Origin of the sequence: Pseudohaliea sp., from assembly GCF_040217025.1 — a bacterium.
Lineage (GTDB): Bacteria > Pseudomonadota > Gammaproteobacteria > Pseudomonadales > Halieaceae > Pseudohaliea.
Genome location: NZ_JAVJOA010000007.1, coordinates 110,924 through 163,016, shown reverse-complemented (window position 1 = coordinate 163,016; position 52,093 = coordinate 110,924). Strand labels below are relative to the sequence as shown.

Annotated in this window: 43 protein-coding genes (1 of these 43 only partly in view); 18 read left to right on the top strand and 25 right to left on the bottom strand. The window is 68.6% G+C overall.

Annotated elements, in window-relative coordinates; all coding sequences use genetic code 11:
* Window positions 1–261 precede the first annotated feature (261 nt).
* From RKE50_RS04265 to RKE50_RS04245, 5 genes are all read right to left on the bottom strand, one after another.
* Window positions 262–1,269, bottom strand: a complete 1,008-nt coding sequence (locus RKE50_RS04265) for a phosphotransferase enzyme family protein (protein ID WP_350034677.1) — start codon at window positions 1,267–1,269, stop codon at window positions 262–264.
* The gene (locus RKE50_RS04260; RefSeq protein ID WP_350034676.1) at window positions 1,259–2,548 is read right to left on the bottom strand and encodes an aspartate aminotransferase family protein; all 1,290 of its coding nucleotides are present in this window, start codon (window positions 2,546–2,548) and stop codon (window positions 1,259–1,261) included. The genes RKE50_RS04265 and RKE50_RS04260 overlap by 11 nt, the downstream gene beginning before the upstream one ends.
* Before the next feature lie 67 nt (window positions 2,549–2,615).
* A complete protein-coding gene (locus RKE50_RS04255) occupies window positions 2,616–4,493 on the bottom strand; it encodes an NAD(P)/FAD-dependent oxidoreductase (protein ID WP_350034675.1) in 1,878 nt (625 codons plus the stop codon).
* A gap of 117 nt (window positions 4,494–4,610) precedes the next feature.
* On the bottom strand, window positions 4,611–6,956 hold the full coding sequence (locus RKE50_RS04250) for a TonB-dependent receptor (protein ID WP_350034674.1): 2,346 nt from the start codon (window positions 6,954–6,956) through the stop codon (window positions 4,611–4,613).
* Between the two features lie 301 nt (window positions 6,957–7,257).
* The gene (locus RKE50_RS04245; RefSeq protein WP_350034673.1) at window positions 7,258–8,865 is read right to left on the bottom strand and encodes a tetratricopeptide repeat-containing sulfotransferase family protein; all 1,608 of its coding nucleotides are present in this window, start codon (window positions 8,863–8,865) and stop codon (window positions 7,258–7,260) included.
* Between the two features lie 80 nt (window positions 8,866–8,945).
* Between RKE50_RS04245 and RKE50_RS04240 the strand changes: the two genes are divergently transcribed.
* Complete coding sequence (locus RKE50_RS04240; RefSeq protein WP_350034671.1) at window positions 8,946–10,217, top strand: flavin monoamine oxidase family protein; 1,272 nt, start codon at window positions 8,946–8,948, stop codon at window positions 10,215–10,217.
* Here the strand turns inward: RKE50_RS04240 and RKE50_RS04235 are convergent, their stop codons facing one another.
* Window positions 10,218–11,600 carry a glutamine synthetase family protein gene (locus tag RKE50_RS04235; protein WP_350034669.1) on the bottom strand — a complete coding sequence of 461 codons (1,383 nt, stop codon included), beginning with the start codon at window positions 11,598–11,600 and terminating at the stop codon, window positions 10,218–10,220.
* 147 nt (window positions 11,601–11,747) lie between these two features.
* Between RKE50_RS04235 and RKE50_RS04230 the strand changes: the two genes are divergently transcribed.
* The 5 genes from RKE50_RS04230 to RKE50_RS04210 all read left to right on the top strand — a co-directional run bounded on the left by RKE50_RS04230 (window position 11,748) and on the right by RKE50_RS04210 (window position 18,337).
* Complete coding sequence (locus RKE50_RS04230; protein WP_350034667.1) at window positions 11,748–13,328, top strand: phytoene desaturase family protein; 1,581 nt, start codon at window positions 11,748–11,750, stop codon at window positions 13,326–13,328.
* Window positions 13,329–13,358: 30 nt separating this feature from the next.
* Window positions 13,359–15,092 (top strand): sodium:solute symporter family protein, encoded by a 1,734-nt coding sequence (locus RKE50_RS04225; protein WP_350034665.1) that lies wholly within the window; start codon window positions 13,359–13,361, stop codon window positions 15,090–15,092.
* Window positions 15,093–15,185: 93 nt separating this feature from the next.
* Complete coding sequence (locus tag RKE50_RS04220) at window positions 15,186–15,518, top strand: DMT family transporter (RefSeq protein ID WP_350034663.1); 333 nt, start codon at window positions 15,186–15,188, stop codon at window positions 15,516–15,518.
* A gap of 3 nt (window positions 15,519–15,521) precedes the next feature.
* Window positions 15,522–16,745 (top strand): MFS transporter, encoded by a 1,224-nt coding sequence (locus RKE50_RS04215; protein ID WP_350034661.1) that lies wholly within the window; start codon window positions 15,522–15,524, stop codon window positions 16,743–16,745.
* A complete protein-coding gene (locus tag RKE50_RS04210) occupies window positions 16,742–18,337 on the top strand; it encodes a phytoene desaturase family protein (RefSeq protein WP_350034659.1) in 1,596 nt (531 codons plus the stop codon). Before RKE50_RS04215 ends, RKE50_RS04210 begins: the two co-directional genes overlap by 4 nt.
* A 9-nt stretch (window positions 18,338–18,346) precedes the next feature.
* Here RKE50_RS04210 and RKE50_RS04205 read toward each other — a convergent pair whose 3' ends face one another.
* Window positions 18,347–19,648, bottom strand: a complete 1,302-nt coding sequence (locus tag RKE50_RS04205; RefSeq protein WP_350034657.1) for an NAD(P)/FAD-dependent oxidoreductase — start codon at window positions 19,646–19,648, stop codon at window positions 18,347–18,349.
* Between the two features lie 247 nt (window positions 19,649–19,895).
* A complete protein-coding gene (locus tag RKE50_RS04200) occupies window positions 19,896–20,678 on the bottom strand; it encodes a helix-turn-helix domain-containing protein (RefSeq protein ID WP_350034655.1) in 783 nt (260 codons plus the stop codon).
* A gap of 102 nt (window positions 20,679–20,780) precedes the next feature.
* On the opposite strand from RKE50_RS04200, the gene RKE50_RS04195 reads away from it, so the two are divergent.
* Window positions 20,781–21,677, top strand: coding sequence for a hypothetical protein (locus RKE50_RS04195; protein WP_350034653.1), 897 nt, complete (start codon window positions 20,781–20,783; stop codon window positions 21,675–21,677).
* Window positions 21,678–21,709: 32 nt separating this feature from the next.
* Here RKE50_RS04195 and RKE50_RS04190 read toward each other — a convergent pair whose 3' ends face one another.
* From RKE50_RS04190 to RKE50_RS04175, 4 genes are all read right to left on the bottom strand, one after another.
* Window positions 21,710–22,906, bottom strand: a complete 1,197-nt coding sequence (locus RKE50_RS04190) for an aminomethyl transferase family protein (protein ID WP_350034651.1) — start codon at window positions 22,904–22,906, stop codon at window positions 21,710–21,712.
* 3 nt (window positions 22,907–22,909) lie between these two features.
* Complete coding sequence (locus RKE50_RS04185; protein WP_350034649.1) at window positions 22,910–24,529, bottom strand: phytoene desaturase family protein; 1,620 nt, start codon at window positions 24,527–24,529, stop codon at window positions 22,910–22,912.
* Window positions 24,526–26,070, bottom strand: a complete 1,545-nt coding sequence (locus RKE50_RS04180; RefSeq protein WP_350034647.1) for a phytoene desaturase family protein — start codon at window positions 26,068–26,070, stop codon at window positions 24,526–24,528. The genes RKE50_RS04185 and RKE50_RS04180 overlap by 4 nt, the downstream gene beginning before the upstream one ends.
* Window positions 26,071–26,164: 94 nt before the next feature.
* Complete coding sequence (locus tag RKE50_RS04175; RefSeq protein ID WP_350034645.1) at window positions 26,165–28,219, bottom strand: molybdopterin-containing oxidoreductase family protein; 2,055 nt, start codon at window positions 28,217–28,219, stop codon at window positions 26,165–26,167.
* A gap of 94 nt (window positions 28,220–28,313) precedes the next feature.
* Between RKE50_RS04175 and RKE50_RS04170 the strand changes: the two genes are divergently transcribed.
* The gene (locus tag RKE50_RS04170) at window positions 28,314–28,949 is read left to right on the top strand and encodes a methyltransferase domain-containing protein (protein WP_350034643.1); all 636 of its coding nucleotides are present in this window, start codon (window positions 28,314–28,316) and stop codon (window positions 28,947–28,949) included.
* Window positions 28,950–28,967: 18 nt separating this feature from the next.
* Here the strand turns inward: RKE50_RS04170 and RKE50_RS04165 are convergent, their stop codons facing one another.
* Window positions 28,968–29,570 (bottom strand): hypothetical protein, encoded by a 603-nt coding sequence (locus RKE50_RS04165; RefSeq protein WP_350034641.1) that lies wholly within the window; start codon window positions 29,568–29,570, stop codon window positions 28,968–28,970.
* Between the two features lie 211 nt (window positions 29,571–29,781).
* Here RKE50_RS04165 and RKE50_RS04160 point away from each other — a divergent pair, with 211 nt between their 5' ends.
* From RKE50_RS04160 to RKE50_RS04150, 3 genes are all read left to right on the top strand, one after another.
* Window positions 29,782–30,096 (top strand): co-chaperone GroES, encoded by a 315-nt coding sequence (locus RKE50_RS04160; protein WP_350034639.1) that lies wholly within the window; start codon window positions 29,782–29,784, stop codon window positions 30,094–30,096.
* A complete protein-coding gene (gene groL / locus RKE50_RS04155; protein WP_350034637.1) occupies window positions 30,093–31,718 on the top strand; it encodes a chaperonin GroEL in 1,626 nt (541 codons plus the stop codon). The genes RKE50_RS04160 and groL overlap by 4 nt, the downstream gene beginning before the upstream one ends.
* An 89-nt stretch (window positions 31,719–31,807) precedes the next feature.
* Window positions 31,808–32,251 (top strand): PPC domain-containing DNA-binding protein, encoded by a 444-nt coding sequence (locus RKE50_RS04150; RefSeq protein ID WP_350034635.1) that lies wholly within the window; start codon window positions 31,808–31,810, stop codon window positions 32,249–32,251.
* Between the two features lie 22 nt (window positions 32,252–32,273).
* Here the strand turns inward: RKE50_RS04150 and RKE50_RS04145 are convergent, their stop codons facing one another.
* Entirely contained in the window at window positions 32,274–33,134 is an 861-nt protein-coding gene (locus RKE50_RS04145) for a patatin-like phospholipase family protein (protein ID WP_350034633.1), read from the bottom strand.
* A 117-nt stretch (window positions 33,135–33,251) separates the two neighbouring features.
* On the opposite strand from RKE50_RS04145, the gene RKE50_RS04140 reads away from it, so the two are divergent.
* Window positions 33,252–34,418, top strand: coding sequence for a hypothetical protein (locus tag RKE50_RS04140; protein ID WP_350034631.1), 1,167 nt, complete (start codon window positions 33,252–33,254; stop codon window positions 34,416–34,418).
* A 3-nt stretch (window positions 34,419–34,421) separates the two neighbouring features.
* Here RKE50_RS04140 and RKE50_RS04135 read toward each other — a convergent pair whose 3' ends face one another.
* Complete coding sequence (locus RKE50_RS04135; protein ID WP_350034629.1) at window positions 34,422–36,521, bottom strand: PQQ-dependent dehydrogenase, methanol/ethanol family; 2,100 nt, start codon at window positions 36,519–36,521, stop codon at window positions 34,422–34,424.
* A gap of 130 nt (window positions 36,522–36,651) precedes the next feature.
* Between RKE50_RS04135 and ggt the strand changes: the two genes are divergently transcribed.
* Window positions 36,652–38,478 carry a gamma-glutamyltransferase gene (gene ggt / locus RKE50_RS04130; protein ID WP_350034627.1) on the top strand — a complete coding sequence of 609 codons (1,827 nt, stop codon included), beginning with the start codon at window positions 36,652–36,654 and terminating at the stop codon, window positions 38,476–38,478.
* A gap of 31 nt (window positions 38,479–38,509) precedes the next feature.
* On the opposite strand, the gene RKE50_RS04125 is transcribed toward ggt, so the two are convergent.
* The 5 genes from RKE50_RS04125 to RKE50_RS04105 form a co-directional block, all read right to left on the bottom strand.
* Window positions 38,510–40,879, bottom strand: coding sequence for a Tex family protein (locus tag RKE50_RS04125; RefSeq protein WP_350034626.1), 2,370 nt, complete (start codon window positions 40,877–40,879; stop codon window positions 38,510–38,512).
* Between the two features lie 50 nt (window positions 40,880–40,929).
* Window positions 40,930–41,337: a CBS domain-containing protein gene (locus RKE50_RS04120; protein WP_350034624.1), complete on the bottom strand. Its 408-nt coding sequence runs from the start codon at window positions 41,335–41,337 to the stop codon at window positions 40,930–40,932.
* 92 nt (window positions 41,338–41,429) lie between these two features.
* The gene (locus tag RKE50_RS04115) at window positions 41,430–42,404 is read right to left on the bottom strand and encodes a glutathione S-transferase family protein (RefSeq protein WP_350034623.1); all 975 of its coding nucleotides are present in this window, start codon (window positions 42,402–42,404) and stop codon (window positions 41,430–41,432) included.
* Between the two features lie 12 nt (window positions 42,405–42,416).
* Window positions 42,417–42,836, bottom strand: a complete 420-nt coding sequence (locus tag RKE50_RS04110; RefSeq protein WP_350034621.1) for a DoxX family protein — start codon at window positions 42,834–42,836, stop codon at window positions 42,417–42,419.
* Between the two features lie 102 nt (window positions 42,837–42,938).
* Window positions 42,939–43,826: a LysR family transcriptional regulator gene (locus RKE50_RS04105; protein WP_350034620.1), complete on the bottom strand. Its 888-nt coding sequence runs from the start codon at window positions 43,824–43,826 to the stop codon at window positions 42,939–42,941.
* A gap of 160 nt (window positions 43,827–43,986) precedes the next feature.
* Here RKE50_RS04105 and RKE50_RS04100 point away from each other — a divergent pair, with 160 nt between their 5' ends.
* The 5 genes from RKE50_RS04100 to RKE50_RS04080 all read left to right on the top strand — a co-directional run bounded on the left by RKE50_RS04100 (window position 43,987) and on the right by RKE50_RS04080 (window position 47,559).
* Complete coding sequence (locus RKE50_RS04100; protein WP_350034619.1) at window positions 43,987–44,829, top strand: pirin family protein; 843 nt, start codon at window positions 43,987–43,989, stop codon at window positions 44,827–44,829.
* Window positions 44,830–44,942: 113 nt separating this feature from the next.
* Complete coding sequence (locus tag RKE50_RS04095) at window positions 44,943–45,215, top strand: hypothetical protein (protein ID WP_350034617.1); 273 nt, start codon at window positions 44,943–44,945, stop codon at window positions 45,213–45,215.
* Window positions 45,216–45,273: 58 nt separating this feature from the next.
* A complete protein-coding gene (locus tag RKE50_RS04090) occupies window positions 45,274–46,587 on the top strand; it encodes a dicarboxylate/amino acid:cation symporter (protein WP_350034615.1) in 1,314 nt (437 codons plus the stop codon).
* A complete protein-coding gene (locus RKE50_RS04085; RefSeq protein WP_350034613.1) occupies window positions 46,584–47,234 on the top strand; it encodes an MBL fold metallo-hydrolase in 651 nt (216 codons plus the stop codon). The genes RKE50_RS04090 and RKE50_RS04085 overlap by 4 nt, the downstream gene beginning before the upstream one ends.
* Window positions 47,227–47,559, top strand: coding sequence for a DUF2288 domain-containing protein (locus RKE50_RS04080; RefSeq protein ID WP_350034611.1), 333 nt, complete (start codon window positions 47,227–47,229; stop codon window positions 47,557–47,559). Before RKE50_RS04085 ends, RKE50_RS04080 begins: the two co-directional genes overlap by 8 nt.
* A 7-nt stretch (window positions 47,560–47,566) precedes the next feature.
* Here the strand turns inward: RKE50_RS04080 and RKE50_RS04075 are convergent, their stop codons facing one another.
* The 5 genes from RKE50_RS04075 to RKE50_RS04055 form a co-directional block, all read right to left on the bottom strand.
* Complete coding sequence (locus RKE50_RS04075) at window positions 47,567–49,003, bottom strand: M48 family metalloprotease (protein WP_350034609.1); 1,437 nt, start codon at window positions 49,001–49,003, stop codon at window positions 47,567–47,569.
* Between the two features lie 4 nt (window positions 49,004–49,007).
* The gene (locus RKE50_RS04070) at window positions 49,008–49,592 is read right to left on the bottom strand and encodes a hypothetical protein (protein ID WP_350034682.1); all 585 of its coding nucleotides are present in this window, start codon (window positions 49,590–49,592) and stop codon (window positions 49,008–49,010) included.
* Window positions 49,593–49,696: 104 nt separating this feature from the next.
* Window positions 49,697–50,383: a hypothetical protein gene (locus RKE50_RS04065; RefSeq protein WP_350034607.1), complete on the bottom strand. Its 687-nt coding sequence runs from the start codon at window positions 50,381–50,383 to the stop codon at window positions 49,697–49,699.
* Complete coding sequence (locus tag RKE50_RS04060) at window positions 50,367–51,365, bottom strand: VWA domain-containing protein (protein ID WP_350034606.1); 999 nt, start codon at window positions 51,363–51,365, stop codon at window positions 50,367–50,369. Before RKE50_RS04060 ends, RKE50_RS04065 begins: the two co-directional genes overlap by 17 nt.
* On the bottom strand, window positions 51,365–52,093 hold the 3' portion of the coding sequence (locus RKE50_RS04055) for a VWA domain-containing protein (RefSeq protein ID WP_350034605.1). The gene runs 363 nt beyond the window's last position; only the last 729 of its 1,092 coding nucleotides appear in the window; its start codon lies off the right edge, out of view; it ends in the stop codon at window positions 51,365–51,367. Before RKE50_RS04055 ends, RKE50_RS04060 begins: the two co-directional genes overlap by 1 nt.

Below are 52,093 nucleotides of genomic sequence, written 5' to 3'. Positions count from 1 at the left end.
GTGACCGACCCTGCACCGAAGGTGCGGGGAGGGGGCGCCGAAGGCGTTCCGAAGGAATTGCTCGCGGAGCGAGCAACCCAAAGTAGGTCATGGGTATGGCACCACGCCCGCCTGGAGGAAGCGATCGCGAGCACCGCTCGCGACCCAAAGTAGGTCATGGGTGTGGCACCGCGCCCGCCTAAAAGAACCAATCGCGAGCACAGCCCGCGACCGAAAGTAGGTCATCGGTGTGGCACCCAGCCAAAACAAACTGCCGATACCTCAAAACTCCGACACCAGCCTCGCACACCCCTGCACCACCATCCCCCGAATCCCCACAAAAAACTCTTCCTCCCCATGCTCCGGCCGCTCATGCACCCAACCGAGCAGCGCCAGCCCCCTCAGAAGCAGGAACACCGGCAGCATCGCCTCGTCCCGCGGCGCCAGCGGGCGCACCTCTCGATAGCCTGTTAGCAGCGCCTCGCGCAGGGCCGGGAAGTCGTCGTCCGCGTGGGCTTCGATGAGTGCGGAAGCCAGGTCATAGCCGTGCCAGCCGTAGGCCGCATCGTCGAAATCGATCAGGCCGAGCTTGTCGTCCGCGTCGACGAGCACGTTCCCGGGATGCAGGTCCGCGTGTATGAGACTGAAGTTGTCGCGGTGCGCGCCGTAATCATCGAGCATGACTCGCAGGCAGTCTCGTGCCTTGAGTACGAGCGTCCGGTCGTCGACGCCGAGGCCCCCGTTCTCCCAGAAGCGCCCCCAGCGCGGCTGCTCACCGAGCAGGCCGTCCCGGTCGAGTGCCGGTCGCGTGAATCCCACCGGCGCTCGCCAGCCTGCCGCCTGGTTGTGCAACTGCGCGGCAAGCGCCCCGAGATCGCGAAACAGCCGTTGTCGCTCCAGGCGGTCAGCCCCGTCGAGCCGCCCGTCGTCGAGGATCTCCCCAGGCAGCCAGCTGACCATGCTTGCATAGCGCCCGCCGGGTTCACCGGCGGCCGTAGTCGACACCGGCACGAAGTGCCGGCCGTCGCAGGCAGCGAGGGCGGTTTGCACCCGCAGCCCGATGGCTGCCAGGGCATCGCGCCAGCGGCGTTCCGACTCGAGCTCTTCCAGCGTGTTGTAACCGGGCCGGTGCAGCCGCAGGACGTATGCGTCGCCCGATGCTGTCGTGACCCGGAAGCTGACGTTCTCGGACACCGCCGCCGTCGCAAGTTTGCGGGGGGTCACCGGGAACTGCGCCAGCGCTTCCCGGGCTGCCGGGAGATAGGGTGCGCCGGGGCCTTCAGCGCTCACCGCGGATGCCGAAGACCGTGTCGCAGGCCTCGAGGAGGGCGGGTACGTCGTCTCTGCCGAAGACGAGCGGTGGCCGGAGCTTGAGAACATTGCCGTGCACCCCGGCGGCGCCGAGCAGAATGCCCGCAGCGCGGAACCGGTTGGCAAGGTCCCTCGCTGCGGCCGGGTCCGGCTCCCCGCTTGAAAGGTCGCGGACGATCTCCACGGCCAGGAACAGGCCGCAGCCGCGGATGTCACCCACCCCCGCAACGCCGGCGAGCCTGCTTCCCAGCGCTTCCAGCAGATAGCCGCCGGTACTGGCGGCATTGACCACCAGGGCCAGGCGCTCGATCTCGTCGAGCACCGTCATGCCCACCGCTGCCTGCAGCGGGGTCGAGGCAAAGGTATTGAAGTAGTCTGTCTGCCGCCGAAAGGCCGCCACGTTTTCACGGGTGGAAGCCGCAGCGGCGAGGGGCAGCCCGTTGCCCATGGGTTTGCCCATGACCACGATGTCCGGTGTGAAAGCCATGGCCTCGTAGCCCCACCAGTAGCCCGTGCGGCCGAAGCCGCACTGCACCTCGTCACCGATGACGAGCCCGCCCTCCCGGTGCACCAGCTCGGTCGCCGCCGCCAGGAAGCCCGCCGGCACGCGCGGCAGACCCTCGTTGGCAAAAATGGAACAGACGATGAAAGCGGCGAGGCCGTGTCCGTCGCGCTTGAGTCGCGCGATGGCCGCCTCCACCCGCGCCAGGTAGGCGGCGCAGAGCTCGTCATCGCTGGCGCCCGGCTCCAGCGGGCGGTAGCAATCGGGATAGGGAAAGCCGCGTACCACCCCGGCCGGCCCCTGCGTATCGCTGCCGACTTCCGTCAGGCCGGCCACCAGCCCCGCGTTGCCGTGATAGGCCGCATCGCTGCAGACAATGCCGGCCTGACCCGTGACTGCGCGTGCCATGGCCAGCGCCACTTCGTTGGCCTCGGTCCCGGTGCAGCAGAACACCACGCTCTCGATGCCATCGTGGTGCAGGGCACACAGGCGCTCGGCATAGGCGACGATGCCCTCGTGCAGGTAACGGCTGTGCACGTTCAGCGTCGCCTGCTGCGTGGCCATGGCCTCGGCGACGGCCCGGTTGCCGTGCCCGACGCAGGGCACGTTGTTGTAGAGATCGAGGTAGCGCCTGCCCGACCGGTCAAAGATGTAACAGCCCTCGCCGCGGACGATTTCCACCGGGTCATCGTAGAAAAGCTCCGCCCCGGGGCCCAGGGCCAGGTCGCGGCGTTCCTGCAAGGGGGAGCGGTGCATCCTCAGACTCCCGTTGTCCGCGTGGCCAGCGCGATCGGCAGCGCCCTCTCGTCCGGGCAGCAGTGTTTCAGGTTGCCTGGCCGGGCAGCTCTGTTACTGCACGATACGCCTCATCGATCGCGACGTGGGTGTAGGCGCTGGCACCGGCGTCGGAATTGGCGATGGCGATGCGGCCGAAGGGCTGCCGGGCGATCTCGTGCGGCGCCTCGCCTTCCGGCCAGTCCTCGTCCCAGAGGTCGAGGTATTCGTAGGCGTAGCCGTGCGGCCAGCGGTTCACGGTGATGGCCAGCACATCGCGCGCCACGTCGAAACCGGCTGGTCCGAGCAGCCCGTCGAGTACCGTGCGCACCTCCCGCTCGTAATCCTCGAAGCTGAGCCGGAGCATCGCCTCCCGGGAGGCACGCAGCTGTGCCTTGACGTCGATGGCGTCGGGCGGCGGCGAGATCGTCCCCCAGAAGACCAGCGACACGGGCCCGCTATCGTTGATGTCATGCCGGTACCCGCCGTTGTTGATGCCGCGGAAGGTGAACAGGCTCGCGTGCAGGCGGCCGGGGCAGTCCACCGCATCGATGCCGAGCTGGTCGAGCGCGTCGGTATTGCGGATCAACACGTTGGTCAGGACCAGTGGATGCTTGACCTGGTAGGCCAGCGCGTCCTTCTGTTCCTCCGGCAGCGTTGGGCAGAGGTGGGGGATAATCGCGTTGTAGCAGGCCAGGATGCAGTGCTTTGCCGTCACCCGCTCAACCCGGCCATCGCGGTAGTAGGTCACCGCGACGTCATCGCCATCGCTGCTGGTATTGATGACCGTGGCGTTGAGGCGCAAGCGGACCTCTGCGCCGGGCCGATCGAGCCTGGCGTAGTTGAAGCGCGCGACGGCGACATTGTTTGCATCGGTGCCCGCAGCCACCTCGGGGATCAGCCTGGCGACCTGCAATCTCGCCAGGCTGGCGTTGCCGTCCGGCCACATCGCGGCCGGGTAGTCCCAGGCATCCGTTTCCGGCTCCTCGCCGAGAAGATGCGTTCCCGGCAAGCCGTCCCAGAAGCACTCCATCGCCGATAGCGCACGCAGCTCGAGGCCCCAGCTGCCGTGGACCAGCTTGTCGAAGAGCTGGGTCACTTCAGGGTCCAGGCCGCCGTGCCGCTGCAGGAACTCCGGATAGGAGATCGAGCGCAGGTAGGCCTCCGCTGCCTCCTCGTCCATGTCGCCCAGCACGTTTTCCCGCCGTTGGTAAAAGGCCTTGAGCTGCTCGTGCCCCGCCGGCGAGATCGGGATCTGGTCGATGACCTCGGGCGCCGGCCCCGGGAATGTCAGGTCACAGCGGGCTACCAGCCGGTCGACGCCGTAGGTCTCCCTGTCGAACCACATCGCCGGGCTGTTGGGTGCCGTTCGGCCGTAGCGGAACTGCTGCTGTTCCCGCATCGCGTCGACGTCGACACCGTGAACATCGAGGAAGGTCTTGACCGTCTCGCTGAACTGCCACCACTCCAGGTTGTGCGTGCCGCCGAGGGAAAGGCGCATCTTGCCGGCCTGGTGGAACTCGTTGCGACGGGCGTGGCCGCCGAAATCGTCGTGGTTTTCGAGCAGGAGGACCCGCGACGCTGCGCCGAAGCGCTCCCGGTAGAAGTGTGCCGCTGCGAGGCCGGAAATCCCGGCGCCGACGATGACGACGTCATAGCTTTCGTCGATATCAGTCGGTGCGGGAAAGGACGCCCCCTCGCGGGCGAGCGCGTGGGCCGCCTCGAAGGAGCCCGGGTGTGACCCGCGCATGCCGGTGCGTACCGGCGGGTAGTCCGCGGCCGCGGGAACCCGTGTCGATGCCACGGATGCGACCGCATCGAGCCCGGGGAGCGCCGCGGCGAGACCCGCGGCGGCGGCCCCGTGCAGCAGGTCGCGCCGGCTGATTGGCGCGCTCATGCCCAGGGCCTCGTCGGATTTCCGTTTCACCTGCGTTCCTCTTCCTAAGCTGGCGCCGTGCCCGTGTCGCTCCCCTGGCGTCGGCAAGGGGATTTGGGAGAGGCCAGCGCAGCCGCGACGCTACCGGGCGGAAACCCCGGCATTCGGTCAGAAGCTGTAGCTGGCCCTCACGCCGGCTGTCCTCGGTCTCGACGGGCCGAAGACATACTGCGGGTAGGGCGAGCCATCGAAGTCCTCCCCGAAGGTGCCATCCTCCCAGCTGTTGTTGAAGACGTTCTCCACGTAGCCGCTGATCATCCAGTTTTCTTCCTGGTAGCCGACGACGATATCGGTCTGGTCCAGGAAGCGCACCGTCTGCTTCGACAGCTCCTCGGGAATCCAGTCGCCCTTCGCATCGTCCTCCCAGCTGTAGGCGAGGTTGCCGAAGAGTTCACCGCCGCGGCTGCCCACGGGGAAGCTACCGTTAAGGATGGCAAACGCCGTGAACTCCGGTGCCAGGGGAAGCGGCTCGCCCTCACAGGCATCCTCGGTCGCCCCGAGGTCCACCGCCGCGCCGCAGAAGGCCTGGACGTCCCTGGCTTCAGAATCTAGCCATGAGCCACCCAGGCGCAGCGTGATGTTGTCGGTGAGCGCCGCGGAAAGATCGATCTCGCTGCCCCAGCCGTCCAGCACGCCGACGTTGCCCGCCACGGTCCTGAAACCGGGACCGTTGGGATTGGCCTCGGAGAAGAAGGCCTGCAGATCCTTGTATTCATACAGGAAGGCGGTCCAGGCGAGGTTTATGCGGCCGTCGAGGAATCGGCCCTTGTAGCCCACTTCATAAGATGTCACGGTTTCTTCGTCGAAAGCGGCGGGCCGATCGCGGCCGGGCAGGGCCTGACCGCTCACCACGGCGCCGGTAGCTCGGTTCTCGAAACCAATATTGTCGTAGCCCCCGGGCTTGAAGCCCGTCGAGATCGTGGCGAAGAGCAGTGTGCTGTCGGTGGGGTGCCAGTTGGCGGCCAGGCGGTAGGTCACTCCATCCCAGTCAGCCGAGTCCGCGACGGGGCCCTCCGGGGTGGGCGTCAGCCCGCCGATGCCGCCGGAGAACTGGGACCCGCCCAGGTCGGGCAGCGTCTCCATGGAGTAGTCCCGCTCGTCGTACTGGTAGCGCACGCCTGCGGCGACATCGAAGCTGGGGCTGAACTGGTAGCGCAGCTCTACATACGTTGAGTAACCCTGGTATTTGCCCAGGGTCTCGTTGTAGTCGTTGATGAGACCGTTGGTCGAGGGGGTGAACTCGTAGCCGGCATAGTCTTCGTAGTAGGCGGTGCAGCCGCGGTAAGCGTCACCGGCATAGTAATAGTTCAGGTACAGGTCGCAGTAGACATCTTCGCTCTGGATATAGCCGAAAATCGTGTCGATATCTTCCTGGTAGATGGAAGCCCCCACGTACCAGTCGAGCGGCCCTTCGCTCTGTGAGGTCAGCCGCAGCTCCTGCTCGAAATAGTCACCGGATTGGAACTGCTCGTATTCGTACAGGGTGATGGGGAGACCGTCGAAATCCTCGCCGTACTCGTAGTCATGATCCTTGTAGTGGGTTAACGAACTGATGGTGGCCCAGCCGAGGTCGTACTCCAGCAGCAGTCCGACGGAGAAGATTTCTGAAATATCACGCGAATTGACTTCATCGTTGATGTTGACCTGGCGATCCGTGCCGACCTCCCAGGGTTCGCCGCCGTTGAGGAACAGGGACTTCGGGCTGTTGAAATTGGGGCCCTCACCGGTGACCCGGTAGATGGAGCCGGCCTGGTCCCGGTCGTCGTACTGTAAGATCAGGTCACCGGTGAGTTTTTCCGTCTCGTAGCGGAAGCTGACACGCAGCGAGTCGTTGTCGTGCGCGATAAGATCATCCCCGCCGGCGAGGTTCTCGACGTAGCCATCCTCCTCCGTGTGGATGCCCGCGACGCGCATGGCCAGGTTGTCCGTGAGCGGAACATTGACGGCACCCTCGAACACGAAGACGCCGCGCTCGCCCACGTCGATCTCGCCGTAGCCCTCGACAGCCTCGGTGTTGGCTTTTTCGGTGATCACGTTGAAGGCACCGGTGACGGCGCCCCGCGGGAAGAGGAAACCCTGGGGCCCACGCAGCACCTCGGAGCGCTCGACATCATAGAGGCTGCTTACCGCTGCGCCCGTACGTCCCTGGTACTGGCCGTTGACGTAAAAGCCGACGGAAGGCTCGGCACCGTTGCCGAACAGCTCTGTCCGAATGCCGCGCACGTTGACGGTGTCGAGGAAGGAGTCCTTGGAGTTGCCGGAGATACCGGGCGTGAAGGAGATGAGGTCCTTGATGTCGTTGATGTTGAGCAGGCGTGTTTCGGCGCCGCTGATGGCCGAGATGGAGAGCGAGACGTCGAGCAGTGATTCGCTGCGCTTGGTCGCCGTGACGACAACCTCCTCGAGTTGCTGGGCATTGAGTGGCGATGCCGCCGCCCCGGTGAGAACCGCCACGGAAACCGCCTGGGCCAGGCTCGACCTTGGCCCGAGAGGACGTTCCGAACGGTACGCATTCTGTCGCTTCCGGCTGCAGGACGATAGGTGCTTCGCCATGGTTTTCTCCCGCTGAGTCAGCTCTTGTGCTCTTGTGTTAGTGCCCCGGTCTCTACTCTCCTGAAAACTAGCCGTGCGAGCGGCATGGTGCAACGTGAGAAGTCAATACGAAAGCAGCCCGCCTTCGCGACCGTGCCTATACGCACGGCATTCGGCTCTCAATTGGTGCGGAGAACCCGGGGCGTGCACCGGATTGGCCTTGCTACTGTCCGCCGTTGAGCCCCAGGGGGATACCCTCACGCTCCAGGGCGTCGCGCATCGGGCGCAGCTGTTGCTCGTAGCGGCGCCAGCGCCCGACCGAGCGGGTGTGCGCGGGCTGCCGGACCTGCACCGAGCTGGCGGTGGTCACGGCGCCGGACTGCTCGTGGAAGTGCAGGCAGGCGTCTTCCCAGGGCAGCCCCAGGAAGTCGATGAGCGCTCTTGCATTCGGCTCGAGGTTGGCCGCCGTGTCCTCGTAGGAGATGTCGTGGAAACGATCCCCGAAGCGCTCCCGCCAGGTCTCCATCAGCTTGAAGTAGCGCGCGTGATGGCGCGCCATTTCCTCCTGCTCGTAGGAGTGAGGATAGGCATCGGCGAATAGCTGCTTGAAGCTGGCGAAGCAGGCATCCATGGGGCTGCGCCGCACGTGCACGATCCGGGCATTTGGCAGCGCTTTCAGAATCAGGGGGATGTACAGGTAGTTGGGCGGCAGCTTGTCCACGAAGCGCGGGGTGTCCCCGCGCAGCCTGGCCGTCGTTTGCAGGTAGGCCCCTCCCAGTTTCCCCGGGTCGATGCTCGCGCCCAGCTCCGCAAGCTTCGGTGAGACGGCGTTCGCCTCGCGGTAGTCCCCGAGGCGGCGCAGGCAGTGGCCGAACTGCCTGAGTTCGCCCGCGGAGTGAACCTGTGAATGGGCGACGATGATGCGTTCGATGAGCGTCGTCCCGGTCCTCGGCTGGCCGACCACGAAAATGGGTGACGGGTCCTCGTTGCCTGCGGGGCCGCTTTCGAGCCATTCGCGGGTGAACGTCTCGGCGAAGGCCCGGAACATCGCCACTTCCCGCGACTCGTCGAAATCGAGGGTCTTGCGGCGTTCTCCCGCGCCGCGCTCGAAAGCCCGGAACGCATCATCCCAGGCCTCGAGATCTTCCAGCTCCTTGCCCATCGCGTAATACAGAAACGCGAGGCCGCGGGGGTTCCGCGTCTGCGTGACGAGCGCTTCGAGCGTTTCGATATGCCGGCGATCGGTGGCCTTGCGCAGGCCCGAGACCAGCCAGTGTGCCTGCGGATGGTTTGGTACGGCTTTCAGCACTTTCCCGAGCAGGGTCTCGGCCTCGGTCAGGCGGTCGAGGAACATGTGATTGTTGGCGAGGTTGATCTGGTGCGTCACGCTCTCGGGGTTTTTCTCCAACGCCCGCTGAAACCAGCGGCCCGCCTCCTCCTGCTCCCCGAGCTGCCCGTGGACCGTGCCGATGAGATCGAGGACGACCGGGTTCTCCTCGGCATGCTCCACCGCTTTCGCCAGTGCGGCATCCGCACGTCCGGCCTGGCCCGCGCGCACGAAGAGGCTGGCGAGGTTGGCCCAGGCGGCGCCGTGCGTGGGCTTGAGCTGGGTTACGGACCCGAAGGCGCGAATGGCGTTGCCGGTCTGCTTGATCTCGAGGGCGATGAGACCAACCAGGAAATGACCCTCGACCAGGTCCGGCTTCGCGTCGAGCACCTTCTTGCAGCACCGAGAGGCTTCGTTGACCCGGCCGGCGTTCAGGTGAGTGAAGCCCTCGCGCAGGGCGTCCTGCATCCACGGCGCGGCGGGTCTGGCAGGGGTTTGCTGCATGTGCTTTCCTGAGGGGTGGTGGCCCAATCTTGCAGTCTGCGCGAGGGCGGCGCAACAGTCGGTCCACTGGGGGGCGCTCGATGAATGCTGTCACTGAAGTCATCGTGGTGGGGGCCGGCCTGGCCGGGATCGCTGCTGCCACTCGCCTCGAGAAACGTGGGGTTCGCGTCATCGTGCTCGAGGCGAAGGACTCGCCCGGAGGCCGTGCCGCCACCTCCGAAGCACTGGGCCGGCCGGTCGACCTGGGCGCGAGCTGGCTCCACGGCACCCGGGATCACCCGCTCCATGACCGGGCCCGGGCACGCGGGCTGCCCCTGGTGCCCTTCGACTACGACAGCCTGGCACTCTACCGGGCAGACGGCGAGCCGGAGCCCACCGCCGCCGGTACCATGGACCGGTTTGAGGATGCGCTGGAACGGCTCGGCCGCGGCGCGAAGCGCCATGACTCGGTGCAGGACAGGATGGCAAGGCTGGAGGGGGGGGCGGGTGACGAGCTGCCCGCAGCGCTCAGGGATTTCCTGGTCGCGACCGTCCTGGAAGAAGAATACGCAGCGGACGTGCACGAGCTCGCTGCAAGGGCGCTGGAGGAGGGGCGCTCCATGCGCGGTGGCGATGCGATCCTCCAGGGCGGGTACGCCGCGCTGTACCGTCCGTTGTGCTCACGGCTGGACATACGCTTCCGCACCGCGGTCTCGGAGATCGACCTGGGCGGCGATGGCGTTACGGTCATCACGTCGGCGGGCCGCTTCACGGCGGACCAACTGATTCTCACGGTGCCCCTGGGCGTGCTGAAAGGTGACGCACTGCGCATCGTACCGCCCCTGCCAGCGCCTCAGCGGCGGGCCATCGACGCCCTCGGCATGGGCCTTTGCAACAAGCTGTACCTCAAGTTTCCCCGGGTCTTCTGGGACGAGGAGGTGCAGACGGTGGGCTACCAGCATCCCGAGCGCGGCCGCTGGCTGTCCTGGTACAACTATGCACGCGTGACCGGGCTGCCGGTGCTGCTCGGCTTCTGCACTGGGACGGCGGCAGTGTCGGTGGAGGCGCTCGATGACGACGCCACGGTGGCGGATGCAATGGCGGTGCTCAGGCGAATCTATGGCCCCGCCATCCCGGAACCCGAGGCCGCGATCGTCACGCGTTGGGGCAGGGATCCCCACAGCCTGGGTGCCTACTCCTTCCTCCGGGTCGGTGCGCGCCCGTCGCAGCGGGACGAGCTGGCGACGCCCGTGCTTCATCGTCTGCTGATTGCCGGAGAGGCAACGGACCGGCGCTACCCGGGAACGACACAGGGTGCCTGGCGCGCGGGGCGGCGGGCGGCAAAGGCGGTGCTGAAACTGCGGCGCCCGTGATCAGAGCGCGCGCAGGTACCAGGCGTAGTCGAGGTCGGGAACCTGCGCGTGATACATGTCGCTCTCCCCCTGGCGCTGGGTCGCGAAGGCATCGATGAACGCCTCGCCGAGATAATGCGGCAGGATCCTGCCGCTGCGCAGTAGCCCTATCGCCGCGTCCAGCCGCTGCGGGATCGTCACTTCGGTGTCCGACAGGTCCTCCTCCCGCGCGATCGGTTCGCTGGGCTCTGCGCCGGTCTCCAGCCCGTGATGAATGCCTGCCAGCACCGCCGCGACCACGAAAAAGGGGTTGGCATCGGCGCCTGCGATGCGGTGCTCGATGCGCCGGTTATGCTCCGAGGAGGAGGGGACGCGCAGCGCCACTTCCCGGTGATCGTAGCCCCAGCTTCGCCCGGCGGGCGCGAAGGCCCCCGGGGTAAAGCGCCGGTAGGAATTGGGGTTGGGTGCGAAGATCGCCATGGCCTCGTCGATCGTTGCCTGTAGTCCACCGACGGCGTGGCGCAGGGGTTCTGTCAGGGTCGGCGGTTGTGTCGCCTCGCTATGGGCGAAGACGTTGCTGCCGTCGTCACGGTACACGCTCGTGTGGATGTGCAGGCCGCTGCCGCCGAGTTCAGCGAAGGGTTTGGCCATGAAGGTCGCGCCCAGGCCGTGGCGGCGGGCAACGCTCTTGATGATGCGGCGCAGGAGCAGCGCATGATCGGCGGCGAGGAGGATATCGGCCTGGTGGTGGGTATTGATTTCCCACTGCCCCGGGGAGAACTCGCTGTGTATCGCCGTGAGCGGTACGGCCTGGCTCTCGCAGGCGCGGCGCACATCCTCGAGCAGCGCATCGCACTCGATGAGGTCATCGGGCATGCAGTACTGGATACCGTGCTGCCGCTCCCCGGTGCCGGGAATCCGGCCCAGCCGCGGCGCGGGCCGGGGCCCGTCGCCGTCGTCGAGGAGATAGAACTCAAGCTCCGTGGCGACCACCGGCGACAGGCCGCTGCTGCGGTAGCGCTCGAGGACGCGCAGCAGCGGTGCGCGCGGGTCGGTGGCTGCATAGCCGCCCTCCTCGTCGGCGTAGCCGGTGAGCACCTGGGCAGTCGGCGAGTCGAGCCAGGGAATGCGCGCGAGGGTACCTGACACGGGCAGCAGCAGTTGGTCGCGGTCACCGCCGATGACGCGCTGGTCGTGGCCGGAGTACATATCGCCGCGAATGCCGAGGTAGGGTACGGTGACCGGAACCGTGAAACCGCCCTCGAACAGTGTCTCGAACTCCCGGCGCTGGATGCGCTTGCAGCGGAGCAGGCCGTTCATGTCCGGCATCAGCAGCTCCAGCAGCTGCACTTCGGGGTGGTCGCGCAGGAAGTCGTCCAGCTCCCCGCGTTGGGCGAAGTTCATGCGGTGTTCCTCGACTGGCGATCCGGCAGAGTGGAACAGAGTTTGCAGCACTGCAAGCACGGGGCGCTTCCTAGCCCATCGGCTCGGATGTGTTAGCGCTTTGCTCCCCCGTAGACTGGGCTGCGAGCGCGCAGCGGGTAGGACGTCGTGACAGAACGGGTCGATGTAATCGTGGTCGGCGGTGGGCACAACGGACTGGTCTGTGCCGCCTACCTCGCCGCGGCCGGCCGTAAGGTCCTGGTGCTCGAGGCCCGGGACCGGGTCGGCGGCGCCGCGTTGACCGAGGAGTTCCACCCGGGCTTTCGGAACTCGGTGTATTCCTACTCCATCAGCCTGCTGCACCCGAAGGTCATGGCGGACCTCGATCTCGCCGCCCACGGCCTGGAGGTGCTCGAGCGTCCCGCCGGGACCCTGAGCATGCTGGATGGCGACCACCTGCAGCTCACTCGCGAGGACAGGCAGGTGCACGAGGAGCTGGCGCGCTTCTCCCGGCGCGATGCCGAGCGCATCGGTGCTTTCGAGGCAGAGATCAGCGAGGTGGCGATGGCCCTCCGCACCCTCGCCATGGAGGCTCCGCCGAACTTCGGCGGCGGCTGGCGCGATGCGCTCGCGCTGCTCAAGGGCGGCAACGCCCTGCGCAAGCTCGACAGCAGGCACCAGATGGTCCTCGGCGAGCTGATGACCCGCTCCCTCGGCGATCATCTCGATGCCTGGTTCGAGAGCGAGGCGCTGAAGGGCCTGTTCGGCTTCGAGGGGATCATCGGCAACTTCCGTGACCCCTACGACGCCGGTACGGCCTATGTGCTGCTGCACCACGCCTTCGGCGAGGTCAACGGCAAGGCGGGCGCCTGGGGAATTGCCCGCGGTGGCATGGGCGCCATCAGCGACGCCATGGCCGGCGCTGCGCGGGCGCGGGGGGTGCGCATCGAGACGGAGGCGCCGGTCGCGAAAATCCTGGTGGAAAACGGTGCCGCCTGCGGCGTGGTGACGGAGGACGGGCGTGAATTCCGCGCACCGGCGATAGCTGCCAACGTGCATCCCCAGCTGCTACTGACCCGGCTGCTCGACGCGGAGTCGCTCGAGCCGGACGACCGCCGGCGGATCGACGCCTACCGCAGCCACTCGGCAACGCTGCGCATGAACGTTGCGCTCTCCGAGCTGCCCCGCTTCACGAGCATGACCGGTCGCGACGATTTCCACTTCCTCGGCGCGATCGAGTTCTCACCGTCCCTGGGCTACCTGCAGGACGCCTACCGCGACGCGCGGGACCGGGGCTGGGCGCGGCGCCCGGTCATCTCGATGCAGATTCCGAGCACGCAGGACGACAGCCTCGCCCCTCCCGGCGGCCATGTCGCCAGCCTGTTCTGCCAGCACTTCAACCGGCACCTGCCCGACGGGCGCAGCTGGGACGAGGTGCGCGAAGAGGTGGCTGACGTGGTGATCGACACGATCGATGCACACGCGCCAAACTTCCGCGCCTCGGTGGTGGGCCGGCAGATCAAGACGCCGCTGGATATCGAGCGCGACCTCGGCATGGTGGGCGGCGATATCTTCCACGGGGCCCTGCACCTGGACCAGTTCTACTCCATGCGCCCGATCCCGGGCCACGCCGGTTACCGGATGCCAACGAAGGGCGTCTACCTCTGCGGCTCTGGCGCCCACCCCGGTGGCGGCGTCAGCGGGCTGCCCGGGCACAATGCCGCGCGGGTAATTCTCCGTGACCACTAGGCTGCGCGCCCCGCGCCGCAGAACACGGCGGTGGATACCTATACACTGACCATCGCCGCCAGCGTGCTGCTGTTCGTTGCCATCGGCAACTACAGCGGCCGCAAGGTGCACTCGGTCGAGGATTACTACGTGGCCGGGCGCCGGGCGCCCACGCTGTTGATCCTCGGTACGCTCGTGGCGTCTGTTTTCAGCACGGCTATCTTCCTCGGCGAGGCGGGGTTTACCTACGAAGGGCAACTCGGTCCCTACCTGCTGCTCCCTGGCATCGCCGTGACCGGCTACATTTACGGTGCACTCTTCTTCGGCACGTTCCTGCGGCGCAGCCGGGCTCCAACGGTCGCCGATTACTTCGGCCACCGCTTCGACAGCCGCCGGGTGCAGCAGGCCGCGGGGGCGACCATCGTCCTCGGTCTCGGCGGCTACCTGCTGGTAGTGACCCAGGGGGCCGCGCTGCTGCTGTCCGACCTCACTGCGCTCAGCTATCCTGCCGCCGTGCTCGTGGCCTGGGCGAGCTACACGCTGTTTACCCTCTACGGCGGGTCGCGCGGCGTGATCATCACGGATACGTTGATGTTCCTGCTGTTCACCGGGGCGACGGTGCTGTTCGTCTTCTTCCTGGTGGACGACTTCGGCGGTGTGCCGCGGGCCGTCGAGGCGCTCGCACGGCAGGATGACAAGCCTGACCTCGCCGCCTGGCACGGCGTCATCGGCGAGGGAACGCCGTGGCCTACCGCGATCGACTTTTTCATCTGGTTCCTGATCATCGATTTCTCCTGGAGCATGGTCTATGCCGTCAGCCCCTGGCAGTCGAGCCGCCACCTCATGGCCCGGGACGAGCACGTGGTGCTGCGGGCGTCGATCTATGCCTGCTTCGCGGTGATCTTCATGCAATACCTGATCTACGGCGCCGGCGGGCTGATCAATCTCGCCAACCCCGCCATCGAACCGGCGGAGACCGTCATGCTCTGGGCAGCGCAGCACCTGGTGCCCGAGTTCCTCGGCGCACTGCTGCTCGCCGGCATCGTGGCCGCCGCGCTCTCCTCCGCCTCGACCTTCCTGTCGCTGGTGGGCTTCAGCGTGAGCAACGACCTCGGGGCCCGGGACCAGATCGCCGGCCTCGGTACCACGCGCCTGGTGATGTGCGCGGTCGCCCTGGTGGTACTGGGGCTCAGCCTGTTCGTGCCGGCCAATATCTTCTGGATCATGATCTTCATCGGCACGGTCTTCGCGTCGTCCTGGGGGCCGGTCGCGTTCATGAGCGTGTGGAGCAAGCGCATCACGGCCCGCGCCGCCACCTGGGGGCTGGTCGTCGGCCTGCTCGCTAACGTCGTGCCGGCCGCCTTTGACTACGCGGGCTTGATTGCCCTGCCGAGCTACGCCGACCCGGCCCTGCTCGGTGTCGCGGCGAGCTTCCTCGCGATTGTCGTCGTTTCCCGTCGCGGAAGCCCCGGGGCAAGGGAGGTCGCCTACCGCGAGCGCCTGCACGAGACGCCCGCGGTGGACCGCGACTGGCGCAAGACCCGGGTCACGTTGCTGGCGCCGGCGCTGCTGGTCGTCTACGGCGCGTGCATGCCGGTCCTGCTGCTGCGGTTCTACGTGCTCCCCTACCAGCGCGGCAGCGGCAGCCTCGGCGCTGCCGGCGGCATCAACTGGAGCGAAGCCGAACCCTGGTTTGCCTTCGGTCCGGCGCTGCTTTTCATACCCCTGGGCACGCTGGCGGCGGTGGTTATCCGGCGCCGCTACGCGCCTTCGGTTCCTATATGATCAGAAGACAGGCGCAGTGGAGGGTGGAAGGTTGGAATTTCCGCTCGGTGCCGAGCGTGGGAGAATGGTGATGATGCAGCAAGGAGGCAGGGAGTGAGCGGTTACGGCTACCTGGCCCTCGCCATCGCTGCCGAGGTGGTGGGCACGCTGTCGCTGAAAGCCTCGGAGGAGTTCAGCCGTCCCTGGCCGACGGCCCTTTCCGTGGTTGGCTACCTGGTGTCTTTCTATTTCCTGGGCCTGGTCCTGCGCACCGTGCCCGTCGGCGTGGCCTATGCGGTCTGGTCCGGGGTCGGCATGGTGCTGATCGCGTTTCTCGGTATCCCCTTGTTCAAGCAGGTGCCCGACCTGCCTGCGCTGGTCGGCATCGGCCTGATCCTTGCAGGCGTACTGGTCATGAACCTGTTCTCGCGAACCATCGGTCACTGAACGATGCCCACCGCCCCGCAAGCGCCCGCGCTGCACCATGAACGCTCCGTCTTCGACGGCTGGCGCTCGCTGGTCATCTCCCTTTACATGACGCTGGTCGGCTACGGGGTGCTCGCCGGCATCCCGGTGATCAGCACGGCCTGGGCCACGCAGCTCGGCTTCAGCGACGTACAGACCGGCCGCGTCGCCGGCGCCGACCTCGGTGGCCTCGCCCTCGGTGCGGTCCTCGCCTCCCTGCTGGTGGCGCAGATCAACCGGCGCCTCCTCGTGTTCCTCTCGGCGCTCGTCGCGATCGCCGCCAACGCCCTGTGCATGGTACTCGTCGACTACGAGGCGGTGCTCTGGCTGCGGCTGCTGGCGGGCACCGGTAGCGGCGTGTACACGGCCATCGCCGTGGCCAATCTCGGTGCCAGCTCGAAGCCGGCGCGGGCCTACAACATCATGCTCTTCTGCTTTGCCTTCACCCAGGCCGGGGAGATGTTCGCGTTGCCGCGCCTGTCCATGGACGCGATCTACGGGGTCTTCGTGGCCGCCTACCTGTTCGGCCTCCTGTTCCTGCGCTGGGTCCCGCCGCGGCCCGTGGAGGCCGGCCTGGACGTCGAGGTGGAGCTGCCGGACCCGGAACTGGGGTCGGTCGTCGAGCACCGCCATGTCCCGGCGGCCGTGCCCTGGCTCTGCCTCGCCGCGATTGCCGCGACCTATATCAACATCGGCGCCTACTGGACCTATATCGAGCTGGCGACCGCGCGGGCGGCGCTGGACAAGGCCTGGGTATCGACCGTGCTCGTGTGGGTCTCCTTCATGAGCCTGCTCGGCTGCCTCGTCGCCACGGTGATCAGCAACCGCTTCGGCCTGCTGCGCCCGCTGCTGGTCACGCTCCTGGTGCACGCCACCATCGTCGGCATGCTGGCCGCGGGGGTCACCAGCGTCACCTTCTTCATCAGTGTCTACACGTTCAATTTCCTGTGGATCTTCATCGACGTCTACCAGATGGCGACGGTCGCCAACGTCGACCACTCGGGGCGCTTCGCCTCGCTGCTGCCGGCCGCGCAGGGGCTCGGCCAGATCGTCGGGCCCAACCTGGCGGCGTCCACGCTGGCCCTCGGCTTCGGCTACGACGCGGTGTTCCTGTTCTGCGCCGGTGCGTCCCTGGTCGCCTTCGCTATCTATGCCGGGCTCTTCCTGCGGCTTCGCCGTACGCTGCCGGCCCTGGCCAACGCCACATGAGTCGCTCCTGGGATGCCATCGTCATCGGGGCGGGCCACAACGGCCTGACCACGGCGGGTTACCTCGCCCGCGGCGGCATGCGCGTGTGCGTGCTCGAGCGCCGGCACGTCGTCGGCGGCGCGGCGGTGAGCGAGGAGTTCCACCCCGGCTACCGGAATTCCATCGCCTCCTACGTGGTCAGCCTGCTGCGGCCGGAGGTCGTGCGCGACCTGGAGCTCGCGCGCTACGGCTACGAACCACTGCTCCTCGCCAATTCGCTCTATCTCGATTCCCGCGGCGACTACCTGCTGCTCACCGGTGACGAGGCGGCCGACCGCGCCCAGTTCGGGAAGTTCTCGGCCACGGACTACGATGCCTACCTCGCCTTCGAGGGCTCCGTCGAGCTCGTCGGCGAGCTGCTGGCCAGCCAGTGGCTGCGCGAGCCGCCGAAGCTGCACGGCGGCGGGGTCGGCGACCTGCTCTCGGCGCTGCGTCTCGGTCTCGACGCCCGCAAGCTCGATGCCGAGGGGCGCTGGCGGCTGATGCAGTTCTTCCTCGGCGCGCCGGAGACGATCATCGATCGCTGGTTCGAGAGCGACAAGATCAAGACCATGATCGCTGCGCACATCATGCCCGCTAACTTCGCGCCCCTGTCCCAGCCCGGCGCCAGCCTGGCCATGCTGCACCACGCAGTGGGTGAAATCGACGGCCGCAAGGGCGCCTGGGGGCTGGTCCGCGGCGGCATGGGCGGAATTACCAAGGCCATGGCGGCCTCCGCTCGTGACCAGGGCGTCGAGATCCGCACCGAGGCGGCGGTGGAGCGGATCCTGGTGGAGGACGGGCGGGTACGCGGTGTGCGCCTCGAGAACGGCGAGGAACTGCTCGCGCCGGTGGTCGCGGCGAACACCGAGCCGAAGCGAACGCTGCTCGATTTCCTCGGCGAGGAGCACCTGCCCGAACCCTTCGTGCGCGACCTGCGCGCCTTCCGCCAGGAGTCGGCCTCGCTGCGGATCAACCTCGCGCTGCGCGGATTACCCGAATTCGCGGCGCTTGGAAGTGGCGCAGAGCCGGGGCCCGAGCACGAGGCGACGATCGTTCTCATCGAGGACAAGGGACACCTCGATGCCGCCTATCGCAGCGCCCGTGCCGGCGAGCCGGCGTCGCCACCGATCATCGAAGCGGTCATCCCGAGCGTGATCGACGACTCCCTCACGGACGAGCCCGGCACCCACGTCATGAGCATGCTGTGCAAGTACATGCCCTACGAGCTGTCGCAGGGCCGGCACTGGGACACGGAGAAGCCGCGGGTGCTCGACGACATCCTCACCTGGGCCGGGCGTTTCATTCCCAACCTGCCGGATATCCTCGTTGCCACCCAGTGCTTCACGCCGCTGGACCTCGAGCGCGAGTTCGGGCTGCCCCGCGGCGACATCTGCCATGGCCGCATGGAGCCGGACCAGCTCTTCAGCATGCGCCCGCACCCGGATGCCGCGCAGTATGCGACGCCCATGCCCGGCCTCTACCTCTGCGGTTCCGGCACCCACCCGGGCGGCGGCGTCACCGGCGCGCCGGGCTACAACGCGGCCCGGCGCATCCTCAAGGAGCGGCGCTGAGGCGAGACGCTAGAGCGCATCGCGCAGCTTGAAGTAAGCCATGCCGAGGGCGAGCCCTGGCCTGCGCAGCAGCTTACCCCCGGGGAACGGCCAGTGCGGGATGCGCGCGAAGATGTCGAAATCCCGCGGGTCGCCGTCGAGCATGGCGGCGGTGATGCGCGCCATTACGTGGGTCGGCGCCACGCCGTGCCCGGAGTAGGCCTGGATGTAGCTCACGTTGTCGCCCAGGTGCCCGAGCTGTGGCATGCGGTTCAGGCCGATGCCGATGCGCCCGCTCCAGGCGTAGTCGATCACCGCGTCTTCCAGCGAGGGAAAGACCTTCAGCATCTTGCGCCGCAGCGTGCCCACGAGATCCTTCGGCTCCAGCCCCGTGTAGTTCGACAGCCCGCCGAAGAGCATGCGCCGGTCCGCCGACAGGCGGAAGTAGTCCAGTGCCGTTCGCGGGTCGCATGCCGCCACGTCGCCGGGGATGAGGGCCCGGGCCCGCTCCTCGCCCAGCGGCTCGGTGGCGATGATCCCGCTGACCGACGGCAGGATACGGCTGGCCAGCCGCGGTACCAGGTTGCCCAGGTAGGCGTTGCCGCAGAGCACCACCCGCCGGGCGCTGACGCTGCCGCGCTCCGTGCGCACCCGGGGCCGCTCGCCGTGCTCCAGGGCGACGGCCCGGGACTGCTCGTAGATGCGCGTGCCCAGCGATGCCGCGGCGCGCGCCTCCCCGAGGCAGAGGTTCAGCGGGTGCAGGTGCCCGTTGCCGTCGTTGTAGAGGCCGCCGAGATAGGCGTCGGAGCAGACGAACTCGCGGAGTTCCTCCTGGTCGAGGAGCCGGTAGTGATGCGGGTTACCGATCTGTTCCTCGTGGGCTTTCCACTCTGCGAACTGCGCGAGGTGCCGGGGCTTCAGGGCCAGGTCGCAGTAGCCCCATTTCAGGTCGCAGTCGATACGGTATTTCTCGACGCGCTCGCGGATGATGTCGCGGGCCTCGACCCCGAGGCGGTAGATGCGCGCCACGCCGTCGCTGCCGATGTGGCGCTCGAAGCGCTCCGGGTCGTGGCCGATGCCGCCGATGACCTGGCCGCCGTTGCGCCCCGAGGCGCCCCAGCCGAGCCGGTTCGCCTCGAGCAGCACGACCTCGTGGCCGCGCTCGGCGAGTTCCAGGGCGAGGTTGGTTCCGGTAAAGCCCGCGCCCACGACAGCGATCTCGGTGCTGATGTCGTCTTCGAGGGCGGGGTAGCCGCCGCCTCCGTTGGCAGTGGCGGCATACCAGGAGCCCGCGTGCTCGCGGGTATCCCGGCTGCGTTGCAGTCCAAACATGGTCGATCTCCTGCAGGTGTTTGCCGTCTTCGGCGCGCTGCTGCGCCGCTTTCAGGTCTGCTCAGGAAGATCGGGCCGGGTCGGCGTCATCGCCGCCGGCAATGTCCTGCCAGGCCGCAGGGGTGCGGGCCCAGTGGCTCCAGGCGATGAAGGGGGGGATGTCACTGACTGCCTCGTGCATGCGCTTGTTACGGTGCCGGTGGCCGTTCGGACGAGCGCCTATTGCAGCCGAAGGCGGTGATCACTGTCAATCGGGCCCGCCTTCGGCAGCGGCGGCGAGGGCATCGCGACGGAACCTGGCGGGCGTCTTGCCGGTGATGCGCTTGAAGGCGGCGTAGAAGGTCGAGGTGGAGTTGAAGCCCACGGACAGGGCGACATCGAGGATGGACGGCGCGCTGTCCCCGGCCAGGGCGAGCAGCTCGGTCGCGTCGCGCACCCGGTAGCCGTTGACGTAGTCGAAGAAGCCCACGCCGTGGCCGGCGTTGATGGCCTGGGACAGGTGATTCACCGAGCAGCCCAGGTTCGCGGCCAGCTCCGGGAGGGAGAGGTGCGAGTTCAGGTAGGCGCGATCGTCCTCCATGGCTTCCGAGAGGCGCCGCAGCACGGCCTCCATGGCGGCCGGACTGAGGCCCGACTTGGCGTAGCGTCCGCTGCCGTCGTCGCGCCGTTCGCGGGTCGCCAGGGCCGGGTCGCGGTAGTAGTCCTCGATCCGCGTGGCCGCACCGTCCTCGAGCGTGATGAACTCGGCGCCCATCCAGCCGCCATCGCCGATATTGTCGCCGGTGGGACAGGCGAGATACTGGAAAGCGATGGTGTTCTCGCCTTCGAGGACCTCGCCGACCAGCACGTAGCGATTGCTGTCGCGGCTGAAGAACTCCTCGAGATGGGCGATGAAGTCCTGGCGGCTGAACTGCTTGAGCCCACCCATGTCGTGGTAGGTGCCGTCCCGGGCCAGGTGCTCCGCGACACGCTGGGCACTGCGCTGGTTCCAGGCGTCGAAGTAGCTCCTGACAAAGTCCGCTGACAGCATGACACTATCCCCGTGGGCTGGGCGTTAGCCGAGCCTACACGAAGCCTCTGGCAGCGTGTAGGCCCGGAAGTCATGGCAGCGGCAAAGTCGTAGAACTCACGGATGGCGATTGCGCAGAGTAAGGAAGTGTCGCGAGGCGGGTCTGCAACGGCCGGCGCCGGCTCTGCTCCGCGCCGCCTGCCCCTGCGCCAGCTGATCAAGATCGCGGTCTACGGTCTGCTGCTGGTCAACTTCGTCTTTTACCTTGTCGACGACTGGACCGTTGCCTCGCACACTGCCAGGGACAGCTGGACCCTGCTCGACTGGAGCCGGGCTTTCGCTACCACGCTCGACGAGGCCGCGTGGTTCGTGCTGCTGTTCCTTTTCGAGCTCGAGACCTATCTCCTCGACGATGACGCTTTCACCCGCCGGCGGCTGGCGATCATGCACTGGGTGCGTATTGTCTGCATGCTGTTCATCGGGCACACGGTGTACGCCTTCGGCCACGCCGTGTTCACCCTCCTCGCGGTCGAGCCCACAGCGGCTACCGGGCTCTGCGATTTCGCGACGGATGGCATCGCCTACGCCTTCAACCTGGCCTACACCCCCGTGAATGCCGACAGCTGCCTGGGTCTTGCCAGGGACTCGACCTTCTATCTCCTGGAGCAGGGAACACTGGTCACCGATGCCAGCGGCCTGCAGATCGAGCGCGAACTGGCCGTCGTCGACCTGGTCGAGATCGTTGCCTGGATCGTCATCCTGTTCCTGATCGAGTTCACGGTACGGCAGCAGGACCGGGGGATCACCGACAGCCGCGCGTTGCGCGGCGCTCGCAGCGTGAAGTTCTGCCTGTACGGCGTGCTCTGGCTGTGCGCCGCCTACTGGCTTTACCGCGGTCACTGGGTCTTCGCCTGGGACGAGGCGCTCTGGATTCTCGGCTTCATCGCCATCGACATGAATATCGAGGAGTGGCGAGAGGAGCTCGAGGAAGGGCCGGCGCCGGGGACCGGCAGCGGGTAAGCCGGGCCCCCGGATAGCGGCCCGGTCGTGAATCAGGTCAGGGGCGGCGGCGTCTGCCTGGCGCCCGGGCCGCTCCAGAAAGGCTTGTCCCGCACAGCACAGCGCGCCATCTTGCGGATCGGCCGCAGCTCTTTCGGGTAGTAGATCTCGGCCCAGATCGGGCCGTCCAGGTAGCGCGTCTCGATCATGGCGAGGGCGATGTTGGCCTTGGCTGCGGGTGACCACATGGCCGAGGTGACGTAGCCGACCTGCCGGCTGCAGCGCTTGTTGTTGTAGAGGATCGCGTCCTCGGCGACCTTGTTGCCCTCGATAGCCAGCTTGGTCAGGCGGTAGCGGGGGCCGCGCTCGCGCTCCGCGAGCAGTGCCGCGCGGCCGTTGAAGTGCGGCTTGCGGAAGTCGACCAGCCAGTCGAGGCCCAGCTCGAAGGGCGACTGGTCGTGCTGGAAATTGACGGTCTTCAGCGCCTCGCTGAACTCCATGTACGGCATGATGAAGCCCGCCTCGAGCCGCGCCATGTTGGTTGCGGCCTCGCCGTAGGGGTGGATGCCGTAATCCTCGCCGGCCGCGTAGAGCGCGTCCCAGAGCGTGAGGGCCAGGGACGCGGGGAGCCACAGCTCGTAGCCGAGGCCGCCGGTGAAGCCCGTGCGCGAGACCATGAGCGTATCGCCGTGGAAGGGAAAACGCTGGATACCGAAGGGCTTCAGGCTGTCGATGCCCTCGAGGCCAAGGCGCAGGAGCACGGCGCAGGCCGTCGGCCCCTGCAGCGACAGCCCGGCGGTGTCCTCGGTGATGTCGCGCACGGTCACGTCGTCGAAGCCGATCATGCTCTTGCGCAGCCAGGCGATGCAGGGGCTGCCGCAGGTGAGCATGAAGCTATCCTCGGCAAGGCGGAAGATCGTGCCGTCGTCGATCATGCGCCCCTCGTCCGTGCACCAGCAGCAGTAGGTGACCCGCTCCGGCTTCAGTTTCTCGAGATCCCGCGTCACCATTCGGTTGAGCATGGCGAGGGCGTCGGCACCAGTGACCAGGTACTTCTGCATGGGGCAGATGTCGTAGGTGCCGCAGAAGTTGCGGATGCAGAAGTACTCGTAGACGGTGTCGTAGTAATAGTCGGCGAACTTGAAGCCGTTCCAGGACGACCAGGCGTCGCGCAGGTTTTTCGGCGCCTGCCGCGGGTGGAAGGGCGATTCCTTGAGTCGTTCACCGGCAAAGGGGTCGGTCGTCGCCATGGCCTACTCGTCGTAGCAGTCGTCTTCGGGGACGATGTTCGGTTTTTTCAGGTCGCGCAGGATCTCCCGCGCGGCATTGGCGCCGCAGGCCGAGGAGACGCCGCCGCCCGGGTGCGTCGAGGAGCCGCACATCCAGAAGTTTTTCAGCGGCATGCGGTACTGGCCGTAGCCCGGGAACGGGCGGTTGAAGAGCAGCTGGTCGATGGTCAGCTCGCCCTGGAAGATGTTGCCCTGGGTGAGGCCGATCTCGTTCTCGATCTCGTGCGGCGTGCGCACCTCCATGTGCACGATGAGGTCTTTGAAGCCCGGTGCGTAGCGCTCGATCTTGTTCACCACGGTCTGGCCGAAGGCATCGCGCTTCTCCGGCGTCCAGGGGCCGTCGGCGAGCTCCGGGGGGCAGTACTGGATGAAGTTCGACATCCAGTGCTTGCCTGCCGGTGCCACCGTGGGGTCCCAGGCGCTGGGGATCACCGACTCGATGAAGGGATCCTCGGACCAGGTGCCGCGCTTCCAGGCATCGTAGGCCCGCTCCATGGTCTCCAGGGAGCCGACGAAGCCCTGGCCGCCGCGGTTGATATAGGGGTTGTCGGGCAGGCCGGTGAAGCGGGGCAGACCCGACAGGGCGATGTTGACCTTGCCGGAGGAGCCCCGGATCTTGAAGTTGCGCGCCCGCTCGAGGATGCGCGGCGGCACGTCCTCCGGCGCCAGCAGCCGGGTGAAGGTGCGCTTCGCATCCAGGTTGGAGACGACGATGTCGGCGTAGAGCTCGTCGCCGTTCTCCAGGACGACGCCGATAGTGGCGCCGTCTTTCACCAGGATCCGCTCCACGCCGGCCCCGGTGCGGATCTCGCCGCCGGCCTCGCGCAGGGCGCTGGCGATGGCGTGGGAGATGGCCCCCATGCCGCCGCGGGCGAGGCCCCAGGCGCCGACGTTGCCGTCGACATCGCCCATCACGTGGTGCAGCAGGATATAGGCGGAGCCCGGGGACTCGACACCGAGGGCCGTGCCGATGATGCCCGGGCTGGCCATGGCCGCCTTGACGAGGTCGTTCTCGAAGTAGTCCTCGAGGAAGTCCGCGGCACTCATGGTGAAGAAGCGGATGTACTCGTACAGCTCCTTCTCGCCGAGCTTCCAGAATTCCCGCGCCAGCCAGAGCAGCTCGCCGATATCGCGCGGCTTGAAGGAGGCCGGGTCCGGCGGTGTGCGCAGCAGGGTCTTGCGGATCAGCTGCGCGTAGCGGCCGAGGTCGGCCTGGAAGCGGGACATGGCATCGGCGTCGTGCGGCGAGTGGCGCTTGAGCTCGAGGTAGCTGGCCTCCTCGTCGGGGTAGTCGATGAGGGTCTCGCCGTTGTCGCCGAAGGCGACGGTGCCGAGGTAGGGCACCAGTAGCAGGCCGTGGCGGGACAGGTCGAGATCCCGGTGAATGGCCTGGCGCATCATGCTGCAGACGTAGGAGCAGCTCGAGTAGTGCCAGCCCTCGTGCAGCTCGCGGGTCACCGCGGCGCCGCCGATATAGTCGTTCTTTTCCACGACCAGCACATCGAGGCCGGCGCGGGCCAGGTAGGCCGCGTTGGTCAGCCCGTTGTGCCCGGCCCCGATGACGATGGCATCGTAGCGCTTCACGACAGGATCACCTTCGCCGCGTTGTGCCCCGGTGCGCCGGTGATACCGCCGCCGGGGTGGCTGCCGGCGCCGCAGAGGTAGAGGCCGGGAATCGGGGTGGCGTACTGCGCCGCGCCGTAGGTGGGGCGCATCATGAGCAGCTGGTCGATGGCGAACTCCGTGTGGTGCCAGTGGCCGCCGGTGACGCGGTACTCCCGCTCAAGGTCGTCGGGGGTCAGCAGCTCGGCGTGCAGCACCTGTTCGCGCAGCCCCGGTGCGTAGCCCTCGAGCGTCGCCAGCAGCCGCTCCGTGAGCGCGGCGCGGGCGGCATCGTTCCAGCCGCCCTTCAGCGTGGCCGGCACGTACATGACGTGGGCGGAGAGGACGTGCTGCCCGGCCGGGGCGAGGCCGGACTGATGCAGGCTTGGCACCACGACCTCCATGACCGGATTCTTCGAGCACTCGCCGTACTTGGCATCGTCGAAGGCGAACTCGATGGCGTCGAGGTCCGGGGCAATAAGCAGCCGGCCGTCGGCGCGGGCCAGGCCCGTGAAGGACGGTTCCGCCGCCAGTGCCAGGTGCAGCTTGGCGACGTAGCCTTCGCAGCGCAGCCGGCGGATCCGGTTGGTGAATTCGATGTCGAGGTGGCGCGTGCCGACGAGGTCGAAGAAGGTACGCCGCGGGTCGGCCGAGGAGACGACCCGGCCTGCGCTGATCTGCTCCCCCCCGTCCAGGACCACGCCGGTGACCCGCTGCCCCTGCTCGTCGCCCTCGATGAGGATGCGCTCGACGGGCGCGCCGGTGCGCAGCGTCGCGCCGGCTTCCCGGGCCGCGCCGGCGAGCGCGCCGGCAAGGCCGGCGAGGCCGCCGGCGGGAATGCGATGGGCGCCGCCCTGGCCGCCGGCATGGCGGTAGAAGAGCTGCAGCACGGACTGGTTCGGTGAGCGCGGCGCGAGGCGGCCGCCGATCACGCCGTCCCAGGCCAGGGCGGCTTTCAGGAGGTCGCTCTCGAAGTACTCGTCCATGAGGTCGCGCATCGGCAGCGTAGCCACGCGGAAGAATTCGAGCATGTCTTCCCGGCCCAGGCGGCGCAGGCGCAGCCCGAGCCGGGCGAAGGTGAGGAGTTCGCCCGGCCTGCGGCTGCCGATGGCCGGCATGGCCTGCAGCCAGAACGGCGCAAGGGCCCTGCTGAAGGTCTCCAGCGCGTCGCGGTAGCGCCGGTAGCTGGCGCGATCGGCGTCGCTGACACCGTCGACCGTGCCCGGGGTGAGGGTGACATGCGCGCCCGCCGCGCCGAGGCCGATAGTGGCGAGGGCCGCTGTGTCGCCACGGTAGCCGTGGCGCTCGAGGCCGAGTTCGCGGGCGATGGCCGGGGCGAACTGGTACTCGCTGTGCGCGACGGAGGCGCGGAAGCCCGGGTGGAATTCGCGGCCGGCGGCCAGTCCGCCGGGCTGCTCCGCTGCCTCGAGGACCAGCACCCGCTGGCCCTTCCGCGCCAGGTAGGCGGCACAGGTCAGGCCGTTGTGGCCGGCGCCGATAATGACGGTGTCGAAGCGGTCCACGCGATGACGGGCCCCGGGAAGCCTGCAGGAACAGGCAGCCTAGTCGGGCACCCCGGGGGCGACTACCGCGCCTATACGCCGGGACTGGTGCACCTCAGTCGGCGGCGCGGACGTCCACGGTGCAGTCGTAGTAACAGGCGCCGCCGGCCAGGTCCGCGCGGTGCCCGGGAATCAGCGCATTGACGGTCTGCCCCGTGGGGCTGTCGACGAGCCACGCGCCCTTGGGCACGAAAACGGTCCCCGGCCGCACCGCGTCAGTCACGGCGAGGGGCAGCTGGACCTCGCCCTGGCCGTTGTAGAGCACCACCTGGCAGCCGTCGCGCAACGAGAGGCTGCGTGCATCTGCAGGGTGCATCTCGCAGACGAGGTCATCGCGGTGGCCCGCCAGCCCGCCAAAGGTGGAGTTGATCCGCCGTTCCGACGCCGGGCTCACCAGGATGAAGCGGCGCGGCGACGGCAGGTGCCGGAAACGGGGCAGCCCCTCGCCGCACTCCGCTTCCAGCGCTTCGCTGTAAAGCTCGATGCGGCCGCTCGCCGTGGCCGGCGGCAGGTCGCGCACCACGGCCGCCGTGCCCTGCCGGGCCATGTCGAGCGCGTCGTCTACCGGCAGCTCGCTCGGCCGGCGGCCGGCGAGCGCGGGGTGGCCGGCGTCGATGGCCTGGTCCATGAGCGCCTCGTCGCTGTCACGGAAGCAGGCCTCCGGGAAGCCGAAGCGGGCCGCCAGCCGGCGGAACAGCTCGGTGTTCGGCAGTGCCTCCCCAACCGGTGGCAGCAGCGGCGCCGAGCGCTGCAGGAAGGGGTGTCCGTAGGCGGTGTACAGGTCGCCGTACTCGAGGTGCGTCGCGGCCGGGAGCACCACGTCCGCCAGCGCCATGGAGTCCGTCATGGACACGTCGGAGCCGACGACGAACAGGTCCGGGTGCCGCAGGGCGGCCTGCATGGCCCGGGCCTCGGGATGCACCGCTACCGGGTTGTGGTTGTAGATGAACAGCGCCCGCAGCGGTGTCTCCCCACCGGGGTCGAGAACCAGCCGCGGGATGTCGAGGACGTTCAGCTCACGCACCGGGCCGGGGGCGAGGTCGGGCCGGGCCAGGGCGGCCTCGTTGACCGGGAAAAAGCCCGAGACATCGCAGATGCCGGCGCCCCGGGGCCCGAAGTTCCCGGTCAGCGCGGGCAGCGCATAGGCCGCGCGCAGCCCGGCGCCGCCGTTGCGGTTGCGCTCGGGGGCGACGCCGATGCTCATTGCAGCGGGCGCGAGGTCGCGCCACCAGCGGGCGAACTGGCGGATCGCGTCGGCGGGCAGACCGCAGAGCCCGGCGGCCCGTTCCACCGGGTAGGCCCTTGCCGCCTCGAGGAAGGCTTCGGCGCCGAGCACCCGTTCACGGATAAAGGCCTCGTCCAGGCCGCCGATGCGCTCGAGTTCCGCGGCCACCGCGTAGGCGAGTACCACGTCCGTGCCCGGCAGGAGGGGCAGGTGCAGGTCGGCCTCCCGGGCGATGCGGATGCGCTTCGGGTCGACGACCACGAGGCGGGCGCCGCGGTCCCTGGCTTCGCGGATCAGCGTCGTCAGGTGCAGGTTGCAGGTGGTGATGTTGTTGCCCCAGACGACGATGAGCCGGGCGTCCGCGAGTTCCGCATGAGGAATGCCGCCGACGTCACCGAACACGCTGTCCCAGGCGGCGCCCGATACGCCGGCGCACAGCGGGGAGGCGTCGACCCGGCTGGCGCCGAGGCGGTGGAAGAAACGCTTGTCCATGGAGCCGTTGGCGAGGAGCCCCATGGGGCCGCCGTAATAGAGCGGGGCGATAGCCTCCGCCCCGAAGCGCGCGCGCACGCGCTCGAAGCCATCGTGCACCGCGCCCAGCGCTTCCTCCCAGCTGGCGCGCCGGAAGGCGCCCGCTCCGCGGGAGCCGTCGCGGAGCAGCGGCACCGTGAGCCGGCCGGGGCCGTGCACCTGCGGCGCGAGACCCTGCGCCACCTTGGCGCAGATCTTGCCACGAGTGAACGGGTTGCCGTGGCTGCCGCGGACGCGCAGCACCCGGTCAGCGTCCGTTTCCACGGACAGGCTGCAGGTGTCTGCACAGTCCAGCGGGCAGACGGCGGCGTGGGAGGCGGACGCGACTTCCGCCCGCGGGGCGTCTCGGCTCATGGCGATCCTCCTGGGCGCGCTGGCTTCAGCATGGCACGGCTGCCGCAGGCCCGCCAGCGGTCGCCGGCGCCGGGGGCGGGGCTATACTGGCCGCATGGCACACAGCGACGAATACGATGCCGCCATGCTGGCCGCCATGGACCTCATCTGGGGCGAGGGGTTCATGGCACCGGGCGGCGAGGGCCACGTGGACAAGCTGGTCGCCGGCCTGTCCCTGGCCGGCCGGCGGGTTCTCGACATTGGCTGCGGCCAGGGCCGCCCGGCCTGCTACCTGGCCGCGCGCTGCGGCGCCCGGGTGGTCGGCACGGACCTGGAGGGCCACCTGGTCGAGCGCGCCCGGGAGCGCGCCCGGCGCGAGGGCCGCCGGGTCCTGCGCCCGGGCGGTGCGCTGCGCGCCTACGACTGGATGAAGACCGGGGGCGGGTACAGCGAGGCGATGCGCGAGTGGCTGGCGCTCGAGGGTCTGACCTACGCCATGGTCACCGCACAGGAGCAGGCCGCGCTACTCCGGGAGGCGGGATTCGTCGACCCGGAGGTGACCGACGCCTCGGCGTGGTACCGGCGCGAGGTGCGGCGGGAGTACGAAGCGCTGGCCGGGCCGCTGCTGCCGCGCCTGCAGGCGCTGCTCGGCGACGCGCAGGCGGCGCACATCGTCGACAACTGGCGCGCCGCCTGCGCCGTCTGTGAAAGCGGTGAGATGCGCCAGGTCTACACGGCCGCGCACTGCTGAGCGCCGGGCCGCGGCCGCTCAGTGCGGCCGCGCGACCTGTTCCGGTTCGATACCGAGGATCTTCAACCGGCGGGCCAGCGCCGGGCTTCGCGTGTCCAGCCAGCGCTGGTAGAGGGCCAGGATATCGCCGTCGTCGGCCGGGCCGTCACTCGAGCAGGCATCGGCGACCAGCTCCAGCATGGTGGCGAAGGCCGCCGAGAGCTCGGCGAACACGTGCCGGCCCCGGCGCGCATTATCCGCGAGGTAGTCGTAGGCGCTGCCGCCCATGCCGACGAAGTAGTCCTGGCCGATGCCCTTGCGTTCGTAGCGTTCCGGGAACAGGGCGCCCAGGAACAGCGCCATGTCGCCGAGCTGCTGCAGCAGCAGGCAGCGCTGGCGGTCGTCGCGCGCCTCGACCGCGTCACCGTAGAGGAGCGCCAGCGGCCGCAGGTCGTAGCTGCCGTCCTCCCAGCTGAACAGGCTGTCGGCGCGGCCGAAGCGGTCGAGGAGCTGGCTGAGGTACCAGCAGGTGTCTTCCTGCGGGGGCGGGTCGATGTCCCTCGCGCAGTCGGCGAGGCGCCGCTGGAAGTAGGCGGCAAGCGATGGTTCTGTGAAGGAAAGTCCGGCATCGCGATCGTGCATGCCACCTCCTGTATGACGTCCACCTAAGGGCAATATAGGCAAAGAGCCCCCGCCGTCAAAGCCCCCCGGAAATCCGCGATGAAAGTTTTTTTCCTCCCGGCCCTTGAAAAGTTGCCGCCCGTGCCCAAATCGCCACGTCGGGAGGTGTCGCTTTGCACACCAACCGCATTTCCCATGGTTGCAGTAGTGATGACTTCAGGAGGAACACACTGTGAGCATTCGACCCCTTGCTGATCGGGTTGTCGTGCGTCAACTCGAGGCGGAGAACACCAGCAGCGGCGGCATCATTCTGCCGGGCAAGGCTGCTGAAAAGCCCAACCAGGGCGAAGTCATTGCCGTCGGCCCCGGCCGTACCCTCGACAATGGCGACGTCCACCCGGTCGCCGTCGCCGTTGGCGACCGCGTGCTCTTTGGCAAATATGCGTCCACGGAGCACACCATTGATGGCGAGGAACTGCTCATCGTCCGCGAGTCGGACATTCTCGCCGTGATCGAACAGGATGAAGCCGCGGAGAAAGCAGCATGAGCGCCAAGGAACTGCAGTTTGCACAAGACGCCCGGGAGCGCCTGCTCACCGGCGTGAACATCCTCGCCAACGCTGTCCGCGCCACCCTGGGCCCCAAGGGCCGCAACGTGGTGCTCGACAAGAGCTTCGGCGCGCCGAAGGTCACCAAGGACGGCGTCACCGTGGCCAAGGAAATCGAGCTCAAGGACAAGTTCGAGAACATGGGTGCCCAGATGCTCAAGGAAGTGGCATCGAAGACGGCCGACGTGGCCGGTGACGGCACCACCACTGCCACGGTGCTGGCCCAGGCGCTGGTCCGCGAGGGCCACAAGGCCATCGCCGCCGGCTACAACCCCATGGACCTGAAGCGCGGCATCGACGCGACGGTCCGCGCGGCTGTCGAGGAGCTGAAGACCCTGGCCAAGCCCTGTGACGACAACAAGGCCATCGGCCAGGTCGCCACGGTGTCGGCGAACTGGAACATCGCCATCGGCGAAATTCTCGCCGAGGCCATGGAGAAGGTCGGCCGCGACGGCGTGATCACCGTGGAGGAGGGCAAGTCCCTGCACAACGAGCTGGACGTGGTCGAGGGCATGCAGTTCGACCGCGGCTACCTCTCGCCGTACTTCGTGACCAACAAGGACAAGATGCAGGTGGAGCTCGACAACCCCTACGTCCTCCTGTTCGACAAGAAGATCAGCAACATCCGCGACCTGATCCCGCTCCTCGAGGAAGTCTCGAAGGCGGGCCGGCCGCTGCTGATCGTCGCCGAGGACGTGGAGGGTGAGGCCCTCGCCACCCTGGTGGTGAACACGCTGCGCGGCATCCTCAAGGTCGCGGCTGTCAAGGCCCCCGGCTTCGGCGATCGGCGCAAGGCCATGCTGCAGGACATCGCCGTCCTCACCGGCGGCACGGTGATCTCCGAGGAAGTCGGCCTGTCCCTCGACGGCGCCAGCCTCGAGGACCTGGGCAGCGCCGGGCGCGTGGTGATCAGCAAGGACGACACCACGGTGGTCGAAGGGGCCGGCAAGAAGGCCGACATCGAGGCCCGGGTCGCCCAGATCCGCGCCGAGATCGAGAACTCGACCTCCGACTATGACCGCGAGAAGCTGCAGGAGCGGGTCGCCAAGCTCGCCGGCGGCGTCGCGGTGATCAAGGTCGGCGCGGCCACGGAAGTGGAGATGAAAGAGCGCAAGGACCTGGTCGACGACGCCCTGCACGCGACCCGCGCGGCCGTGGAAGAGGGCATCGTGCCCGGCGGCGGCGTCACGCTGGTGCGCATCGCCGACGCGATCAGGGGCAAGGTCGAGACCGAGAACCAGGACCAGGCCATCGGCGTCACCCTGACGCTGCGCGCCATGGAAGAGCCCTTCCGGCAGATCGTGGCCAACGCCGCCGTCGAGCCCAGCGTGGTGCTCGGCAAGGTGCGCGAGCACGAAGGCAGCTATGGCTACAACGCGCAGACGGAAGCCTACGGCGACATGGTCGAGATGGGTATCATCGATCCGGCCAAGGTCACCCGCTCCGCCCTGCAGAACGCGGGCAGCATCGCCGGCATGATCCTCACCACCGAGGTCATGATCGCCGACCGCCCCGAGCCGAAGGGTCCGACCATGCCGTCTCCGGGCATGGATGACTTCTGAGCTCCGCTCACCCCGGGTGACGCCCGTCACCCGGGGTTTTCTTTTAGCAAGCCGTTGACGTCGGCCGAGCACCGGCCTAGCTTCTGGCCGTGGCCGACTCTCACGTTACTTCCCCGACTCCGTCCGGCTCGCCCGCCGAGCCCCTGGTCCTGCGCCTGCGACCGGGCGACGACCTGCGCCTGGCACTGGAACAGGAAGCGAGGCAGCGCGACGCTAGCTGGATCCTGCTCTGCGGCATCGGCAGCTTTTCCACCGCCATGCTCCGCTTTGCGGCGGCAGCGGCGCCGGCGCCGCTCGCCGGCCCCCTCGAACTTCTCGCCCTCGCCGGCACCGTGTGCGCCGATGGCGCCCACCTGCATGCCGCTGTCGCCAATGGCAGCGGTGCGGTCAGCGGGGGCCATGTCTGTGCCGGCTGTATCGTGGCGACGACCGCCGAAATCGCCCTCCTGCCCCTTCGCGACACGCGCCTTGGCCGCCGGGAGGACCCGGCGACGGGCCACCCGGAGCTGATGGTGCGGCCGGCGGGCCGGTGACCCGTTTGCGGCCTGCCCGGTCTCAGGATGCCGCCGTCGCCTCGCTGTAGCGCTGCGCCAGCTTTCTCGGCAGGATTTCCCGCGTCGTCTCGTAGGCCACCCGGTAGAGCTCCTGCTTGCGTTCCGGCGAGAGCGAGAGATCCATGGGAGAGGTCGTGCCCGCGTCGATCACGATCGTGGAAAGCCAGAAGTCGTCGTTCACGTATTCGCGGGACAGGGTGGTAAGGAAGGCGCGCACCAGCAGCTCGAGGTAGGCGCGCGCGGGCGGGAAGGCGTGCGCCGGTTCCGTGGCGGCGTGGGCGCTGCGCAGGCGGAAAACGACCACCGGTGTGCCGCGGCCGGTCCAGTCCCGCACGAGGGCATCCTCGGAAAGGATGCTGCCGTCTACCAGCAGCTTCTGCTCGTACTCCTTGAAGCTGAACAGTATCGGTACGGACATGGAGTAGCGAACGGCTTCCGCCACGGGCATGTCGCCGTGCTGCTCCCGGTCGAAGATCACGGGGCCCCCGCTGCGCACGTCCGTCGCCACCACCCGCAGGTCTCGCTCCAGGTCGTTGAAGCTGCGCCCGCCGAGTTCCCGGTCCATCCAGCGCTGGAAGGCGTCGCCGTTGGACAATCCGCCGGTGCGCAGCAGGGAGACCACGTTCTGCGCCGCGAACTGGCTGAAATCCGTCGTCAGTGCAAGCTCGTGAATCTCCTCGAGGGGACGCCCGGCGGCGAGCAGGGCCGCCACGATGCCGCCACCGGACACGCCGACCAGGGTGTCGTAATCGATGGCGAGGTCAGCGAGCGCGCGAAGGACGCCGACGTGCGCGCTCAGGCGGCCGCCGCCTCCGGAGAGGACCGGGACGATGTCGCGGTCGCTTCCCGCTGCGTCTGTCACGCTGCTGGCTTCCGAGCACGCTGCATAGTCCTGAGTATAGCTGGCGGATGGCGGGCAGGCACTTCGTCACCGTAGCGGCTTTGATTATCATCGGGGGGCGCAATGCGAGGAGAGAACGTGCGTCGCTTACGGACTGCGCTGCCCGCCTGTTTCCTGCTGCCCCTGCTGGCAGGGGCAGCGCCGTGCGCGCAGGCCGGCGGGCCGCTCTCCGCCTACGATCCGGTTCGGGTGGAAGCGGTACTCGCCGAGGCTGGGGCACTGCAGGCAGCCGGCAGGTACCGGGACGCGCTGCGCGGTTACCGCCGCGCGATACACCTGACGCGCATCAACGAGGGCCTGGACACGCCGGCGCAGATCGGTCTCCTCGAGCGGGTGCTCGAGAGCCAGCTGGCCCTCGGCCTGCGCGAAGCGGCCGACGGCACCCAGGAGAACCTCTATCGCCTGCGCCTGCGCCACGCGGCGGGTTCCGCGGAGCGGCTTACCGCGGCCTCGGCCTACAGCGACTGGAAGCGGGAGCGCTACCTGGGCGGGGCGGGCGGGGCCGGCTACCGCTCCCTGCTGGCCATGATCGACGTCCACGAAGAGGCCCTCGCCGTGTTGCGTACCGCGGGCGAGAGCGGCGTGGCGGAGGTGCCGCACCTGTACCACCGCCTGGAGGCGGAGTACCTCGTCTCGACCTACGCGGGAGAGAATTCGCCGGTGACCCACGTGCACTCCGGGGGCGTCGGCCTCGCGGATTACCAGACCGCCACCGACATCGATGCCGACCGCTTCCGGCGCCTGCGCAAGCACAATTTCCGCAACGGGCGCGAGCTGCTCGAGCGGGTTATCGCGATCCTGGAGGCACAGCCGGAGCCCGACGTGGAAGCGCTGGCGGCGGCGAGGATTGCCCTCGGCGACTGGTACCTCTGGTGGCACCGGCGGGGACGGGCGCTGGAGAACTACCGGGAAGCGTGGTCGCTCTACGCCGGCGACGGTAATCCGGCCACGGACCCGGCCGCACTCTTTCCCGGGCCGCGGGAACTACCGGATACGAACAGTTTCTCCACCGGGCGCGCCCCCGACCCCTACCAGCAACCGGCGCGGGCGCTGGTGCGTTTCGGCGTCTCCCGGCTGGGCGAGGTCCGCGACATCGAGTTCCTGGAACTCGAGCCCGGGGATGCGCCGGGAGCGCGCTCGGCGCTCTACCAGCTGCTCAAGAATTACCGCTTCCGGCCGTTGCTGCGCGACGGCGAGGTCGTGGCCGCGAGCGACGTGGTCCGTCAATACCGCTACCACTACTGACGGCTACTCGGCCGCGTCCCCTGCCTCGCTGGCCAGGGTGTAGTGGGCCCGGTCGACGAGGTAGGCGCGGATCGCCTCCACGTCGCTTTCGTCGAGGCGGTCGCTGAAGCCGACCATGCCCTTCTCCCAGTGCAGCCCGCCGCGGACGATGGCCTGGAACTGCGCGTGCTTCTCCGGGGTGAGAGTGCGCAGGTCCGGGGTCACGCCGCCGCTGACGGCGCCGTCGCCGTGACAGAACACACAGTACTGCAGGTAGAGCTTCTTGCCCTCGCTGACGGCCTCTGCGCTCGCCGTCTGCGCGGGCGGATCGATGACCAGCTCGCGGGGCTCGGCGGGCGGCAGCGCGGCGTCACCCCCCAGCGTGAACACGAGCAGCCGGCTGCGGTTGGGGATCGGGCCGGCGGTGAGGCCTTCGCCCGCGGTCAGGGCCATTGAGCCGCCCCACCCGGCAACCACGGCGACGTACTGCTTGCCGTCGAGGCGGTAGGTTACTGGCGGTGCGACGACACCTGTTTGCGCATCGAAGGACCACAGGTCCTCGCCGGTGTCGGCGCGGTAGGCCACCAGCTCGCCTTCGGCGTTGCCCTGGAACAGCAGGTTGCCGCCGGTGGAGAGCATGCCGCCGTTCCAGGGGCCCGCGTGCTCTACCTCCCAGCGCGGGGCCATGGCCACCGGGTCCCAGGCGACGATGGTGCCGCGGACGGTTTCGAGGAGGGCCTCACGGATCGCCGGGTCGTCGGGCAAGGTGGTAGGACCTGCGTCCGTCCCTGTGTTCCAATAGCCAGCCCGGTGCTCGAAGGCTTGGTCATGCGCGTAGACATGACCCACGTCCTGGCGCGGTATGTACACCAGGCCGTGCTCCGGGTGGTAACTCATCGGGTGCCAGTTGTGGCCGCCGTAGGGTCCGGGGAACTGCAGCCCCGTGGGCTCCTCCTCGTAGCGCGCGCCCTCGACGATGATCGGGCGGCCGGTTTCCGGGTCCACGTGCGAGGCCCAGGTGACCGTGGCGTAGGGCTCGGCGGCCAGGAACTCGCCGTTGCGCCGGTCGAGGACGTAGAAGAAACCGTTCTTCGGCGCCTGCATGATCACCGGCCGCTCCTCGCCGTCGATCACGAGGTCGGCGAGGATCATGTGCTGCGTCGCCGTGTAGTCCCAGCTGTCTCCGGGCGTGGTCTGGTAGTGCCAGACGTAGCTGCCGTCGTCCGGGTTGAGGGCGACGATGGAGGAGAGGTAGAGGTTGTCGCCGCCGTCGGGGCTGCGCAGCTGCCGGTTCCACGGCGCGCCGTTGCCCACGCCGATGTAGAGCAGGTTCAGCGCGGGGTCGTAGGCCATGGAATCCCAGACGGTGCCGCCGCCGCCGATCTCCCACCAGGGGCCGCCGCCCCAGGTCTCGGCGGCGCGCTCGAGGGCCGGGCTCTCGAAACCTTTTTCCGGGTCCCCCGGTACCGTGTAGAAGCGCCAGTGCAGGCTGCCGTCGTCGGCGTCGTAAGCGCTGACATAGCCGCGCACGCCGAGCTCGGCGCCGCCGTTGCCGATGATGACCTTGTCATCGATGATTCGCGGCGCGCCGGTGATCGAGTAGGGCTTCGAGCGGTCCGTGGTCTGCACCTCCCAGCGCAGGCTGCCGTCAGCCGCGTTCAGGCTGACCAGCCGGCCGTCCAGGGTGCCGAAGAACAGGTGCCCGTCGTCGTAGGCCACCCCGCGGTTGACCACGTCGCAGCACAGGTGCACGGCCCAGTCCCGGGGTACCTCCGGGTTGTAGAACCACTTCAGCTCACCGCTCCGCGCATCGTGGGCGAACACGTGGCTCCAGGAACCGGTGCTGTAGATCGTGCCGTCGATGACCAGCGGTGTGGCCTCCTTGCCCCGGGCCGTGGGGTAGTCGAAGGACCAGGCGAGGCCCAGGTCGGCCACGTTGTCCGCATCGATCTGCGCGAGGGGACTGTGGCGCGTCTCGGCGTCGTCGAGGCCGTGCTGGCGCCACTCGACGTCGGGTGCGGCCGTGGCGGTGACCCGTTCCGGTGCTACCGGGGCCGGTTCGCGGCTGCAGGCGGCGAGGACACAGAGCACGCCGAGGGCGGGCAGGGCGAGGGTGTAGCGCATGGGACTTCCTTATCATTCTTAGCCCTGCCATTTTAGGGGAAGGCGCCTGCCCGCGGTACCGGCGCCGGGGTGCCGGCTGGCCGCGGTGGAGCGTGGCTCCTACAATGGGCGTTTTGCCGGGAGAACCGCCATGGCCTGCCGCCACCTCTTTTTCGCCATGTCGCTCTGCCTCGGCCTGGTTGCTTGTGCCGCGGGGCCCGCGGAAGAGGTCCGAACCATGGAACAGGTCGGGAAGGGCGATAGCGCAGTCGAGCTGGGCGCCGGGGGCCGGCCCGTGGGCGAGCCCTGGAGCCGCAGCCCGGTCTACGGTGCCGGCGGCATGGCGGCGACCGCGCAGCCGCTGGCCTCCCAGGTTGCCATCGACATGCTCAAGGCCGGGGGCAGCGCTGTCGATGCGGCGATTGCCGCCAATGCGGCCCTCGGCCTCATGGAGCCCACGGGCAACGGTATCGGCGGCGACATCTTCTTCATCATCTGGGACCCGGAGACGGAGAAGCTCTACGGCTACAACGGCTCCGGCCGGGCGCCGCAGGGGCGCAGCCTGGATGATCTCAAGGCGCGCATTGCCGAGCTCAAGGCCGCCGGCGCAGTACCGGAAGATCTCGAGGGTATTCCCTCCCACGGCTCCCTGCCGGTGACGGTGCCCGGCACCGTCGACGGCTGGTTCGCCGCCCACGACCGCTTCGGCCGCCTGCCCATGGCCGAGGTGCTAGCGCCGGCGGTGCGCTACGCCCGCGAGGGTTTCCCGGTGTCGCCGGTGGTCGCCTACTACTTCGAGCGCAACTTCGCCGGTTTCGAGAAACGCGCGGCGATGATCGAGGAGTTCGACAACGCTCGCGCGACCTATTTCGCGGCGGGCGCCCCGCAGGCGGGCGAGCTGTTCCGCAATCCGGATCTCGCCGACACCCTCGAGACCCTGGGTCGCGACGGGCGCGACGCTTTCTACGAGGGCGGGATCGCGCGCGCCATGGACGCGTATTTCAAGCGCATCGGCGGCGACCTGCGCTGTGGAGATTTCGCCGCTCACCGCGGCGAGTGGGTGGAGCCGGGCCATGTCGAGTACCGGGGCTACGACGTCTACGAACTGCCGCCGAACGGCCAGGGCTTCGCGGCGCTGCAGATGCTGAACATCCTCAAGAACGTCGACCTCGCCCGGTGGCCCCGGGCCTCGGCCGAGGTCTTCCACTACCTCGTCGAAGCCAAGCGCCTCGCCTTCGAGGACGTGGCCCGCTATTACGCCGACCCGGCGGTCACCGACGTGCCCCTCGCCGGGCTGCTAGCTGAGGACTACGGCCGCGAGCGCTTCTCGCGCATCGACCCGGCGCGCGCCACGGCGGCCTTCGGCCCGGGCGAGCCCGTACTGGAGAGCGACGGCGACACCACCTACCTCACGGTGGCCGACGGCGACGGCATGATGGTCTCGCTGATCCAGTCCAATTACCGCGGCATGGGCACGGGGCTGGTCGCCGACGGCCTCGGCTTCATGTTCCAGGACCGCGGCGAGCTGTTCTCGCTGGATCCGGCACACCCGAACGCCTACGCTCCGGGCAAGCGTCCCTTTCACACGATCATCCCGGCCTTCGTGATGAAGGATGGCGAGCCGTGGCTGAGCTTCGGCCTCATGGGTGGCTCCATGCAGCCCCAGGGCCACGTGCAGGTGCTGGTCAACCTGATCGACTACGGCATGAACGTGCAGGAGGCCGGCGACGCCGCCCGCTTCAACCACGATGGCGGGCGCCAGCCCACCGGCGTGCACGGCGACCCGCTCGGCACCCTGGCGGTGGAACCGGGCGTGCCGGCGGCGACCATTGAGCGGCTGGAGGCCATGGGCCACCGCGTCGAGGTGGTCGAGGATGGCGTCCGCTTCGGCGGTTACCAGGCGATCATGCGCCTGCCCAACGGTGCCTACGCCGGCGCCACGGAGAAGCGCAAGGACGGTACTGTCGCAGCGTACTGACCCGGCTTTCCGCTGAAACCTGCGGGAAAGCCTAGGAATCCCCGCGCCGCGCCTTTGCGAAGGCCGCGGCCATGGCGCCCCCGCCGGCCGTCTGCTGACGGCGCTTGTCGCCGCCCCTGTCCGCCTTTTCCTGCCGGTCCTGCCGGCCTTCGCGGCGGTCGCCGCCGCGACGCCCGCGGCCGCCCCGGGGGCGATCTGCCTTCGCTGTTCCCTCTTCCGCATCCGCGGCGCTGTCGGACAGCCGCATGGTCAGGCTGATGCGCTTGCGCGGGGCGTCCACCGCCAGCACTTTCACGGTGACGATGTCGCCGGCCTTGACCACGCTGTGCGGGTCGCGGATGAAGCGGTCGGCGAGGCGGGAGATGTGCACGAGGCCGTCCTGGTGCACGCCGATGTCAACGAAAGCCCCGAAGTTGGTCACGTTGGACACCGTGCCCTCGAGCACCATGTCGGGCACGAGATCCGCCATGGACTGCACGTCATCGCGCAGCTTTGCGGTCTGGAAGGCCGGCCGCGGATCCCGGCCCGGCTTGTCGAGTTCCGCGATGATGTCGCGCACCGTGGGCAGACCGCGCTCGGCGGTGACGAAGGCGGACGGGTCCAGGCTTTTCAGGAAGCTGCCGTCGCCGATGACTGCGGCCAGCGTGCGGCCGGCACTGGCGGCGATGGCCTCGGCCACCGGGTAGGACTCCGGGTGCACGGCGGAGGCGTCGAGGGGGTTCTCGCCGCCGTTTACCCGCAGGAAGCCCGCTGCCTGCTCGAAGGTGCGATCGCCGAAGCGCGGTACTGCGAGCAGTGCCCGGCGGCTGGCAAAGGCGCCGTGGCTGTCGCGGTAGGTGACGATGGCTGCTGCCAGGCTCGCGGACAGGCCGGCAACCCGGGCCAGCAGGGCCGCCGAGGCCATGTTTACGTCCACGCCCACGGCATTCACGCAGTCTTCCACTACCGCATCGAGCTGGCGGGCCAGCGCCACCTGGCTGACGTCGTGCTGGTACTGGCCGACGCCGATCGCCTTCGGCTCGATCTTCACCAGCTCGGCCAGCGGGTCCTGCAGGCGCCGGGCGATGGACACGGCGCCGCGGAAGGTCACGTCCAGGTCCGGGAACTCCTCCGACGCCAGCTGCGAGGCAGAGTAGACGGAGGCGCCGGCCTCGGAGACGGTGACCCGGGTCGCCGCGATGTCCGGCTCCGCCGCCAGCAGGCGCCCGACGAAGGCGTCCGTTTCCCGGCTGGCGGTGCCGTTGCCGATGGCGATGAGCTCCACGCCGTGACGCCGCGCCAGCGCCGCGACCGCAGCCGCGGCCTCCGCTTCCCGCTTCTGCGGCGCGTGCGGAAAGATCGTGGCGTGGTCCACGAGCTTGCCGGTACCGTCCACCACGGCCACCTTCACGCCGGTCCGCAGCCCCGGGTCCAGGCCCATGGTCGGCCGCGGCCCCGCCGGCGCGGCCAGCAGCAGGTCCTTGAGATTGCGGGCGAAAACGGCGATCGCCTCGGTCTCGGCGCGCTCGCGCAGGTCGCCGAGGAGGTCCGTCTGCAGGCGGGTGAGCAGCTTGACCCGCCAGGCCCAGCGCAGCGTGGTGCCCAGCCAGCCGTCGGCGGCCCGGCCCCGGTCCGTCACCTCCCAGTGATCGGCGAGCATCGCTTCGCAGGGGTGCGCGTCACCCGCCTTTTCCTCCGGGTCCATGACCAGGGCGAGCTGCAGGAAACCGGCGTTGCGGCCACGGAACATGGCCAGGGCGCGGTGCGAGGGCACGCCGGCCAGTGGTTCGCAGTGCTCGAAGTAGTCGCGGAACTTGGCCGCCTCGGCGTCGTCGGCGGCACCGGGCGCGGCGGCGGAACGGAGCAGGGCATTGTCGGCGAGGAAGGCGCGCAGCCGGGCGACCAGGTCCGCGTCCTCGGACCAGCGTTCCATGAGGATCTGCCGGGCGCCGTCCAGGGCGTCGTCGGTGCTGGCGATGCCGGCGTCCGCGTCCAGGTAGGCCGCAGTGGCCTCCGCGGGATCCAGCGCCGGGTCCCGCCAGAGCGCCTCGGCCAGCGGCTCGAGGCCGGCCTCCCGGGCGATCTGCGCCTTGGTCCGGCGCTTCGGCTTGTAGGGCAGGTACAGGTCCTCGAGACGGCCCTTGCTGTCGGCGGCCAGCAGCTGGGCTTCCAGGGCCTCCGTGAGCTTGCCCTGCTCGCGGATGCTGTCGAGGATCGTTACGCGGCGCGCCTCGAGTTCCTTGAGGTAGTGGTGCCGGTCCTCCAGCTCGCGCAGCTGGCTGTCATCGAGGCCGCCGGTGGCCTCCTTGCGGTAGCGGGCGATGAAAGGGACGGTGGCGCCGTCCTCGAGGAGGGCGAGCGTGGCGCTCACCTGGGCTTCGCGAACGGACAGTTCGGTCGCCAGGCGCTGGGCGATGGTCATGGAATCTCCTGGAGAACCTTGGGGGCTAGCGATGAGAGGCGTGGAAGCGGTCAGGGCCTGCGCTGGAAACGGCTGACGGCCTCGAGCAGCTGGCGGCAGGTGATCTGGCCGATAAGCTTGCCGTTCTCGACCACCGGGCGCCGGCGCTTGTTCTTGATCAGCATGTCCTGGGCGACGTCGATGATGTCCTCGTCCGGGTGGGCCACCACGAGGTTGTCCTTCGCCATCACGTCGGCGACCCGGCCCGGGTCTGACTCCGTGTAGGCCGCGCCGAGGATAGCGCGCAGGCAGTCCAGCTCCGAGAGGATGCCCACCAGCTGGCCCGCCTCGTCCACCACGCAGAGCCCGGAGATCTTGTTGTCCACGATCACCTGCATGGCCTCGCGGATGGTGGCGTCGCTCCTGACGGTGGCCGGGTGGCGCAGCATGTAGTCACGCAGGCTGACGGAGCGGAGCATGGCGGTTCCCTGTGTCGCTGGCGATGCGGTTTGAGCTGGCTGCGGAGTATAAACGGGCCCGCCATGGGCGGGCCAGCGCAGGCGGGCGGGGATCAGCGATCCCGGCCGTGAGGCCGGGTGTAGTCCAGCGCCGGGCCCCCCGGCACCACCCCCGTGGGGTTGATGGTGGGGTGCGAGCGGTAGTAGTGCCCCTTGATGTGCGCAAAGTCCACGGTGTCGGCAACACCCGGGAGCTGGTAGAGCTCGCGCAGGTAGCCGGGCAGGTGCGCGAATTCCTCGAGGCGCTGCCGGTTGCACTTGAAGTGGCCATGGTACACCGCGTCGAAACGCACCAGGGTCGTGAACAGGCGTACGTCCGCTTCCGTAAAGCGGTCCCCGGCGAGGAAGCGGTGGCTGGCGAGGTGGGCGTCGATAGCATCGAGCTCCGCGAACAGCTCGGCGAAGGCCTCCTCGTAGGCCGCCTGGGTGGTGGCGAAGCCGGCCCGGTAGACACCGTTGTTCACCCGGGGATAGACCCGCGCGTTCCAGGCGTCGATGGTCTCGCGCAGCTCGGCCGGGTAAAGGTCCAGCGTATTGCCCGTGAGGCCGTCAAAGGCGCTGCCCAGCATGCGCACGATGTCCGCCGACTCGTTGCTGACGATCGTCTCGCGGTCCCGGTCCCAGAGCACCGGCACGGTCACCCGGCCGGTGTAGTCGGCCCGCGCCGCCGTGTAGACCTCGTGCATGAAGGCGCGGCCGCCAACGCGGTCACCGGTGGAGCCCTCGGCCGTTTCGAAGGTCCAGCCTTTCGACAGCATCAGCGGGCTGACCACCGAGACATCGATGAGATCCTCGAGGCCCTTGAGCGCGCGGACGATCAGGGTCCGGTGGGCCCAGGGGCAGGCGAGGGAGACGTAGAGGTGGTAGCGGCCCGGCTCGGCGGCAAAGCCGCCGTCGCCGTCGGGGCCCGGTGACCCGTCTGCCGTAACCCAGTGGCGGAAGCGGGCACTCTCGCGCACGAAGCGCCCGCCGCTCTTGTCGGTGTCGTACCAGCGGTCGTGCCACTGGCCGTCGATCAGCAGTCCCATGGTTGTCCTCCGTTACCTTGCGCGCCGGGCGTCGATACTCAGGCGGCCCGGGCCGTTGGCGGCGAGCAGCAGGAAGCCGCCGGCGATGGCGATATTCTTCCAGAACATGATCGCCTGGACAGGATCCGCGAGGTCCGCGTGAAACAGCAGGGCCGCCACGGCCGTGAAGCCAGCGAGGGCAAGCGCCGCCCGGCGCGTCTGGAAGCCGAGGAATATGGCCAGGCCGCCCAGTACCTCTAGGGCGATCACGGCGGGCAGCAGCGCGCCCGGTACGCCGCTGGCATCCATCCAGGCAGCGGTGCCGGCGTAGCTGCCGAGCTTCTGCAGGCCGGAGGTCACGAAGATGGCCGCGAGGCCGGCGCGCCCCGCGAGGTCGAGCAAGGCGCCGGCGCCGGCGGCACTGGCTGGTGTGGTAGTGGTGAGCGTTGTCATGGTGTTGTCTCCCTGGTGAGTGGACCCGCTGTGCGGGGTTGGGAGAACAATAGATTCTGATTAATGAAATTAAAATCGCGAATTTACGGCTTAATAGTTCGATTAATAAGAAAGATTGCCGCCCTCGCGCAGCAGCTCCGCCAGGCGGGAGAGCGCCGGCCCCGCGCCCGCGCTGTCGGCGAAGGCGAGCTGCAGGGTAACCGGACGGCGGCTGCCGCGCTCCAGGGGCAGCTCCCGCAGGCGGCCGTCCGCGAGCAGCGGGGTGATGCGCGAGAGTGGCAGCCACGCAAAACCCAGGCCCCGGCAGATCATGTCGATGGAGGTAGCGAGCTGGGTGACGGTCCAGCGCTGCTCCGCGCCCAGCCACCCGGCGTCGGTGCGCGCGCCGCGGGCGGAGTCGCGCACCACGATCTGCCGGTGGCCGGCGAGGTCGCGGAAGTCGAGGGGGCGGTCCAGCGCGTGCAGCGGGTGCGACGGGTGGGCGACGGCGACGAACTCCGTGTCGAGCAGGCGCTCGCCGAGCACGCCCTCCGGTAGCTGCTGCGCCACGAGCAGGTCCACCTCCCCCGCCCTGAGCAGTTCGGCACCCCCGCTCAGGACCGTTTCCCGCAGCTCCACCCGGGTGTGCGGATACTCCCGGGCGAGGATCGCGAGGCTGTCCGCCAGGCAGGCGGCGGGGAACACGCCGTCGACCGCGATGCGCAGCTCGGCCTCGATGCCCGTGGACAACCCGCCGGCCACCGCCTCCAGCGCCTCGGCCTGGGCGAGCAGCTGCTCGGCGCGTTTGAGCACCACGCGGCCGGCGTCGGTGAGCTGTGCCTTGCGACCGACGACCTCCAGCAGTGGCAGGCCGAGCTGGTCCTGCAGCTTGTGGACGGCGTGGTTGATACTGGACTGGCTCTTGTGGATGGCCCTGGCGGCCTGGGCGAAGCCGCCGTGGTCGACGACCGCGCGGAGCATGCGCCATTGTTCCAGCGTCGCCTTGCTCACGAATCTATCCTTAAAAATAGAACTTAACAGGCGATATTTTGCGCTTTTCTATCGACAATATCGACCCTATCCTCGATGCATTGCCGGCCCGGAGCCGGGAACAATTAATGCCGCACGCGCTCGACCGAGGCGTGCAGCCCAGCGAGAGAGGAACTCTGCCATGGCAAGACAAGTCACCGCGCTGCGGCGCGCCCAGGCCACCAGCGACGGCGCCGGTGTCGCCATCCAGCGGGTGGCGGGTTTCGGCGATGCCGCGCTCGACCCGCTGCTCATGGTCGACGAGCTTCGCTCCGAGCACCGCGAGGACTTCGCCGCGGGTTTCCCGCCCCATCCGCACCGGGGCATGCAAACACTTACCTACATGAAGCACGGCGGCATCGCCCACGAAGACAGCCAGGGCAATCGGGGCGAGATCCGCGGTGGCGGCCTGCAGTGGATGTCCGCCGGGCGCGGCATCATTCACTCCGAGATGCCGACCCAGGACAGTGCCGGGCTGCACGGCTTCCAGCTCTGGGTGAACCTGCCGGCGGCGGAGAAGCTCGCTGCGCCGCGCTACCGCGATATCGAGGGCGCGGCGTTGCCCCGCCTCTCGGGCGACGGTTTCGAGGCCGCGCTCCTGGCCGGCGAATGGCGCCTCGGCAGCGCAGCGGGCAGCGGTGCGCTGGAGGAACTCACGCCCCAGGCGGCACTCGCGGATCTCACCCTCGACCCCGGGGCGACGGTGGCCGTGGCCAGCGAGGCCGGTGAGAACCTGGTCGCCTACCTGTACGAGGGAGCGCTGGCGGGGGCCGGGCCCGGCGGCGTTTCCCGGGGCCACCTGCTGGTCGTGGCAGGCGACGGCGACTGGACCGTCGAGGCGGGCCCGGCCGGCGCGGGCCTGTTGGTACTGCGCGGCCGCCCGCTCCGTGAGCCGGTGGTCCATTACGGCCCCTTCGTGATGAATACCCGCGAAGAGATAGAGCAGGCCCTGGCCGAGTACCGCGACGGGACCTTCCTCGGCTAGCGCCGGCGGGGTGGGCCTCCGCCTCGCCGGCCGCGCCTGGGCGGCCCCGCCTGCACGTGCCCGGGTCGAAGTGTTATCCTTTCGCGCTTTGATCACGGGCAGGAACAGGCGGCATGAAGCGCGCGGGCATCGCGGTATTGGCACTGGCCCTCGGGGCCTGCGCGGGCCCCGGAGAGCCCGCGCCCACCGGAGACCCGGTCACCGCCTGCACCGAGCCGCGGCCGCAGGTGTGCACCATGGTTTACGCCCCGGTTTGTGCGACCCTCATCGAGGGTGGCCGCGCCGACTACGCCTCGCCCTGCAACGCCTGCGCGGACGACGTGGTCGCCGCCTGGGAGCCGGGGACCTGCGAGGGCGGCGACAGCGCCGGCGCCGGCGGCTTGTGATGGCCTGCCCTGAAGCCCGCCACCGTCCGGTGGCGCCGACGCCTGCGGGAGAGCTGCCTTGAGCCTGACCAACCGAATCCTCCTCGCCATGGTTGCCGGGGTCCTCGTCGGCTCCCTCCTCAACCTGCTCGTCGGCAGCGGCGCCACGCCCGAGGCCGTGCGCGAGGGCATCAGCACCTACCTCGTGAACGGGCTCTTCGACGTGGTCGGGCGCGTCTTCGTCGCGTCCCTGCAGCTGTTGGTGGTGCCGCTGGTGCTGGTGTCGCTGATCTGTGGCGCGAGCTCTCTCGGCGACAGCGCGCGCATGGGGCCTATCGCGGGCAAGACCGTGCTCTTCTACCTGTGCACCACCGCGGTAGCGGTGACCACCGCGCTCTTCGTTGCCGTGCTGGTAGAACCGGGCTCGGGTGTGAACCTGGATACCAGCGCGACCTTCGAGCCGACGGAGCCGCCGCCGCTCAAGGACGTGATCGTCAACATCTTCCCGTCCAACCCGGTCGCGGCCATGGCCGAGGGCGAAATGCTGCAGATCATCGTTTTCGCCCTGCTCTTCGGCTACGCCATCTCCCACGCCGGTGAGGCCGGGCGCCGCATCGCGGCCTTCTTCAGTGACCTCGAAGCCGTGGTCATGCGCATGGTGGGCATCCTCATGGGCCTGGCGCCCTACGGCGTGTTCGCGCTCCTCGGCATGCTCTTCGCCGACATGGGCCTCTCGGCGATCGCCGACCTCGCCAAGTACTTCTTCACCCTGCTGGCGGTGCTCCTGTTCCACGGCCTGGTGGTCTACAGCCTCATCCTCAAGGTCCTGGCCCGGCGCTCGCCGGCGATGCTCCTCAACAAGATGCGCTCGGTCTGGGCCTTTGCCTTCAGTACCGCCTCTTCCGGGGCCACGCTGCCGATCACGCTGCGCACCGTGGAGAAGCGCCTCGGCGTGAACAACTCCGTCGCCGGCTTCACCGTGCCCCTCGGCGCCACCATCAACATGGATGGCACGGCGATCATGCAGGGCGTGGCGACGGTGTTCATTGCCGAGGTCTACGGCTTCGATCTCAGCCTGACCTCCTACCTCACAGTGATCCTCACGGCGACCCTGGCCTCCATCGGCACGGCCGCGGTACCCGGGGTCGGGCTGATCACCCTGGCCATGGTGCTCAAGCAGGCGGGGCTCCCCGTGGAGGGCATCGGTCTCATCATCGGCATCGACCGGCTCCTCGACATGGTGCGTACGGCGGTCAACGTCACCGGGGACGCCACCGCCTCCGTGGTCGTGGCGAGCTCCGAGGGGCAGCTGGACGAGCGTGTGTACATGGACCCGCACGCGGACCGCTACCCGGACCGCGATGAAGACACGACGGCGCGGGAGGCCGCATGAGCATCAAGGTAACCATTGTCCCGGTGACCCCCTACGAGCAGAACTGCTCGCTGCTGAAGTGCGAGGAGACGGGCCGCGGCGCGCTGTTCGATCCGGGCGGCGACCGCGAGCGCATCCTCGCCGCCGTGGAGCAGCTGGGAGTGGAGCTGGAGAAGATCATCCTCACCCATGCGCACATGGACCACTGCGCCCTCGCGGGCGAGCTCCGGGAGGAACTCGGCCTGCCCATCGAGGGCCCGGCGCGCGGCGACGACTTCTGGCTCGAGAAACTGCCGGAGTGGTGCCAGATGGCCGGCTTTCCCCGCGCCGAGGCCTTCGAGCCGGACCGCTGGCTGGAAGACGGCGACCGGGTGACGGTCGGCGCCCAGGAACTGGAGGTGCTGCACTGCCCCGGCCACACCCCGGGCCACGTGGTGCTTTTTCACCGCGGCCAGCGCCTGGCCTGGGTCGGCGACGTGCTCTTCCAGGGTTCCATCGGACGCACCGATTTTCCCCGCGGCAACCACGAGCAGCTGATCAGCAGTATCCGCGACAAGCTGTTTCCGCTCGGTGACGACGTGACCTTCATCCCCGGCCACGGCCCTACCTCGACCCTCGGGCACGAGCGCCAGAGCAACCCCTTTGTCGCCGATTCCCGCTATGGCTGAAGAACCGTCGGCTGCCGACGGGCGGGCCGCCGAGCTGCGCGCGGCCTACCTCGGGCAGACGGCCCGTATCCCCTGGCGTGATCTCGCCGTGCACTTCGCCGGCGGCCGCGTGATCCGCGTGGCACCTGATCTCGACCTCGTGGAGGTGGCGGTACAGCTGGGGCTCGACAGTGTCGCCCGGTTCCGGGCCTGGACGGAAGCGGGAACGGTGCGCCCGGCGACGGACGACGACGCCCGGGGCTGGGAAGCGACGGGGGCAACGCTCTGGGCCGTGGTCGCCGCCCCCTGGGTGCTGGTGCAGCCCCTGAAGGAAGCATCCGACTGACAGACCCCTAGCGGATCACCTTGACCCAGTCCCCGGTGCGCGGCTCGCCGCGCGGATAGAAGCCGTTGATCAGGCGCAGCTGCGCTTCCGCGTCGGGAATCGGCGAGCCGGCGGCGAGCGTCTCCATGGTCGCGCCCCGCGGTACCTGGATATAGCGCACGTAGCGCGGCTGCCCGGTCTGCCGCTCCTGCGGCAGGATCGGCCGGAAAGTCGTGATGATCTCCTTCAGGGCAGCATCGCCCGCGCCGAAATCGGCCGCCTCGCCCTCGAAGAGATAGGTGAGGCCGCCGAGGTCGATGGCCGCCAGCCGCTTGCTCTTGCCGCCGGCGGTCGCCACCGCGCTGTAGCCGTTGAGCCCGGCCTGCTCGAGCGCCTCGCCGCCCGTGAGCTCGCCGCGGGCGAGGTCCGTGAGCACCGCCTCCGGCGTCGTGTCGGGGTTGCGGCGGCGCAGGGTGATGGTAACGGCCGCGCTGCCATCCCCGGCCCGGGCGACCACGGCACTGGCGCCGGCGTCTACCCGCCAGCCCTCGGGGTGGGCGAAGGTGAAGCCCAGCTTGTTGTGGTAGTAGCGATTGTCGGCGCGCTGGCCCTGGATGCTCTGGCCCCAGACGAGACCGTCGGTGAGCTCGCGGAATTCCCCCGGACGCGACGGGTCCTCGATATAGGCCCCCGTGTCGAGCTCGTTGGCCGCACGGATCACCGTCTGCAGGCGCTTGTCGTTGCGCGGGTGGGAGGCATACAGGCCGTGGTAGGTGGCCAGCGGCTTGCCGCTGGCCTTGGCCTTCAGGCGCTGGAACTGCTCCTGGTTCTTGAGCACACCGATCACCTCGAGGAGCGACTCCGGGTCATAGCCGGCCTTGTACATGTACTCGGCGCCGAGGCCGTCGGCCTCCAGCTCCATGTCGCGCCCGTAGCCGCTGATGAGCTCCGCACCGTACATGCTCGAGGCCTCGTAGAGGGCGCCGGAGCCGGTCAGCACGTAGGCGGTCGTGGCCAGTACCTGGGAGGTGACCCCCGCGGCCTTGCGCCGGCCGTGGTGCCTCGCGGTGACGTGGGCGATCTCGTGCGCCAGGACCCCGGCGAGCTCCGCCTCGCTGTCGAGATAGGCGAGCAGACCGCGGTTCACGTAGATGTAGCCGCCGGGCGTGGCGAAGGCGTTGATGTCCGGCGCGTCGATCACCGAGAAGGTGAAGTCCCGCTCCGGCATGTCGCTCATCGCCACGAGGCGCTGGCCGACGCGCTCGACGTAGGCGGCGAGTTCCGGGTCGTCGTAGAAGGCGCCCTCGGCCTTGAACTTCTCGTACATCTCCTCGCCGGTTTCTTCCTCGCCCCCCTGGCTGCCGAGGACCACCGTGGCACCGCCGGTGGCGGGGTTCACGGTGCAGCCGCCGGCGAGGAGCGCGGCCAGCAGGCCGGCGAGGGCGAGGAGCGTCGGGCGATGCACGGGCTCAGTGCTCGCTGGAGAGGAACTTGAGGAGCTGGTCGCCGAGGCCGTCGCAGGCTGTGCCCTGCACCGGTGCGATGATCGGGATGGGCACGACCACCGCGGGCATGTAGGACTGGCCGCTGGCAGACGTGTTCACCCGGCCGACCTCGGCCCGGTCGGTGAAGTCCCAGATGGTGGCCTCGTAGGTGGAGTCGTTGCCCCAGGTGCCGAAGCCGAAGCAGCCGGCGCCGCCGGGGCCCACGCCGCAGGTCATGGAGCCGGCGGAGTTGGTCTGCACCGTGCTGCCGTCCACCCAGATCAGGTATTCCGTCTGCAGGCTGGCGAGCCGCTCCGCGACCGGCGGCTGGGTCATCAGGCGGTCGAGATCCGCCGGGCGCAGGGGGGCCGTGCGTGGCTCGAACCACGGATAAAGGCTGTTCAGGAACTCCAGTTCGCCGATCACGTTGATGCTCGAATCACCGCGCTGAATGTGCTTGCCCACGCACTGGATGAAATCCGGTTCGGTCTCGTAGTCGCTGGCGTGGCGGCGGCCGAGGATAACGACGCTGGCGTCGCCCACCCCCTCCGTCGGCTCGTTGAAGACCATCTCGTCCACGGTCGAGGTCACGCAGCCGGCGCCCACCAGGGCGGCGAGCAAGGCCGGGGTCAGCCGGGCGAGTCGAACGAGGCGGGAAGCGAAGCTGTGCGGATTCACGGGCCGTCCTCCGGGCCTGCCGCCGCTTCAGCCGACGCAGTGGGGGCAGGCGCATTGAGCGCTTCCATCCAGGCGGCCACCTCGGGCACCCGGGTGAAGCTGGTGGCGAAGTGAGCGCCGGCGTCACGCAGGGCGACCACGGCGGCGAGGTTCACCGCTGCCTCGTCGGACTGGAGGAAGGCGGTGGGTGTCTTGCCGTAGGCAGTCATGGTCCAGTCGGCGATGGTTTCGCCCTGCGTGGTCACGAGCTCGAAGGCGTAGCGCATCCAGATCTCGTAGACCTTGATATTGGTCTGGGCGGGGATGGCGTACTGCAGCTCGTCGACCCGGGGGATGAGGACCGCGTCCACGGCGGGGTTCATCTGATCCGGCGCCGGCCGGGCGTCCATGGGCACCACGCGCTCGAACATGCCGGTCAGCAGCGTGTCCCAGAGCTCGACCTGGGCCTCGCCGGTGCGCACCAGCCAGTCGGATTCGGCGCGGCCCTTGGCCTCGTCGAAGAACTCGTGCTCGCGGAACTCGGGCTCGTACCAGACACCGAGGGTGAGCGGCAGCTTGCTCATGAGCGGCTCGGGGAACTGGCCCTGTACCACGACCTCCTTCGCGCCGCAGCCGGCCAGCGCCAGCAGCGCGGCGAGCAGCAGCGCGCCGGCCCGGGGGCGGCGTTCAGGGGCGGAAGTCATTGAGCCCGACAAAGGTACCTCCGTTCCGATAGGTCAGCTCGCGCATGAGCGTGGCGAAGCGAATACCGGTCGTCTGCAGGTTCGGCGGACGTATGAACTGTACGGGGAATCCGACCGCGTGGATGCGCACCCGCTGCTCGCCGTCCGCTGCCTCCCGGTTGATCTGGTCCACCGTGTCTACCACCTGGGCGATGGACTCGCCGGTGAATTCGTCCCCGAAGACATAAATACTAATCTTTTTGCCGGGGTCGTAAAACGTGCGCACGGCCTGGGTGATCCCCTCGACGGGGCTCGAGTTCGAGAACACGTTCCAGTTGCGCAGATTCTGCATGATGACCTGCCGGCGGCCGGGGGTATCCGGGATCCACTGGCCCCGGTAGCGGCTGAACATGTAGTTGCCCATGTCGTTCAGCACCTGTATGCCCTTCACGTTCGGATAGATCGACAACGTCGCCTCGAGTTCCCGCAGCATGCGCTCCCAGGCGTAGGAGAACATGGAGCCGGAAGTGTCGATGATGAAGATGATGTACTCGCTGTCGACGGGGATGCCGCCGATCAGGTTGTTGCTGCGCTCGAGGCCGGCGAGGAGCCGCTTCTGCTCTGCCGAGAGGCTCTGCCGGGCGATGGCCAGCTGCTCGGTGATGGTGCTGTTGCTGTTTTTCTCGACCTGGATGCTGTCGTAGCGTGACCGTGCGCTGGCGAGCTGGCCCTGGAGGATGGCGATGCGCTCCTTGTAGTCCGAAAGCTGCTCTTTCTTCGCATTCAGGTCGCGGTTGAGGACGACGCTCTCGCCGCGCAGCTCGAAGAGCTGCTCCTGCAGGTCGGCGACGCGGCCCTCCAGGTTTACCGTGGAGGCCTCGATGATCTGCGGCTGCACGGTCTTGGTGATCATGAGCAGCAGGATCACGGCGCCGAAGCCACAGCAGATCACGTCCAGGAAGGACAGGGAGAACTCCGCCATTTCCCGCCGGGCCTTGCGCATCAGGGCCAGTCCCTCGACGGGCTCATGAAGGAGCCGCTGGTCGCCTGGGCCAGCTGCCAGAACTCCGACGCGGCCATGGGGTCGCCCTCCATGGGGGCGAGAATGATGTTCACGGGCACGTTCTGCGGCAGGGAGCGGATCGCGTCGCGATACAGCTTCACCCGCTCATTGCCGGAGACCTTGGTCCCCCGGGGCGGGTTCGCCCCCTGCGTGGGCAGCCCGTCGGTGATGAGAAAGATGTTGTCCGGCATGGGCGACAGCCGGCCGAGGGCGACGAAGGCGTTGTGCAGCGAGGTGCCGCCGCCGGGCACGAGCTTGCCGAGGGCGGAGCCCACGGACTCGAGCTGCGGCTGGTTGGCGACCTCGAGCCACTGGCCATCGGTGTCCGGGAGCACGGAGCGCGCTTCCGTGTTGAAGGTGATGACCTGGTAGCTGGCGTCGACCGGCAGCTGGGCGCTGAGCCAGTTCACCGTGTTGACCGCGCGCTGCCACTTGCCCGACGAGCGCTGCACGGCCTCGCCCATGTTGCGCAGCCGGATCACGTTCACCAGTTTGTCGGCGAGCATGCTGGCGGAGCTGTCGAGGAGGATGGCGATGTGGCGTCCGCCGAGGTTGAGCCCGGTGAGGTACTGGCGCTGGCCGTCGCCGGTGAAGGTCCGCGCGCTGCGCCCGCCTTCCTCCTTCGCCGCCTCGCGGAGCCGCTTGACCTCTTCCTCCAGCGACTGCAC

Coding starts and splice junctions, on each gene's coding strand:
- RKE50_RS04260 (WP_350034676.1), bottom strand. CDS start 2,548: ATGCACCGCTCCCCCTTGCAGGAACGCCGCGACCTGGCCCTGGGCCCC.
- RKE50_RS04245 (WP_350034673.1), bottom strand. CDS start 8,865: ATGCAGCAAACCCCTGCCAGACCCGCCGCGCCGTGGATGCAGGACGCC.
- RKE50_RS04240 (WP_350034671.1), top strand. CDS start 8,946: ATGAATGCTGTCACTGAAGTCATCGTGGTGGGGGCCGGCCTGGCCGGG.
- RKE50_RS04235 (WP_350034669.1), bottom strand. CDS start 11,600: ATGAACTTCGCCCAACGCGGGGAGCTGGACGACTTCCTGCGCGACCAC.
- RKE50_RS04215 (WP_350034661.1), top strand. CDS start 15,522: ATGCCCACCGCCCCGCAAGCGCCCGCGCTGCACCATGAACGCTCCGTC.
- RKE50_RS04210 (WP_350034659.1), top strand. CDS start 16,742: ATGAGTCGCTCCTGGGATGCCATCGTCATCGGGGCGGGCCACAACGGC.
- RKE50_RS04205 (WP_350034657.1), bottom strand. CDS start 19,648: ATGTTTGGACTGCAACGCAGCCGGGATACCCGCGAGCACGCGGGCTCC.
- RKE50_RS04200 (WP_350034655.1), bottom strand. CDS start 20,678: ATGCTGTCAGCGGACTTTGTCAGGAGCTACTTCGACGCCTGGAACCAG.
- RKE50_RS04195 (WP_350034653.1), top strand. CDS start 20,781: ATGGCGATTGCGCAGAGTAAGGAAGTGTCGCGAGGCGGGTCTGCAACG.
- RKE50_RS04190 (WP_350034651.1), bottom strand. CDS start 22,906: ATGGCGACGACCGACCCCTTTGCCGGTGAACGACTCAAGGAATCGCCC.
- RKE50_RS04175 (WP_350034645.1), bottom strand. CDS start 28,219: ATGAGCCGAGACGCCCCGCGGGCGGAAGTCGCGTCCGCCTCCCACGCC.
- RKE50_RS04170 (WP_350034643.1), top strand. CDS start 28,314: ATGGCACACAGCGACGAATACGATGCCGCCATGCTGGCCGCCATGGAC.
- RKE50_RS04165 (WP_350034641.1), bottom strand. CDS start 29,570: ATGCACGATCGCGATGCCGGACTTTCCTTCACAGAACCATCGCTTGCC.
- groL (WP_350034637.1), top strand. CDS start 30,093: ATGAGCGCCAAGGAACTGCAGTTTGCACAAGACGCCCGGGAGCGCCTG.
- RKE50_RS04135 (WP_350034629.1), bottom strand. CDS start 36,521: ATGCGCTACACCCTCGCCCTGCCCGCCCTCGGCGTGCTCTGTGTCCTC.
- ggt (WP_350034627.1), top strand. CDS start 36,652: ATGGCCTGCCGCCACCTCTTTTTCGCCATGTCGCTCTGCCTCGGCCTG.
- RKE50_RS04125 (WP_350034626.1), bottom strand. CDS start 40,879: ATGACCATCGCCCAGCGCCTGGCGACCGAACTGTCCGTTCGCGAAGCC.
- RKE50_RS04120 (WP_350034624.1), bottom strand. CDS start 41,337: ATGCTCCGCTCCGTCAGCCTGCGTGACTACATGCTGCGCCACCCGGCC.
- RKE50_RS04115 (WP_350034623.1), bottom strand. CDS start 42,404: ATGGGACTGCTGATCGACGGCCAGTGGCACGACCGCTGGTACGACACC.
- RKE50_RS04110 (WP_350034621.1), bottom strand. CDS start 42,836: ATGACAACGCTCACCACTACCACACCAGCCAGTGCCGCCGGCGCCGGC.
- RKE50_RS04100 (WP_350034619.1), top strand. CDS start 43,987: ATGGCAAGACAAGTCACCGCGCTGCGGCGCGCCCAGGCCACCAGCGAC.
- RKE50_RS04095 (WP_350034617.1), top strand. CDS start 44,943: ATGAAGCGCGCGGGCATCGCGGTATTGGCACTGGCCCTCGGGGCCTGC.
- RKE50_RS04085 (WP_350034613.1), top strand. CDS start 46,584: ATGAGCATCAAGGTAACCATTGTCCCGGTGACCCCCTACGAGCAGAAC.
- RKE50_RS04080 (WP_350034611.1), top strand. CDS start 47,227: ATGGCTGAAGAACCGTCGGCTGCCGACGGGCGGGCCGCCGAGCTGCGC.
- RKE50_RS04070 (WP_350034682.1), bottom strand. CDS start 49,592: ATGGTCTTCAACGAGCCGACGGAGGGGGTGGGCGACGCCAGCGTCGTT.
- RKE50_RS04065 (WP_350034607.1), bottom strand. CDS start 50,383: ATGACTTCCGCCCCTGAACGCCGCCCCCGGGCCGGCGCGCTGCTGCTC.
- RKE50_RS04060 (WP_350034606.1), bottom strand. CDS start 51,365: ATGCGCAAGGCCCGGCGGGAAATGGCGGAGTTCTCCCTGTCCTTCCTG.